This window comes from Fusobacterium sp. JB019, assembly GCA_030673965.1.
Lineage (GTDB): Bacteria > Fusobacteriota > Fusobacteriia > Fusobacteriales > Fusobacteriaceae > Fusobacterium_B.
In genome coordinates this window covers 57,672-115,342 of the sequence record JAUTCN010000002.1, presented here as the reverse complement: position 1 = coordinate 115,342, position 57,671 = coordinate 57,672, and the positions used below count along the sequence as shown (strand labels likewise).

The window sequence follows — 57,671 nt, the reverse complement described above, 5'->3', positions numbered from 1 at the left end:
AGGAGCTGATACTAAATATGTTGATTTTATAGGATCCTTACCAAATCTTAAGTTAGATCTTGTAATTCCTCCTGATTTTTTAGAATCATAAGCAAAATATGCTTGAGCATATAAATCTGTTTTATCTCCTATGATTTTTATTGAGTTTTTGTTAGCTCCAACAGTTCCGTCTGCTCCTAATCCATAGAATAAGCAAGCTTTTACGTCTTCTTTTGAAACTACTGTGTGATCTTCTAATGGTAATGAAGTAAATGTTACATCATCATTAATTCCTATTGTGAATCCATTTTTAGGCTCATCTTTTAATAATTCAGTATAAACTGCGAATATTTGAGCTGGATTAGTATCTTTTGAAGAAAGTCCATATCTTCCTCCAACTATTGTTGGCATATCTTCTTTACCATTGAATAGAGCTAACACATCAAGATATAATGGTTCTCCAACTGATCCTGATTCTTTTGTTCTATCTAAAACAGCCATTTTCTTAACTGTTTTTGGTAATGCTTGGAAGAAATATTTAGCTGAGAATGGTCTATATAAGTGAACTTTAATTAAACCAACTTTTTCTCCTCTAGCTAATAAATTATCTATAACTTCTTCTGCTGCTTCACAAACAGATCCCATAGCTACTATTACTCTGTCAGCTTCTGGATGTCCATAATAATTAAATGGTTTGTAGTCTCTTCCAGTTGCTTTAGAAATTTCTGATAAGTAGTGAGCTACTACATCAGGTACTGCATCATAGAATTTATTTTGAGCTTCTCTTCCTTGGAAGTAGATATCGTCGTTTTGAGCTGTTCCTTTAGTTACTGGGAACTCAGGATTTAATGCTCTTTTTCTAAATTCTTCAACTTTATCCATATTAATTAAGTTTTTGAATACATTGTAATCCATTAACTCAACTTTTTGAATTTCATGTGAAGTTCTGAATCCATCAAAGAAATGCATGAATGGTATACTAGATTCTATCGCTGATAAATGTGCTACTCCTGCTAAATCCATTACTTCTTGAACTGAGTTAGATGCTAACATAGCAAATCCAGTTTGTCTTGCTGCATATACGTCTTGGTGATCTCCAAAGATTGATAATGCATGAGTTGATAATGATCTTGCAGATACATGTATAACACCTGGTAATAATTCACCTGCTATTTTGTACATGTTAGGTATTTTTAATAATAACCCTTGAGAAGCTGTATAAGTAGTTGTTAATGCCCCTGCTAACAAAGACCCGTGAACAGTTCCCGCTGCTCCTGCCTCTGATTGCATTTCAACTAATTTTACTGGAACATCAAAGATATTTTTCATACCTTTTGCTGCCCATTCGTCAGTATACTCCGCCATTGGTGATGATGGAGTGATAGGATAAATTCCTGCTACTTCAGTAAACGCATATGATGCGTAAGCTGCCGCCTGGTTTCCATCCATAGATTGCATTTGTTTTGCCATTTTGTTTCCTCCCTTTTAAACCTTTGAGTTTTTATTAATCACATTGAATATTGGAAGGGACATTCCTATCCCCTCCTATTTTATCAATATTACTAGCTTAAGATTTGTCTAATATTCTGTTGAATAATGTCCTAATTTTCCCTATTTGTTATTTACTATTTTGAAAGTATCTCTAGCAATTTCTAATTCTTCATTTGTAGGTATTTTAAATATTTTTGCTTTAGAATCTGCTGCTGTTAAATCAACAATTCCTTTCTTTCTAACTGAATTTACTTCTTTATCTATCTTAATTCCCATAAATTCTAAACCTTCTAGTACTGCTTCTCTAACTCCTGCTGCGTTTTCTCCAATTCCTCCAGCGAAACAAACTGCGTCTACTCCACCAAGTTGTGCTGCATAGTTTCCTATGTAAGCTTTTATTTTATAGATAAACATTTCTTCAGCAAGTATTGCTCTTTCGTCTCCTTCTGCAACTCCATTTTCCATGTCTCTACAGTCAGAAGATTTTCCATATACTCCTAAAATTCCAGATTCTTTATTTAGTCTTGAATCCATTTCTTTATCAGAAAGGTTTCTTTTTCCTTTTATAAATAGAACTGCTGCAGGATCTATATCCCCACATCTAGTACCCATCATTACACCTTGTAATGGAGTAAGTCCCATTGAAGTATCAATACATTTTCCATCTTTAACAGCTGAAATTGATGCTCCGTTTCCTAAGTGACAAATTATAATATTTGAGTGCTCAGGATTACCCATAGCTTTTATACATTCTTCTGAAACAAATTTATGAGATGTTCCGTGGAATCCATATTTTCTAACTTTTAATTCAGTATAATCTTCGTATGGTAATGCATACATATAAGATTTAGCTGGCATTGTTTGATGGAATGCAGTGTCGAATACACCTACATTTGGTTTCCCTGGCATTAATTCTTTACAAGTATCTATTCCCATTAAGTTTGCTGGATTATGAAGAGGAGCTAACTCGTTATTTTTTTCGATAGCTTTTAAAACATCATCAGTTAATAATACTGATTTTGCAAATTCTTCTCCACCATGAACTACTCTATGACCGATAGCGTCAACTTCTTCTACAGAAGCTATAACTCCTATTTCTTTATCTGTTAATGTATTTATTACTAATGTTAAAGCCTCTTTATGTGTAGGCATTGCTTGTTTAAATTCTTTTTCTAAATCAGTTGCAGGAACTTCATATTCCATTCTTGATCCGTCTATCCCTATTCTTTCACAAAGTCCTTTTGCAAAAACTTCTCCTGATTGAGGATTTAATAATTGATATTTTAAAGATGAACTCCCACAATTTATTACCAATACTTTCATTAAATAAACTCCTTTTATTCTTATTTTTTTATTTTAATTTTATTTAATTTTTATTTTAATTACATTCCACATTCTGTACAAGCTTGAGCTGAAGTAATTGCAACTAAAACTACGATATCAGAAGCTGAACATCCTCTAGATAAATCATTAATAGGTGCATTTAACCCTTGAATTATTGGTCCATAAGCATTTGCTCCTGCAAGTCTTTGAACTAATTTATATCCTATATTACCTGCTGATAAAGTTGGGAAAATTAAAACGTTAGCATTTCCAGAAACATCTGATAATGGAGCTTTAACTTCTCCTACTGATTTAACTAAAGCTGCATCTGCTTGTAATTCATCATCAAATCTGAAAGCAACTTTTCTTTCTCTTAATATTTTTCCTGCATCTTTAACTAAATCTACACACTCATGGTTTGCAGAACCTTTAGTTGAGAATGTCATTAAAGCAACTCTCGGATTTATTCCTGCTATTGTTCTAGCTGTTTCAGAAGCTGAAGTAGCTATATCTGCTAATTGTTCTGAAGTTGGTTTTGGTATAACTGAACAATCTCCAAATAATAATACGCTTCCAAATAAATCTTTCTTTTGAGTTAATTCCATTACGAAAACAGAAGAAACTGTTTTCACTCCTGGTTTTGTTCCTATAACTTGGATTCCTGCTCTTAGTACGTTAGCTGTTGGTGCTGTTGCTCCTGATACCATTCCATCAGCATCTCCCATTCTAACTAACATAGCTCCTAAGAAATCTCTATCTGTCATTAGTTTTTGTTTTGCTTGTTCAAAAGTCATTCCTTTTTTAGCTCTAAGCTCTGCTAACTTAGTTGCATACTCATCCATTCTTGAGAATGTTGCAGGATCTACTATATGTGCTCCTTCAATTGAAACTTCATAAGCTTTTGCATCTAAAGCTATTTTTTCTGCATTTCCTATTAATACTGGACGTGCTAACTTTTCTTTTAATATTTCAGCTGTTGCTCTCAATACTCTTTCATCATGTGATTCTGGTAATACAATTCTACTGTTTGCTACTAAAGCTTTCTTTCTTACTTTCCCTAAAAAACTCACTTTAATCCTCCTTAAAGATTTCATAATAATTTATTTATAACATTTACTGTTTGTTAAACGTAATTTAACTATTTTTCTAAAACTTCAACTATATATTAACAAATTTTAGAAATATTTACAATTTTTTTTTTGCTTTTTTTTGCTTTTTTTTCTAGCATATTTTTTTTATTTTGCTCAATTTTTAATCGAATATAGCATTTATATATTCTTTAGCATTGAATTTTCTAAGATCTTCAATACTTTCTCCAACACCTATATATTTAATTGGTTTTTTTATTTTGTCTGAAATGCTAAAAATAACTCCTCCCTTAGCCGTTCCATCTAGCTTTGTTACAATAAATCCTGTTAACTTAGTTGACTCATTAAATATTTCAGCTTGAGCTAATCCATTTTGTCCTGTTGTTCCATCTAACACTAAAATAGATTCATATCTTTCATGACCTATTTTTTTTATTATAATGTTATTTATCTTTTCTAATTCTTTCATTAAGTTAGCTTTATTATGTAATCTTCCTGCAGTATCTATTATAACAACATCTGCTTTTTTTTCTTGAGCAACAGATATAGTTTCATAAACTACAGATCCAGGGTCACTTCCTTGTTCTTTTCTTACAATTTCAACCTCTGCTCTTTTGCCCCATTCCTCTAATTGCTCTATAGCTGCAGCTCTAAAAGTGTCTGCTGCTCCTATTATCACTTTTTTACCTTCTCTTTTTAATTGATGGGCTATTTTCCCAATAGTTGTTGTTTTTCCTACTCCATTGACTCCTACGACTAATATTACATTTAATTCTCCTTCTGTAATATCTAAATCATTATTTTCTTTAATTAAAAAATCTCCCATAACTTCTCTTAGAACTTCATATATCTCTTCTGGTTTTTTTAATCCTCTTTTTTTAACTTCTTTTTCTAGAGAAGATACTATCTTCATAGTCATATCCATTCCAATATCTGATTGTATTAACAATTCTTCTAATTCTTCATACATTTCCTGATCTATAACTTCTCTTCCTGAAAATATATTTTTTATTTTTCCAAAGAAACCTTCTCTTGTTCTAAAAAGTTTTTCCTTTAAAGATTTGAACAAATTTCTCTTCTCTTCTTTTTTTTCCTTCTTTTCTAAAATTTCAATATTTTCTTTTTCAAATATCTTTTCTTTAGTTTCTTCTTCTTTTATTTCTTCTTTTATTTCTTCTTTCATTTCTTCTTTTATTTTTTCTTTTTTTATTTCTTTACTAATTTCTTCATCTATTAATAAGCTATCATTATTATTATTTATATTTTCTTCTATTTTTTCTTCTTCTTTTTTATTTGTATCTTTCTTTCCAAACCATCTTTTAAAAATTCCCATACTAACCTCCATAAATTCTTACTTAATCTTCTCTTTATATTAGCATATATATTGGTTTTTTTCAATAAATTCCATTTTTTAAAAAAAATTGCAAAATTAAAAATATTGGTATAAAATATATAAATAGGGAATTTTACTTTAAGGAGGTATTTTAAAATGGATAAAGCATTAGAAATAGTTAGAAAGGCTAGAAGAAAAAATAAAATCGAAAGAGAAATTCAAGATCATGAAAAAAAGGTAAGAGATAATAGAAAAAGAGTTTTACTTCTTCGTAATTTAGAAGAATATATTAAACCTACTATGACTTATGATGATTTTGTTAATATTGTAGAAAATATGAAACTTGATTATGAAGAAAGAGTTAGTGATCATACTATAAATATTGCTGAACTTGAAAAAGAAAGAAAAGATATTATTAAAGATTTAAGAAAAGTAGGAATAAAAAATACACCGACTGAATAGGAGAATTATGTCATCAAAATATTTAGAAATTTTAATAGAAGAGTTCAATAAACTTCCTGGTATTGGAAAAAAATCTGCTACTAGATTAGCTTTCCATATCTTAGATTTAAATAAAGATGAGGTTAGTGACTTTTCAGAAGCACTTATGAATGTAAAACTTCATGTTAAAAAATGTAAAGTTTGTGGAAATTTCAGTGAAAATGAAATTTGTAGTATTTGTTCAGATGAAACAAGGAACAATTCTATTATTTGTGTAGTTGAAGATAGTAAAGATATTATTCCAATTGAAAAAACCGGAAAATATAATGGAAGTTATCATGTGTTAAATGGAAAAATAGCTCCCTTAAACGGTATCACTCCTGATAAACTTAATATTAAATCTCTTTTAAATAGAATTGCAACTGAATCTATTAAAGAAGTAATTTTTGCTTTAAGTTCTGATTTAGAAGGAGAAACAACTATTATGTACTTAACTAAATTAATAAAGCCCTTTGGTTTAACTGTCTCAAAGTTAGCTAGCGGAATTCCTATGGGTGGAAATTTAGAATTTACAGATAATGCTACAATTAGCAAGGCTATTGAAGGAAGACAAAAATTATAAAAAAGGTGCTATTATGCACCTTTTTTATTTATATAACATCTTTTTTAATATTTTATCCAATTGATTAATATCTATTGGTTTTCCTAAATGTTCATTCATTCCATATTTTAAAGATTTATTCCTATCATCATCAAAAGCATTAGCGCTAAGAGCTACTATGGGAACATTCTTTGCATCTTTCCTCGGCAAAGAACGAATAATTGAAGTTGCTTCATATCCATCCATAACAGGCATCCTAATATCCATTAAAATCAAATCAAAATAATCTATACTAGACTTTTTAAATATTTCAATAGCCTCTTTTCCGTTTTTGGAACTTTCAACTAAATATCCTTTCTTCTCCAATATCTTTCTTGCTACCATTTCGTTTATAGGATGATCCTCAACAATCAATACTCTTTTTTTTATATTTTCTTTAGAAAAAATATTCTTATTTTCTCTTTCTAATTTAATATATTCTTCTTCTAATATTTCAACTGTAGGTATCTTTAATATAAAATGCGTTCCTTTCCCTAATTTGCTTTTAACTTCTATTTTTCCTCCCATTAAATCAATAATATTTTTAGAGATAGATAAACCTAATCCTGTCCCTTCTGAATATTTAGATAGTTTATTTTTTTCTTGTTCAAAAGGTTTAAACATATGTTTTAAAAAATCTTCGCTCATTCCAACACCATTATCAATTATTTCATAACAACAAAATACTTTTCCTTTTTCTTCCATATACTTATTTTTAAAAATAACATCCCCATATTTAGGAGTATATTTTATAGCATTTCCTATTATATTAATTAGTACTTGTTGTAACCTCACTTTATCAAAATACTCATATTTATATTTATAATATAAATCTTTTGTTTTAAAATTAACTCCTTTTTCCACAGCTCTAACATTAAAAATATTTAATATATTTTTAATAAAGTCTTCCATAGGAACTATTTCTGGGTTTAATATAAGTTTATTATTTTCTATCTTTGAAATATCTAAAATATCATTTATTATTTTTAACAAATAAGTTCCTGATTCTTCTATATTTTTCAAATAATTTTTCACTTCATTTTTTATACTTTTTTCTTCCAATGCCAACTTTGTCATGCCTAGTATTCCATTTAAAGGAGTTCTTATTTCATGACTCATTTGAGATAAAAAATCAGATTTTGCTCTACTAGCTATTTTAGCTTTCGTTGTAGCTATCTTTAATTTGTTATTTGTTTCTAATAATTTTTTGTTATTTTCTAAAGTTTTTCTTAAATTTTCTTTATTAAGTTTTATTATTCTAAATAAAATAGTTATTATAAAGATAATCAACAAAGTGATTATAATAATAAAAATTTGATATTGATTTATAATATCAAAAATAGTTAATTTATATATGTTATTGGAAATTGAATGATTTACTATTTTTTCTATTTCATTTTTATTAACAAGAATGTCAATACTTTTATTAAGTATACTTAACAACATTTTATTCTTACTATTTGCTATAAAACTAGAATCTATATTATAAAAATCATAATTAGATATAACTAAAGATAAATATTTTGGCATCTGTAAATAATACTGAGCTTCATAATTTTGAATTATTGCAACATCTGCTTCATTTGCAAGTATTTTATCTAATAATTCCCCTTTAGAAGACTCTATAATTTTCACTCTTAAAAAATTTTCTCTTAAATATTCTTTTAAAATCAACAACTTTTTAGGCATAGCCACTCTGAAATTTTTTCTATTTTCCAATGAAAAATTTCTTTTTTTAACTATGGAAAATCCATAATTTATATAGGGAATACTAAACATTAAATTTTCATATAATTTTTCATCATTTTCTTTTTTTATTCCCATGGCTAAATCTAACTCATTTTCTTTTAAACTTTTCATTAAATCTTTTTTAGGAGAAACTGGTATCATTTTTAAATTTAGTCCTGAAATTTTATTTATTTCTTTAATTATTCCTGGTTCTATTCCAGTAAATACCTTTGTCTTTTCATTATATTTCGATAGAATATTTCTAATTTTTACTATTCCCACCAAAACTTCTGAATTAGATTTTATGTAATTATGTTCTTCTCTTGTTAAATTAAGAGTGTTTTCTCCTGATTGATTTCCATAATATTTCTTATATAAAGTTAAATCTAAGTTTTTATTAAGCCATATTACCTTACTTTGAGCCTTATTAAAAGTTTTCATAAAATCATTATCTTTAAAAGCTACAAAATAATACTTTTCTATAGGAAAACTATCTAATAATTTAAGATTATTATGTCTTGACATAGCTTCCGTAGCCATTACATCAATCTTTCCTAAAGTTAAAGCTTCCCTCATTTCCTTTTCAGTTTTATAATACTTTTTTCGAAACATTATCTTATTTTCTTTTTCATAATTTTCTACTGATTTTTTAAATAAAGAGCATTCCATCAACCCTATAGTTTTATTATTTAAATATTCTAAATCTTTATAAAATATCGGGCTATCTTTTTTAGTATAAAGTCTTCCTTCTGGTATTCCAAAACTATATCTTGAATATTCTAAATATTTTTCTCGATCTTCTGTATTAATTACTAGACATAACATATCAATTTCTCTATTTTTTATTTTTCCTATTAATTCTTTTAAGCTTCCCGGAACAAAATTAAATTCTAAATCAGAATAGGCTGAGATCTTTTTTAAATATTCTACTCCGTATCCTTGATAGATACCTCTTTCATTTTTTTCTATAAATCCATCAAAATCAAAATATCCAACACGAATCTCTTTTCCAAAAGATATTTGAGAAAATATTATCAATGTTATTATAATAATTATTTTTCTTAATTTTATTCTCACTATCTACCCCTAATAATAATTTATTTTTTATAATTCTATATTAACTATTATACTATAATTTCACCAAAAAAAAAATTCTAATTTTTTATTGATAATTCTAGACTTTCTCCCTAGAAAACACAATATATAGTTGTTTTTCTTGAAAAGGAACGCTATATATGGTATTATTATCCTAGATTTATTTTTATAATCTATTTTAAATGAAGGGGTGCATATTTTTATGAAAATAATAAAAAGAAGTGGAATGGAAGTAGATTTTGATATTAGTAAAATTGAAAACGCAATTAAAAAAGCAAACAAAGAGGTAACAGAAACTGAAAAAATTTCTGATGAAAACATCGCTAAAATATCAAATACTGTTGAAAGTATCTGTATAAATTCAGATCATTCATTAAATGTTGAAGATATTCAAGATCTTGTTGAATTAAATTTAATGGAAAACAAATCTTTTTCTGTTGCTAAAAAATATATTACATACAGATATAAAAGAGCTTTAGTTAGAAAATCTAATTCTACAGATGCTCAAATTTTAAGCTTACTTAACAGCTCTAATGAAGAAATAAAGCAAGAAAATTCTAATAAAAATTCAACTGTTGTAAGTGTTCAAAGAGATTATATGGCTGGAGAAGTTAGCAAGGATATTACAAAACGTTTCCTATTAGATCCAGATATTGTTGATGCTCACGATAAAGGAATTATTCATTTTCATGATGCTGATTATTTTGCTCAACATATGCACAACTGTGATTTAGTTAATTTAGAAGATATGTTACAAAATGGAACTGTAATCAGTGGAACTAGAATTGATAAACCTCATTCTTTTTCTACAGCTTGTAATATAGCTACTCAAATAATTGCTCAAGTTGCAAGTTCTCAATACGGAGGACAAAGTATTTCCCTTGCTCATTTAGCTCCTTTTGTTGAAGTAAGTAGAAATAAAATAAAAAAACAATTAAGAGATAGTTTTGAAGAAATAGGCCTTGAAATAACTGAAGAAAAATTTAATAAATTAGTTGAAAAAAGAGTTAGAGAAGAAGTTAATCGTGGAGTTCAAACTATTCAATATCAAGTAGTTACTCTTATGACAACAAATGGACAATCTCCTTTTGTTACAGTATTTATGTATTTAGGAGAAGCTAAGAACAAGCAAGAAGAAAAAGATCTAGCAATGATAATAGAAGAAGTTTTAGACCAACGTTATCAAGGAGTTAAAAACGAACAAGGAATTTGGGTTACACCTGCTTTCCCTAAATTGATTTATGTACTTCAAGAAAATAACATTCACAAAGATTCTCCTTATTATTACTTAACTGAAAAAGCAGGAAAATGTACTGCTAAGCGTATGGTACCTGACTATATTTCTGAAAAGAAAATGAAAGAATTAAAAGATGATAATTGTTATACTTGTATGGGATGTCGTTCTTTTTTAACTGTTTATCATGATAAAGAAAACAATCCTAAATTTTATGGAAGATTTAATCAAGGAGTTGTTACTATTAATTTAGTTGATATTGCTTGTTCTTCTGAAAAAAATATTGATAAATTTTGGGAAATTTTTAATGAACGTTTAGAAATTTGTTATAGAGCTTTAATGGCTAGACATAATCGTTTAAAGGGAACTATTTCAGATGTTGCTCCAATTTTATGGCAAAATGGTGCTTTAGCTAGATTAAAAAAAGGGGAAGTAATTGATGAATTATTATTTGATGGATATTCTACAATTTCTTTAGGTTATGCTGGGCTTTATGAGTGTACTAAATATATGACTGGAAAATCTCACACTGATCCTGATGCAACTCCTTTTGCTTTAGAAGTTATGAAACATTTAAATGAAGCTTGTGCTAATTGGAAGAAAGAACATAATATTGATTTCTCAGTTTATGGAACACCTTTAGAAAGTACAACTTATAAATTTTCTAAACTATTGAAGAAAAGATTTGGAATAATAGAGGGAGTTACTGATAAAAACTATATCACAAATAGCTATCATATCCATGTTTCTGAAAACATTGATGCTTTTTCTAAATTAAGTTTTGAATCAAAGTTCCAAGAACTATCTCCTGGAGGAGCTATTAGCTACATAGAAGTCCCTAATATGGAGAAAAACTTAGAAGCTGTTATGTCTGTTCTTGAACACATTTATGACAATATCATGTATGCTGAAATAAATACTAAAAGTGATTACTGTCAAAAGTGTGGTTATACAGGTGAAATAGAAATTAAAGAAGATGAAAATGGAAAATTAATTTGGGAATGCCCTAATTGTGGAAACACCGATCAAAACACAATGAACGTTGCTAGAAGAACTTGTGGGTATATTGGAACTCAATATTGGAATCAAGGAAGAACTCAAGAAATTAAAGAAAGAGTTTTACATTTATAAAAAAGGAAGTCTTTATGTACTATGGAAATATAAAAAAAATAGATATCGCTAATGGAGAAGGAGTTCGAGTTTCTCTCTTTGTTTCTGGATGTAGAAATTGCTGTAAAAACTGCTTTAACCCAGAAACTTGGAACTTTAAATATGGACAAGAATTTAATTTGGATACTGAAAATGAAATACTAAATCTACTAGAACAAAAACATATTAAGGGATTAACTGTTCTTGGAGGAGAACCTTTCGAGCCAGAAAATCAAAAAGATTTATTACCTTTCATCAAGAAGGTTAACCATAAATTTCCACATAAAGATTTATGGTTCTTTACAGGTTATATTTATGATCAAGATTTAGTTCCTAATGGAAAAAAATATTGTGAAGTAACTGACGAGCTATTAAGTTATATTGATGTTCTTGTTGATGGTCCTTTTATTGAAGAAGAAAAAGATATCTCTCTTAAGTTTAGAGGATCTAAAAATCAAAGAATTATCTATTTGAAAAACAAATAATATAAAAACATAAAAGTAATTATTTAAAAGATGACTACTTTTATGTTTTTTTTATTAATTGACTTTTTTATTTAAATTAGCTAAACTTAAAAAGAGATATTAAATTTAGGAGGCTTCATTTTGAATTCAGATAACAACAATATATTAGGTAAAAATAGAATATCTTTACTTCTATTAAAATTTTCCATTCCTGCTATAATTGCACTGGTCACCACTGCTGTTTACAATATAGTAGATCAAATTTTCATAGGGCACAGTGTTGGTTTTTTAGGAAACGCAGCTACTAACATCACTTTTCCAATCATTAGTATTTGTACATCCATAATATTATTAACTGGAATTGGTACTTCTGCTTGCTTTAGTATCGCTCTTGGTGAAAAAAATATTGAAAAAGCTAAACAAATTATAGAAAATGGCTTGATTTTAAATATTTTTCTTTCTCTAGCTTTTACTATTGTACTTTTGTTAAATGTAGAAAAAATACTATTAATTTTTGGAGCCACTAAAGAAATTATGCCCTATGCTTTAACTTATACTAAAATTACAGCTTTAGGAATCCCTTTTTTCATTCTATTTTCTGCTGCTACATTTTGGATTAGAGCAGATGGTAGTCCTAAATTTGCAATGATTATTACTTTAGTTGGAGGAATCACTAATATTATTTTAGATCCTCTATTTATTTTTAAATTTAATATGGGTATAGCTGGAGCAGCTTGGGCAACAATTATTGGACAATTCTTATCCTGCTTACTAGCTGTATTTTATTTAGTTAAAAAGTTTAAAAGTTTCAAATTAAATTTTTACCCATTTATTTTCCCAAGATTAAAAATATTTAAACATATCTGTTTATTAGGTATGTCGCAATCTATAAATCAATTAGGCCTTATGCTAGTTCAAATAAGTATGAATAATGTACTCACCTACTATGGAGCTAGATCAATTTATGGAGCTGAAATTCCCCTTGCTTGTGTTGGAATTATTTTAAAAATTAATATTTTATTTCTATATATTATTATTGGAATTTCCCAAGGAGCTCAACCTATTCTAGGATATAATATTGGCTCTAAGCAATACGACCGAGTTATTAAAACTATTAAATTAGCTTTAAAATATGATTCCTTTGTATCTATAACTGCTTTTATTTTATTTCAAACATTTCCAAAAGAGATTATTTCTATTTTCGGAAAAGGTAGTAGTGAATATTTTATGTTTGCTGAAAAGTTTTTTAGAATATTTATGTTCTTTACATTTGCTAATTTCATACAAATTTTCTCTGGAAACTTTTTTAGTGCAATTGGAAAAGGAAAAATTGGTTTATTTATAGCTATCACCAGACAATTCTTATTCTTATTGCCTCTAATTATATTATTACCTATGTTATTTGGAATAGAGGGAGTCTTCTTCTCTGCTCCTATATCTGATTTATTAGCTTTAACTGTTACAATATTTTTCTTAAGAAAAGAATATCGTATAATTAAAACTTTAGAAATAGAACAAAAAAAAGGACTTAATATTTAATTAAGTCCTTTTTATCTTTTTATTATTTTGTTATTTTGCTTGAGAACTTGCAACAACTGGAGCTGAATATTCTTTTTCTTTTTTCTTTGGCTCAAATTCTTTTGCATCTTTTAGCTTAGTTGTTTGTGGTTTATCATTAGGTAATACTATATTTAAAACAACTGCAACTGCTGCTGATACTGCTATTCCTGATCCGCCAAATAAAAGTTTAATTCCTTCTGGTAAAAATTGTATTGCCTCTGGTACAGCTCCCAATCCAAATCCTATTCCTAAAGATGCTGCTAATATAGTAGAATTTTTATTTCCTAAAGGTTCTTTTGTTATTAATTCTACTCCGCTTATAAATATCATAGCAAATATCATAACTAAACTTCCACCAATAACACTTTGAGGAATGGCTACTAAAACAACTCCTAATTTAGGAAAAAATGCTCCACACATTAATATTAAAGATCCTACAACTACTACAAATCTACTCATTATTTTAGTCATTGCGATAATTCCAACATTCTGACTAAAAGAAGTTGTTGGTAAAACTGAGAAACAAGAAGCTATTACACAACCTAGCCCATCTCCCATTATCCCTCCAGATAATTCTCTATCTGTTAATTCTCTATCTGCTCCACCCATAGTTATTCCTGACATATCTCCCATAGTTTCAACTGCAGAAACTATAAACATAACTATCATAGCAAGAATAGCATCTATATGAAAACTCATTCCATAAACAAATGGTTTTGGAATATTTACTAAACCTGCTTGAGCAACACCTGATAAATCAACTTTTCCAAAGAATAAAGCAACAACATATCCAATTACAGTAGCTATGAATATAGAAGCTGTTGACCACATTCCTTTTCCAAATTGCTTAAATACTATTACTAAAAATAAAACTAATCCACCTATAAATAAATTTGAATAAGATCCAAAATCACTAGCTCCAAATCCTCCTGCAAATGAATTGATTCCAACAGGAATTAATGAAAGTCCTATTGATAAAACAACTACTCCAGTAACTATTGGTGGAAAATATCTTCTTATTTTCTTAATAAACATTCCAACTAATATTTCAAAAAGTCCTCCAACAAGTACTGCTCCTAGTATTCCTTCCATTCCATACTTAGTTCCAACTGATATACAAACAGGAACAAAAGCAAAGTTAGATCCCATAACAACTGGCAATTTAGCACCAAATGGTCCTAAAGTATAATTTTGAATTAAAGTATTTATCCCTGCAACAAACATACAAGCTTGAATAAGAGATGTCTTCGTCTCTAATGGGATATTTAAAACTCCTAAAACAATAATAACAGGGGTTATGTTACTTACAAACATAGCAAGTACATGTTGCAACCCTAGTGGTACTGCATCTAATAATTTTGGTTTCCCATCCAGCTCATATGGTGAATAGTTTCTCATAAAAAAAGTCCTCCTAAAGATAATTAAAGTTTTATTGCTAACATAAAACCAATTACTCTAAGAGGATTATTATAATTTTAATAAAAACAGCTTCCATACAATAAAAAACGTACAGATAACTTTTTAAATAATAATAAAAACAAATCCACTTATAGTAACTAATTTACGGTTAGTCGTAGAAACGCTTGTCCAATTACAAGCATATATAAGTTGAAACAATTCTACTAAAATTTTCTTATTTTGTCAATTCTTTTTTTGTCCATCCTTTTTTTAACTCAATCCTTTTTCGTAATATTTAAATATTTCTAAAATTGATCTAGACGTTGTTTTGTAAGAAGTTCTTGCTTCGGTTAGCACTTTATTTAAATACTCATACTCTTGCTGAGTATATCTATATCCAAACATTTTTTTTACTTTCCCTTGACTTTTTCTTCCACTTTTCCCTTTAACTCCAGCCATATTTTTAACCTCCAAACATATTTAAATAAAACTTTAATTATTTTTCGTTAAAACTTTTAAAAGGCTTTTGAATTTAGTATAGCACATTTTTTAAATAAATCAACTTTCAAATATATAAAATATTATTTTATCACAAAAATCTCTTTTAACTTTTTCATATTTCCTCTACTAATAGGAATTTTATCTTTTAATTCTTCAAGTTTTATATAATAACTACCATTAAACCAAGCATCTATCTCTATTATTTTATTTAAATTAACGATATAAGACCTATGGCATCTATAAAATCTATCTTTTGGTAAAATATTTTCAAACTTAGCTAGTTTAAGTTTAGATTTATAACATTTTTCTTTAGTATGAATTATACATTCCTTATCTAAAACTTCAATAAAATAAATTTCATTTAAAAAGATTATTCTTAATCTATCCTCATCATGAACTGCTATTTTATTGACTAAAACGTTTTTATGCTCAAATTTTTCTTTCTTTTCATCTAATAAATCTAGTATTACTTTATCTATTCTTTCTTCAGAATAAGGTTTTAAAATATAATCAAAAGCTTTTATTTCAAATGCATCTAAAGCATGTTCTTTGTAAGCTGTTACAAATATAATCTTTATATCATTTTTTAGCTTCAGTAATAATTTTGCCAATGAAACTCCATCTATACTAGGCATGTTTATATCTAAAAAAACAACATCTATTTCATTTTTATTTTGAAAATATTTTAAAGTATCTAAAGGATTATCAAATTCTTCTACTAAATTTAATTCCTCCCATTTTTTTAAAAAATATTTCAATTCTTCTCTTGCAGGCATCTCATCCTCAACAATTATATAATTCAACATTCTTTTCTCCTTAATTATTCACACTTTATTTTAAAAGATATTTCAGTTCCTTCCTTTAATCTTTTTATTTCAAGACCTTTTCCATATATCAATTCTAATCTATTATGTACATTTTTAAGGCCAATACCTTTTTCTAATTTATTATTTTTTAATTTTTCTATAATTTCCTCTGAAATTCCAATTCCATCATCAATTATCTTTATATTTAATTTATTTTCATCATCACAATGTATTTCAATTAAAACATTTCCTCCTTCATTTTTCTTTAATATTCCATGCTTTATACTATTTTCTACTAAAGGTTGAATTATAAGGCTTGGAATATTTAAATTGCAAGAAGCATCATCTATATTATATTCAACATTTATTTTATCTCCAAATCTTGCTTTTTCAATATTAACGTAAGCTTTTACCTGTTCTAATTCTTTTTCTACAGTTACTTCTTTATTAAGTTCATCTAAATTAAATCTTAAAAAAGTAGATAAATCTAAAATTATCTGTCTTGCTTTTTCTGGATTCATCCTAATAAAAGAAGATATTGTATTTAAAGCATTAAATAAAAAATGTGGATTTATCTGTGTCTGAAGCATTTTTAAATTTGCATCCTTTGCCATTGTTTCTAGTTTTTCTATTTTGGATAATTCTAACTGTGTCGAAATAAGTTGTGATAATCCTAAAACTAATAATCTATTACTTTCTGTAATTCCCTCAAATCTATCAAAATATATTTTCAACGTCCCTGAAACCTTTGTTCCATTATGTAAGGGAGCTATTATACAAGATTTCACATCTCCATTAACACATAAAAATTCATTTTTATTAAACATTTTATTAGAAATATAAAGCTTATCTGTTTCAATTACTCTTTTTACTATTTCACTTTTTATTTGTGTATGTTCTATTTTATAAGAATCATTATAGCAGTAACTTGCAATTATATTTTTCCTGTTTGAAAGAACAACTGTTTTTGCTCCTAAACTTTCCATAATTATTTTACAAACTTCATTTAAATTTTCACCTTTCATAAAATAAGGTAAGGTTTTATTAGCTATTTCTAAAGAGAGCATAGCTTGTTTTCCAGCTAACATTTCTCTTTCATCTATAATATTTTTTATTATATATATTACAATGGGAATTCCTAAAGAATTTGATAATATCATAGGAAAATATATTTTACCAACTATTTGCTTTGCTATAATTTCATCTTTAGCTAAAACTAAAATAAGAAACATGCTCAAATTTTCAACTATAAAACCATTTAAAAATCCATAAAAATATATATTTTTTTCATTTTTATATTTATATATATATGCTGAGAGAAAACCTCCAAAAATAGTTGAAATAGTACAAGCTAAACTTGTCACTTCCCCTGCATTTAAAAAGTATCTATGAATCCCTGCAATTATTCCTGAGAAAATACCTACTTGTGGAGCTATTAAAATACCTCCAACTATAACTCCTATATTTCGAGTATTAGCTATTGCCCCCTTATAATCAACTCCTGAATAAGTCCCTAATATTGCCAAACATCCAAAAAATAACGATAAAAATAAAATTTCTTTTTTCGTATATTTTTCTTTTGAAAACAATGATCTAGATTTTGTAAACCTTGCAAAAAAAAATGAAATAACTATTATGTATCCCAAATTATTTACTAAAGTTCTGCCCAAATTAAACATTCTTTTCTCCTTTCTAATTTCATTTCCTTAAATTATTTTAACACATATCTGTATCTAGGTAAATTACATATCCAAAATTCTCTTGTTATTCACACTCTTTTTTTACAACTCAGAACTAATATTATACATTTCAGATTATTTTATAACATTTTTTTCTTAAAATACTCTATAATGTTATCATATTAATAAATTTTTTAATAAAAGTTAAGGGAGGTTTTATTATGGTTAGTTTTATATTATCTTTAATCGCTTTGATTGTAGGGTATATGACTTATGGTAAATTTGTAGAAAGAGTTTTTGGTATTGATGAAAATGAGAAAACTCCAGCAGTTAAACTTGCAGATGGAGTTGATTATATTGAAATGGATTGGAAAAAGGTATTTTTAATTCAATTCTTAAACATTGCAGGACTTGGGCCAATATTCGGAGCTATTCTTGGAGCACTTTGGGGACCAGTTGCTTTTTTATGGATTGTGTTTGGATGTATCTTTGCTGGTGCTGTTCACGATTATTTATCAGGTATGTTATCTGTTAAAAATGATGGTGCTACTATAGCTGAAATAGCAGGAAAATATTTAGGAGAGATTCCTAGAAATATTATGAGAGTTTTCTCAGTTGTTTTACTAGTATTAGTTGGAGTTGTTTTTATTAAAGGACCTGCTGGTATATTAGCAAATATGACTGGAATCAAATCTTTAGTTTGGATTGCAATAATCATAGTTTACTATATTCTTGCAACAGTTCTTCCTGTTGATAAATTAATTGGAAAAATTTATCCAGTATTTGGAGCTTGTCTTCTTATAATGGGTGTTGGAATTGGAGCTTCATTAATAATCAATGGTTATGATATTCCTGAAATTGCTTTTACTAATTTAAATCCTAAAGGAACTTCTGTTTTTCCTTTCTTATTTATAACAATTGCATGTGGTGCAATTTCTGGATTCCATGCTACTCAATCACCACTTATGGCAAGATGTTTAAAAAATCAAAGAGAAGGAAGAAAAGTATTTTATGGTTCTATGATTGCAGAAGGTGTCATCGCTCTTATTTGGGCTGCTGCTGCTATGACTTTCTTCGGTGGAACTAAAGGACTTGCAAATGCTGGTTCACCTGCTGTTGTTGTTAATGTTATTTCAAATTCTATGCTTGGTAAAGTTGGAGGAATCTTAGCTATATTAGGTGTTGTTGCTTGTCCTATAACTTCAGGAGATACTGCTTTTAGAAGTGCTAGACTTGCTATTGCTGATGCAATTAATTTCAAACAAGGTCCTATTAAAAACAGATTTTCTATTGCTCTTCCTTTATTTGCAATAGGTACTGCTCTTTGTTTCATGGATTTCACTATTATTTGGAGATATTTTGCATGGTCTAATCAAACTCTTGCAACTATAGCTCTTTGGGCTGGAGCAACTTATCTTGCTACTGAACATAAAAACTACTGGATTGCAGCTATTCCTGCTACATTCATGACAGTTGTTGTTACTTCTTATATTTTAATTGCTCCTGAAGGATTTAGATTACCTGAAGTTGTTGGTAACAGTGCTGGTTTAATTCTTGCATTCGTTTCTATATCTGTATTCCTTCAAAAAATTAAAAAATATAGTGTTATTGGAAATGTAAATTTAAATAAAAACTAAACAATAAACAAATGAATTTTATATACAAAAAGAACTCTGTATTTACAGAGTTCTTTTTATTTCTTTTATTAGTTTATCTAGTATTTCAGAAAAATTACCCTTTATTGATAATGTAGCCCTAGAATCATAACCTGTAGAATCTTCATTTATTATAATTAAATTTTTTCCTTTAAAATAAGTTATATAGTTAGCAGCTGGATAAACTGTCAAACTAGTCCCTGATATTATTAAAGTATCCGCTCTTTTTATTTCTTCAATAGCCTTATAAGTAACTTCTTCATCTAACATTTCCCCATAAAGAGTTACTTTAGGTCTTACAACTCCCCCACATTTACATTTAAATTCTTTATCGTCTCTAATCCCACAATTTAAACAATACCATTCTTTCAATGTTCCGTGTAATTCTAATACTTTTTTACTTCCTGCTTCTTGATGTAAATTATCAATATTTTGAGTGATTACAGCTTTTAATTTACCCATTTTTTCAAGTTCAACTAAAGCATAATGTCCTTTATTTGGTTTTATATTTTCTATAGACATTTTTTCTTTTACATACTCACTAAAAATTTGTCTTTTATCTATAAAAAAATCAATACTTAATATTTCTTCTGGTCTATATCCTTTATATAAAGTCTTATACAATCCATTTTTTCCTCTGAAATCTTTTATTCCAGAATCTGTAGAAGTTCCTGCTCCTCCAAAGAAAACAATATAATTACTTTTTTCAACTATTTCAGCTAGTTTTTTAACATTATCCATAATTTTAAACTCCTTTCTTTTCTTTTAAGTTTTGATTAAAAATGATATAATTTACATATAACTTTCATTTAGGTGGTAAAACTATGAAAATAACAAATAAATTAAAAAAATTTAATCCTAATTTAGAAGATTTTTTATCTCAAGATATTCTAAATACTTTAGACATATTATACAACATTTCTCTAAAAGAAAATGAAAATATTTTTTTAGTGGGCGGAATTGTAAGAGATATAATAATAAAAAGAAATACTAAAGATATTGATATTGTTTATACTGGAAATATTTTTGATCTTGGAACTAACATATGTAGTTTATTTGATGTTAAATATTCTAGATTCAATGAAAAATTTTTAACTTTCAATATTCTTTTAAAAAATAATATTAATATTGATATTGCTGCTCCAAGAACTGAAATTTATTCTTATTCTGGAGCCCTACCAATTATTCAAAAATCTACTTTAAAAGAAGATTATATTAGAAGAGATTTTACTATTAATTCTTTGTACATAAAACTAGATACAAAATTGTCTTTAATAGATTTTTCAACTGGTCAATCTGATATTTCAAAGAAAAAAATAAAAATTTTACATGATAACAGTTTTATAGATGATCCCACTCGTATCTTAAGAGCTCTTAAATTTCTAAGTAGATATAATTATTCTCTTGAAACTAATACTGAGACTCTTTTAAAAAAAGGTCTTTCAAATAATTTACTTTTAAATATTTCTTCAGATAGATTTAAAAACGAATTATTCCAACTCTTTAAAGAAAAAAATAGAAAAGAGATTATTTCCAATATAATTAAATATGACATTTTTTCGTGTTTTGATACAAAAAGTTTTAAAATAACCAGAGAAGAAAATATTTCTAAATATTTTGAAATAATATTCACTTCAAAAAATGAAATATTTTGTAAAAATACAAAACACATGAAAAAAGAAAATATATTATTATTTTTATTTTTTATTGAAAATAATTCTGAAAAAATAGAAGAAATTTTAAAATATTTTAATTTTTCTAAAAAAAGTATCAAATTTTTAATAACATTAAAAGAATTTTTTAACTCTACCTTTAACTAAGTAGCAAAAAATGATATAATATATTGTGAAATAAAATAATACAGAGGAGTTGAATAAAAAATGAAGGAATATCTAGTAAAACCAAATTGTAATTTTTTTGCTGAAGTTGATATACCAGGTTCTAAATCTATCACTAGTAGAGCTTTAATATTAGCCTCTCTTTCTGAAAATCCAGTAATCTTAAAAAATCCACTTTTCAGTGATGATACTTTACATATGATTGAGTGTCTGATGAAGCTAGGAAATAAAATTATGATTTCTGAAGATAAACGTTTCATAAAAATAATAGGTAATAAAAAAAGAGAGTTTGGTAAGAAAACTTTATATGTTGGAAATGCAGGAACTGTTATGAGATTTTTATTAGCCTACATTGCAACAGGTACAGGAGAAATAATTTTAGAAGGTTCTTCAAGAATGAATCTTAGACCTATTCAAGAGCTTGTAGATAGTTTAAGAGATCTTGGAATAAAAATAGAATATCTTAAAGAATCCGGATTTCCACCTTTAAGAATAACTTCTACCAAAACTAAAAAAAGTGTTGTAAAAGTTTCTGGAGCAAATAGTAGTCAGTATCTTTCGGCTATTTTACTTTCTGCAACCTGTTTTAACCACGATACTGAAATTATCACTACAAACAAAATAATTTCTAAATCTTATGTTGACACAACTATTAATATGATTGAAGATTTCGGAGCAGAAATTGAAAAAACTGACAATGGATTCCTTGTTAAAAAAGGAAAATATAATAATGTTAAAGGATATGTTATAGAAGGAGATATGTCTTCTGCATCTTATTTTTTAGCTGCTGCATTAATTACAAACAGTACAATAAAACTAAATAATTTCTTTGAAGATAGTATTCAAGGAGATTCTAAAATTTTAAATATTTTACAAGGTGTAGGTTTAGAGATAATTGATAGAGATGATAATTCTATTACTGTAAAAGGATGTGAGTCTTATCCTGGATTCTCTTTAGATTTAAATGCAACACCTGATTTAGTATCTACTCTTGCAACGGTAGCTCTTTTTGCAAACACACCTTCAGAATTATATAATGTGGCTAATCTTAGAATTAAAGAATCAGATAGATTATTTGCTATAAGAACTGAAATTAAAAATATAAATGGTAGTGCTACTGAATTTAAAGATGGTTTAAAAATAATTCCAAAAGAAACTAAACATTATACTGGTTGCTCTATAGAAACTTATAACGATCATAGAATAGCTATGAGTTTTGCTCTTGTTGGATTAAGAATACCTGATATAATTATTACAAATGCAACTTGTGTTAATAAAACATTCCCTGGATTCTTCAAAGAATTTGAAAATTTATATGCTGGAGGAATAAATGAATAAATTTTTTGTTTTTTGTCTTTGCATACTATCTTTTAATTTTTCTTTTGGAAATACAAATCTTTCTAAGGAAGATATAGAAATATTAAAATTAGAAAAACAAATAAAAATATTAAATAATAAAATTAACATTTTAAAAAAATCTAAAAAAAGCAAAAGCTTTAACAACAATACTAAGGTAGCCTTAGTATTAAGCGGAGGAGGAGCTAAAGGTTTTGCTCATATAGGAGCTTTAAAAGTTCTAGAAAAAAACAATATTAAAATCGATTATATTGTCGGGTCAAGCATTGGAGCCCTAGTTGGATCCATGTATTCAATAGGTTATACCCCTGAAGAAATAGAAGATTATTTATTAAATTTTGATTGGAATGATTCTTTTAACAAAGATAATCCCAACAGAACAGATATTCCTTTAGAAGAAAGACTAAGCAATAACAAATATGCTTTTTCTGTAAAATATGATTCTAACTTTAACTTTTATTTTCCTAAAAGCTTAAAAAATAGTCAAAAAAATTATTTACAATTAAAGGAAATCTTTAAAAGAGTAGATAATATCAAAAATTTTGATGATTTACCTATTCCAATTAGAATAGTTGCTACAAATTTAGATACAGGAGAAACAAAAGCATTTAAAGAAGGAGATTTAGCTAAAGCAGTACTTGCAAGTACTGCCATTCCATCAATTTTCCCTTCTGTTAAAATCGACGGATATCACTATGTTGATGCTCTTGTTACTCGAAATTTTCCTGTTGAAAATGCTATAAATATGGGAGCTACTAAAATAATTGGTGTTAATGTAGGTGCTTATATCAGTAAAAAAACTAAAGAAAAATATAATATTGTGACTACCGCTGAACAAATCTTATCTATACAAAGTGCTTCTAGTACTGAATTTCAAAAGAAATTAGCTACTATTTTAATAGAACCTAAGCTTTCTGAATATTCTAGTACTGATTACAAAGACGCTAAAAAAATTGTAAAACTTGGAATTGAAGCTACAGAAAATAAAATCAAAGCTTTAAATTCATTACCTAAAAACCATAATAAAATTATCAATAAATATAAAGTTAGTGATGAAAAAATATTAATACAAAAGGCTAATATATATGGATTAACTAATCCTTATAAAATAGCAATTGTTAAAAATATTTTAAACTCTTATAAGGATAGAGATTTAAAAACATCAGACTTAAATAGATTATCCATGAGACTTTATGGGCTTGATTTTGTAGATAAAGTTTTTTATTCTCAAAATAAAAATGTACTTAACTTATATATTGAAAAAAGTCCTAGTAATACTTTAGGTGTTACTTTCAATTACAGAAGCAACTACTATACTAAATTAAAAATTGCTACTGATTTAAAATCTTTTGGTAAATTTGGATCTAACTCAAATATTTATTTGAAAGCAGGAGACTATCTAGGGTTAGGTATCCAAAATTTATTTTATTATGGCCTTGATAATAAATTCGGATTAAGTGTAGGATTAAATTATGACGAGTCACCTTTATTTTTATATAATAAAGGTCATAGAGAAGCTACATTTAAAAATAAAACTATTAACTTTGATATGAATATAAACACGCATTTAAAAAATGAAATTCTTGTTTCTTACGGAATTGCTATAAAAACAAAAGACTTAAATAACTCCATTGGTAGTTCTAACTACGAAGATATACTTAATTCTAATGTGGATAATTATGGACAAGGATATCTTAAATTTTTATGGGATAAGGCTGATGCTATCTATTATCCTAAAAAAGGATTTATTGGTGAAGCTTCTTATTTCTGGGGAGGAGGATTTGAAAAAAATTCTTCAGATTTTTTTGGAAGTACATTAAATTTATCTAATTTTATTCCTTTAAATAAAAAGGCTTCTATTTTAGCTTCACTTTCTATGTCTAGTATTGAAGGAAATAATATTCCTATTGATGAATATCTAAAACTTGGCGGGAATTTTACTAACTTAAATAAAAAAGAATTTTCTTTTACAGGTTACAACCCTCAAGAAAAGTTTTTAGAAGATCTAGTCTTATTTAAAATAGGATTACAGTATGAATTTGTTCCTAATTTATTTTTAACTGGAGAATATAATATTGCAACCTTTAAAGAATATAACTATTTTAATAACACTTTAACTACAGAAAAAAAACAAGAACTTTGGGATGATTATCTTCAAGGTTTTGGTATCAGCTTAGGATATTTATCTCCTGTTGGACCTATTAGTCTTTCTGTTTCTCATAATGATAATAGAAAAGAATTTATTTATCAACTTAGTATTGGATATATAATAGACTAAAAAAAAAGAGGAATTTTCCTCTTTTTTTAGTCTATTATATAATCATTCAATTTATCAGTTCTTTCTAAACTTACTACTGGAGAATACATTTCATTTAAAAAATCTAATATCACAGGAGAAATATTTGTTGTTCTTCCTGTTAAAATTGTTTCAATAGGAAAAATAGTATCTTGTGGAAAATTAATAAAAATAGCAATCATTAAATCTTCATTAATCTCGTCTAAATATTCTCTTTGTTCTTTTTTTAATTCCATTACTTCTTTTTTAAGTTTAGGATCTTCTATATCTTTATAATCTAGATTAAATATATCTAAAATATATTTATCTGGTAAATTATCATACTTTTCTTTCAATCTTTCATTATAAATTTTAGCCTTATTATAATTTTCAAAAACATAATCTGTATCAATAACCTTAAATAATTCTTTAGAATAAGTTATAGTTGTAAGTAAAAGCATAGTTAAAACTGTCAATCTCTTCATAACCCCTCCTTCAATATAACCCATTATATAATATTTAAAATAATTATGCTAGTTTAGTTTTTAATAAATTTTTAAGAAAAAATGTATAAATATAGCTAGAATTTGATATAATATATATGAAAACTAAAAGGAGACTAATAAATTGATTGATAAAAAAACCTTAAAACTATTATTACTTATTATAAATGCAATTTGCATTATACTATTTTTCTATTCTAAGAATTTCTTTCTACTTACCTGTAGTATTTTCTTTTTAATCTACTTTCTATGGATATTTAGAAAATGGAAGAATGTTAAAACAACTAATAAATTTAGATTAAGAGCTCTTGCAAGCACAGATATCATTCTTTTTCTAATTTTAATTTTGACTCTTAGATTAGTAAAAGTTCAAATATTTGACATGAATAAATACCGAGAAGTTGTTGAAAATCAAATTGAAGGATTCTATAAATTAACAGGTAAAAGGGGTAAAATATTTGATAGAAATGGTAAAGAACTTGCCTATAACTTAAAAACTTATAACCTTTATGTTGATCCTTTAAGAGTTTTCAGAAATGAAGATTCTAAAAAAGCTATCAACGAAATTTTTAAAACTTTTAAAATAAATAAAAATTATAACTCTTATATTTCAAGAGTTATTAAAGAAGGAAAAAATGGCAGAAGATACAAACCTTTAACTAAAGGATTAAGTGAAAATGAGAAAATTAAATTAGATAAAATATTAAAAAAACATCATATTTTCAAAAAAGAAATTTTTACTAAAGAAAATAATTTAAGAAGATATTATAGTCTAGAAAACTATCAAACAACTATTGGTAGACTTGGTTATTCTAATCAACAAAAAAAATATATTGGAGTTTTTGGATTAGAAAGATATTATAATAGTTATTTAAAAGAGGAAAGTATCATTAAAAAAAGTATCTTTGCTAAAAATAGAAAATTGATTTTACCTATGGCAAAGGAAGAAATGAATGTTAATTTAGATGGTAAAAATCTTGTGTTAACTATAGACAACGACATTCAATATATCTTAAACGATGAAATGAAGAAAAAATTTGAAGAAACAAAGTCTGAAGAAGCTTATGGTATCATCATTAATCCTAATAATGGAGAAATTTTAGCTCTCTCTAGTTTGAGAAGATATAATAAAGCACTTAGAAATGGGGTTTTCCAAAATCAAATGGAACCTGGTTCAATCTTTAAACCTATCGTTATGTCTGCAGCTTTAAATGATGGATATATAAATAAAAAAAGTAAGTTTGATATTAAAAATGGTAAATTAACGAAATATAACCATACTATAAAAGAAGCTAGTAGAAGAACTAAGGGAATTTTAACGCTAAAAGAAATTTTAGCTAAATCTAGTAATGTTGCTATGGTAATGATTAGTGATTTATTTTCAAATGAAAAAATGGAAGAATATTTAAGAAGTTATGGCTTTTATGATAAGACAAATATTGATTTTCCTTTTGAAAAAAAACCATACACTACCCCTTCTTACAAATGGGATGGACTTAAGAAAAACACAATTGCTTTTGGACAGGGAGTTGCTGTAACCCCTATACAAATGGTAACTGCTTTTTCAGCCATAGTTAATGGAGGAACTTTATATCAGCCTTTTCTTGTTAAAAAAATAACTGATAAAAATGGAATTGTTATTAGAAGAAATCTTCCTAAAATTAAAGGACATCCTATAGATAAAGATACTTCAGCTTATATGAGAGAACTTTTAGAAAATGTTGTTAATAATGGAGGAGGTAAACACGCTAAACTTAATGGATATAGAATCGGGGGTAAAACAGGTACTGCTCAAATAAGTGGAGGTAAAACTGGTTACCTTAAAGAAGATTTCTTAACTTCCTTTGTAGGATTTTTCCCTGCCAATAAACCTGAGTATGTTGGTTTTATTACTTTTTATAAACCTGAAGTTAAAAGAAAATATGGTGGAATTGTAGCTGCTCCAGTATTTAAGGAAGTAATCAAAAGAATTACAATGAACAAAGAAATTTTATCAAGTGAAATTGAAAAAATAGATATTGCAAATGAAGATTTTCATAATTTAGAGTTATCTGTAAAGGATACTCTTCAATTTATGCCTGATTTAAATGGATTAACCCCAAGAGAAGCTATTAGCATGTTTAAAAATACTAATATTAATTTTAATATTAAAGGAACTGGATTAATACAAAAATATTCACCTGAAAAAGGTACTGATTTAAAAAATATAAAAACTGTTAATTTAATACTGGGAGGTAAAAGATGAAGTATTTTAAATTATATGTAGATAATACTAATGATTTTTTTACCTACGCTGATGAACAAGATCAATTTAAAATAGGAGATAGAGTTGCTGTAAATTTTAGAAATAGAGAAAGAGGAGCTATTATTATTAAAGAAGAAAGTGAAACCAATTTTTCTTTTAAAATTCTCCCAATCAAAAGAAAATTAGAAAACGAAATTTCTTTTGATAAAAAATATATTGAATTACTTTTATGGATTAAAGACTATTATATGTGTTCTTTTCAACAAGTTTTTCTAGCTGCTTTACCTGGAAATATTAAAATCCAATATCATGAATTTTATAAACTTTTAGATAATAACACTTCTAATATGAAATTAGAAAATAATATTACTAACTATTTCCATACTAAAGAAAAAGTTACAAAAGCAACTTTAAGAAAATATTTTAGTAACCAGGAAATTAATTCCTTTTTAGAAAAAAATCTCTTAATAAAAACTAATAAAAATACTTTATCTTTTAATTTTAAAAAAGATATTATTCCTTTAAATTTAAATTCTGATGAAATTATAATTTTTAATAAAATGAAATCTTATTTTTCGGAAAAATTAAAAATTTCTAAAAAACATTTAGAAGATAAATTTACAAAAAAAGAAATTGATAAAGCTATTAAAGAAAAAAATATTGAACTTTTAAAAATTATAAAATCAAGATCTTTAACAGAACATGAAACTGAAAAGCAAGAAATTGTTGAGAACATAACTTTAAATGAAGAACAAGAAAAAGCTTATAATGAAATTGCTAGTTCAAAGGATTTATATTATCTAATAAAAGGAATTACTGGAAGTGGGAAAACAGAAATATATATTAAACTAATTAGAGAAGCCTTAAAAAAAGGCTATGGTAGTATATTTTTAGTTCCTGAAATATCTCTTACTCCTCAAATGGTAAGCAGATTTAAAAAAGAATTTAAAGAGGGAATTGCTATTTTACATAGTAAAATGACTAATAAAGAAAGAGAAGAAGAATGGCTTTCTATAAATAGTGGAGATAAAAAAATCGTTTTAGGTGTTCGTTCTGCTATCTTTGCTCCAGTTAAAAATCTAAAATATATAATAATCGATGAAGAACATGAAGCTAGCTATAAGCAAGATACTAATCCTAGATATAATGCTAAATTAGTTGCTCTAAGAAGAGGATTTATAGAAAAATGTAAAGTTGTTTTAGGATCTGCAACTCCTTCAATTGAAAATTATTTTTATTCCCAAATAAAAAATTTCAAACTTATCTCTTTAGAAAAAAGATTTAATAATGCCTTTCTTCCTGAAATTGAAATAGTAGATATGAAGGAAGAAACTGATAATTTTTTCAGTAAAGCATTATTAAAAAATATAAGAGAAACTATATTAAGAGGAGAACAAGTTATCTTGCTTCTAAATAGAAAAGGTTATTCTACTATGATACAATGCAAAGAGTGTGGTCATATTGAAGAATGTGAACATTGTTCTATAAAATTAAGTTACTACAGCACTACTAAAAAATTAAAATGTAATTACTGTGGTAGAGAAAAAACATTTAATGGAATTTGTAGTAATTGCGGCAGTAAAAACTTGACTTTAGGAGGAAAAGGAACTGAACAAGTTGAAGAAAAATTAAAAGAATATTTTTCTGTTCCCATGATAAGAGTTGATTCTGAAAGCGCTAAAGAAAAAAATTTCTATAAAAAAACTTATTTTGATTTTTTAGACAAAAAATATGATATAATGATAGGTACGCAGATGATTGCTAAGGGGCTACATTTTCCTAATGTAACTTTAGTAGGAGTAATAAATTCTGATGTAATCTTAAGCTTTCCTGATTTTAGAGCTACTGAAAAAACTTATCAACTTATAACTCAGGTAGCTGGAAGAGCTGGAAGAGGAAATAAAAAAGGTAAAGTTATTATTCAAACTTATCAACCAGAAAATTATGTTATGGAAAAAATAAAAAATAATGACTATGAAGGATTTTATAAAGAAGAAATTGAAAGTAGAGAACTACTTGAATATCCTCCTTTCTCTAAAATTTTGAATATTGGAATATCCTCTAAAGATGAAAATATTTTAAATGAAGTTTCTAAAAATTTGTGTAACAAAATCTTTAGAAACTATGTGGAAGTTTTTGGTCCAAACAAAAGCTTAGTTTATAAAGTCAAAGATAGGTACAGACAAAATATTTTTATAAAGGGTAGTAAACCAAATATTACTCGTTTTAAAAATGAACTTAAAATTATTCTTAATGATTTTGATTCTAAAAATTGCAGAATAATTATCGATGTTGACCCTATCAATCTTATATAATAAAAGGAGTGTTAAAAAGTGATATATGAAATTAGAACTTATGGCGATCCATGCCTAAGTGATGTAAACCAATTAATCGTGGATATTGATGACAATATAAAACAATTATTAGATGACATGCTTGAAACTATGTATAAAACTAATGGTGTTGGTCTTGCTGCACCTCAAATTGGAATCAACAAACAATTATTTGTAATTGATATTGGAGATGGTCCTAGAAAAATTATTAATCCTGAAATTCTTGAAATGTCAGAAGAATGTAATGATTCTGATGAAGGATGTTTAAGTGTTCCTGGTATTTATAAAAAAGTTAAAAGAGCTGACAAAATTAAAGTTAAGTATTTAAATGAAAATGGAGATACTATAGAAGAAGAAATGGAAGGTTTCTTAGCTAAAGCTTTCCAACATGAAAATGACCATTTAAATGGTGTTTTATTTGTTGATAGAATTTCTCCTCTAAGCAGAAGAATGATATCAAAAAAATTACAACTTCTAAAAAAAGCTAGATTAAAAAATAAAAAATAATTATTTAAAGGATGTTAATTTATGAAAAATGGTTATGGTAAAGTTTTAATTATATTGATGGTACTAACAATAAATTCAAGTTTTTTCCCAAAAATACATAGAAGCTTTATAAAAACAAGTAAATTAAGCGTTAATTTATCTAATTTAAAAAAACAAAAAAAAGATATTTTAGAATCTATCAACACATATAAAGAGAAAACAAAAAATTTAAAAAAAGAATATTATAAAGAAGAAATAGCTAGAAATTATCTTAAAATGGTTAAACCAGGAGAAAAAATTTATAAAGTTATTAAATAATTCAAGGAGGATATAAATTAATGAAGAGAGATTTAGCACTAGATTTTGCTAGAGTAACAGAGGCAGCAGCTTTAGCCGCTCAAAAATGGGTAGGAAGAGGAGATAAAAACTTAGCTGATGATGCAGCTGTTCAAGCTATGAGAAATGTTTTAAACAGAGTTAAAATCGATGGTGAAATAGTTATAGGAGAAGGAGAAATTGATGAAGCTCCTATGTTATACATTGGTGAAAAAGTAGGTTTAAAATATAATTCTAAAAAAATTGAAGATTTTAGAGAGGAAGATTTAGAGCCAGTTGATATTGCTGTTGATCCAATCGAAGGAACTAGAATGACAGCTCAAGGTCAACCTAATGCAATAGTTGTACTTGCAGCTGCTAAAAAAGGACATTTCTTAAAAGCTCCTGATATGTATATGGAAAAAATTGTTGTTGGTCCTGAAGCAAAGGGATGTATTGATATCGACGATTCTTTAGAAAATAATATTAGAAACGTAGCAAAAGCTCTTGGAAAAAATGTAGAAGATTTAATGGTTGCCGTTTTAGAAAAACCTAGACATAAAAAAGTTATAGAAAGAATTAGAGACTTAGGTGCAAAAATGTATGTTTTCCCTGATGGAGATGTTGCAACTTCTATTTTAACTTGTATGGTTGACTCTGATGTTGACATGATGTACGGTATTGGAGGAGCTCCTGAAGGTGTAGTTTCTGCTGGAGTTATAAGAGCTTTAGGTGGAGATATGCAAGCTAAGCTTGTTCTTAGAAGTGATGTTAAAGGTTCTGATGACAAGAATGATAAAATATCTGAAGATGAAAATAGAAGATGTATTGAAGCTGGAGTTGAAGTTAACAAAAAATTAACTTTAGAAGAACTTGTAAGTACAGATGAAATCGTTTTCTCAGGAACTGGAATTACTGATGGAGATTTAATAACTGGAGTAAAAAGAAAAGGAAACATAGCTAGAACTCAAACTTTATTAGTTAGAGGAAGTAGTAAAACTATAAGATATATTAACTCTATTCATAACCTTGATTTTAAAGATTCACATTTAGATGAAATTATAAAATAAATTTTTAGGAGGAAGTTATATGCTATTCTATGAAGAACTAATAAAAAAAGTAGATGGTAATATTGAGGCTGTGGGAAAAGAAAAATTTTCCTTAGAACTTAATAAAAGCTTAATCTGGTTAGGAACTGGAATTCCTTTCTTTGTTATAGGAATCATGCAAATATATATATCTACTTTAGGCAAGGAGTCCTTAACAAAGGATTTAGTTTTAGGGATTGTTTTACTATTTATAGGATTTAGACATATTAGAATGTACCTTAGCTATAAAATAACTTTAGACTTTGATAAAAATTTATTAATTAGCAAAGGTATTAACCTTTCTTTTTCAAATGTTAAAACTTGTACTTTAAAAGAACAAGCTTTAGGAAAAAAAAGAAAATTACAAACAACTTTAGATGTTATTACAAAGGATAAAAAACAAATTATCATTCCACTAATGATGAATAAAAAAGTTAAATTTTTAAATCTTTTAAAATCAAAATTAGGCAATAGATTTTTAATTGAAAACAAATAAAGAGGTGACTATGAGCATAGCAATAACTACAATGATAGAAAATGATAAAATGATAAATTCTGATCTTGAAAATGAATTTGGATTATCTTTATACATTGAAGATGAAGAAATTAAGTTACTTTTAGATACAGGAAAGACTGGATTATTTTTAAAAAATGCTAAAAATTTAAATATTGATTTAAAAAATCTTAAACATTTAGTTTTAAGTCATAGCCATTTTGACCATACTGGTGGAGTTAAATCATTAATTGAAAAAGTTAATCCAGATTTTAACCTTTATATTAATCCTAACTTTTTTAATAAAAAATATAAAACTGTTGATAATGTTGAAACTTTTATAGGAAATGATTTTGATGAAAAATATCTACTAAATAAAAATGTAAATATTATCAAATTATCAAAAGATACTCTTAAACTTTCTAAAAGAATAACATTATTTACAAATTTTAAAAACGTTACATCATTTGAACCTGATAATAGTAGATATATTTTAAAGGATAACGGTATTAATAGAGTAGATCCTATGGAAGATGAAGTTGTTATAGGTATAGATACTCCTAAAGGATATCTAATAGTTTGTGGTTGCTCTCATATTGGTATTGCTAATATTGTTGAGAAAATAAAAAAAGAAACTCATAAAAAAATCTATGGAATTGTTGGAGGTCTTCATTTATCTAGGGCAAATCAAGAAAGAATAGATAAAACCATTGAATATATTAAAGAAAATAATATCCAATTTTTAGGAACTTCCCACTGCACTGGAAATGATTTTATAAATGAGTTAAAAAAACAAAATTTAAATTATATTTCTAATAACACAGGAAATAAACTTATTTTTGATTAAAGGAAAGAATATGAAAAATGCATTTGAAAAATATAATATTTTCATTCCTAAAATCGATATAACTGAATTTGATACAGAAGATATTTCTAAGGTTTTAACTTATAAAATTGGGAAAATTATTCCTATAGTTTTAAAAGATTTAGATGATAATATCAATGCTAATAATCAATTTAATGTTCAAAGAATATCTTTAATTTTTAAGGGAAAAAAAGATAAAAGAGAAACCCATAAAATGAAAAATTATATTAAAGAACATATGGATAAATATGATGAGAATAATTTTGATTTATTAAGAATATTAAAAGATATTTTAGAAAATATAGTTCATGATATGCTTTATTATAATAAAGATACTTTACGTAAAAATGAATTTTTTAATACTCTAAACAATTTAAATGGGGCTAAATATATTTTTGTTGTGGGAGTTATTTGTATTGAAGAATATTTTCTAGAAAAATATGGTTATATTAAGAATGGAAAATATCTAGAACTAGTTCTTAAAATAAAAAAAGAACTAAGAAAAGAAATTAGAGGAATTTACAAGGGGTTAAAAGAAGGTATTTATAATGAAACTGAAATAAACTCAATGTTTAGAGCTCTAATAAAAACAAGAATTAAAGGTTATATAGAAGATAACGAGTCTCTTGAAAAAGAACTAGAATTTGAAAAAGATTTATATAAAATATGCAATGAAGAAAGTTTAGAAAAATATATTTATAATCTTATTGATTTTTCCAGAACAAAAGCTACAAGTCAACCTCGTTTATTTTCTTTATCTTAAAAAGAATTTAGGTTCTTTTAACTTAAATAGTTGAAAGAACCTTATTTTTTATTAAAAAACAAATAATTATTATTTTAATATGCTATAATATTTAGTATAGATAATTTAAATTTAGGAGTGATGTATGAAATTTGAAAAAATAAAATACAAAAACAGAATAACTGATGAGATATTAACTGAAGAAGTTCCTGGGGAACACTTTCTTAAGTTTTTATACTACAATCCATTTGGAAAGTTAGCTTTAAACTTAGTTGTTAAAAGAAAGTTTTTGTCTAGTTTATATGGTAAAAAAATGGACTCAAAGAAATCAGTTAATTTAATAAAAGAGTTTGTAGAAAATTATAATATAAACATGAATGAATCTATTAAACAAGTTGATGAATTTAATTCCTTTAATGATTTTTTTATTAGAAAATTAAAACCAGAAGCTAGAAAAATTGATTTTTCTAAAAATACTTTAGTTAGTCCTTCTGATGGTAAAATTTTTGCCTTAGAACGTATAAATGATAGTTCTAAATTTTTCCTAAAGGGAGATGAATTTAGTTTAGGTGAATTTTTTAAAGATGACAAACTTGCTAAAAAATATTTCAGCGGAACTATGCTTATAATTAGACTAGCTCCTGTTGATTATCATAGATATCATTTCCCATGTGATGGTAAAATTTTACCTAGCAAATTAATCAAAGGAAACTATTTTTCTGTTTCTCCCCATGCAATAAGACAAAATTTTAGAATATTTTGTGAAAATAAAAGAGAATTTTCTATCTTAAAATCTAAAAATTTCGGAGATATTTGCATAGCTGAAATTGGAGCTACTATGGTTGGAGGAATAGTTCAATCTTATAAATCTAATTCTCTAGTTAAAAAAGGAGATGAAAAAGGTTATTTCTATTTTGGAGGTTCTACAGTTATTCTTTTAATTGAAAAAAATAAAGTTATTATTGATGAAGATATCCTAGAAAATAGTAAAAAAGGACTTGAAACTCAAATTAAAATGGGTGAAAAAATAGGAATTAATATTTAGGAGAATCTCATGAGAAGAAAACCTTGCTATTTTAAAAAATTTGATTTAATTATATATTTATTGATTATTTCTATTTTTTCTTTTGGAATTAATTATGCTCTTTCTTTAGAAGTTAAAAAAGGAAATAAAGTAGAAATATATGTAAATAATGATCTTAAATATGTTTATCCTTTACAAAAAAATAAAAAGACTTATTTTATCAACACAGATTTAGGAGGAGTTGATGTGGAATTTATAGATATGAAGGTTAGAGTAACCTCTTCTAATTCCCCTTTGAAAATATGTGTTAAACAAGGCTTTATTTCTAAATCAGGACAAACTATAATTGGTATTCCTGACAAACTTCTCCTTAAAATAACAGGAGAATCTGAAGAAGAATTAGACGGAATTGCTAGATAAAATTTTATTTTAAAGGAGATGAAACATCACATGAAAATAAAAAAATTAATGCCTATTTTTTTACTTGGAGTTTTTATTGTAATCGTTCAAACATTATTTCAAAATACTTCATCTTTAACTAATATTTTTGGAATTACAATAAATTACATAAGACCTTTTATTTACGCAATTTTTATTGCAATAATTATAGATCCTATGGTAGAATTTATAGAGAAAAAATTGAAACTTTCAAAAACTATTTCTCTTTTTATTTCTGTACTTATTATTGTAATCTTATTCATAGGAGTAATATTTTTAATAGTACCTAGTATCATTGATAGTTTTAAAGAAATTTCTAATCAAATGCCTATGTTCCAAAGAAAATTTATAGATTATCTTGAAAGACTTTTGGCATTTTTAAAAGAAAAAAATCTTTTAATTATGAATATTAATGAAGTAGAAAATACTATTGAAGATTTTTTCATTAAAAATATATCTAACATTAAAGATTTTTTATTATCCTTTGGTTTAAATATAATTGATTTAATTATGGAAACTTTTATATTTTTACTTGGAGGATTTATTGCTATGTACTTTATTCTTGAAAAATTTTATTTTATAGACTTTATTAAAAAAATTCTTTTCTTAATATTTGATAAAGAAAAATCTGAAAAGGGTTTTATTTTCTTAATACAGTGTAAAAATATATTTTTAAAGTATTTACAAGGTCGTACTATTGTTTCAGTTGCTGTAGGAGTTATTGCCTATATTGTTATGGTTATTTTTGATGTTCCTTATGCTTCGATCAATGCTGTTATGCTAGGAGTAGGAAATATGATTCCTTATTTTGGATCTTTAGTAGCTGGAACTATTGCTTTTATTTTAGTAGTCTTAATTGATCCAATCAAAGTTTTTTATGTCTTTTTAGCTATCTTTATAGCTCAAATGGCAGATGGTTATGTTATTGGCCCTAAAATATTAGGAGAAAGTGTTGGACTTAGTTCATTTTGGATTATAGCTTCTATTATTGTTATGGGAAATGTTATGGGAACTTTAGGAATGTTCTTAGGGGTTCCTTTATTTGCGATTTTAAAATTAATTTATACAAATTTAATGAAGAAAAAAGAAAAACAAGTTAATTTATATACCGAGGAGGATTAATGAAAGAATATACAATAATTGCATCATCTACAATGGGACTTGAAAGCATTGTAAGAGATGAATGTAAGGAGTTAGGTTTCAAAGAAATTCAAACTTTTAATGGAAAAGTTGAATTCAAAGGAACTTTAAAAGACGTTGTAAAAGCTAATCTTTATTTAAGATGTGCTGATAGAGTATTTATAAAAATGGGTGAGTTTAAAGCCTTTACTTTTGAAGAATTATTTCAACATGTAAAAAAAATAAACTGGAGTGAGTTCATTGAAAAAGACGGAGAATTTCCTATTAGTTGGGTAAGCTCTGTTAAATGTACATTATTTTCTAAATCAGATATTCAAAGAATATGTAAAAAAGCTATGGTTGAAAACTTAAAAGATGTCTATCATATTGACTACTTTCCTGAAACTGGAGCTAAATTTAGAATAAAAATTCAAGGAAACAAAGATATTTTTAATATTATGATTGATACATCAGGAGAAGGACTTCATAGAAGAGGTTATAGAAATTTAATAAATGAAGCTCCTTTAAAAGAAACTATGGCTGCTGCTCTTGTTAGATTAACAAGATGGAAGGGTGGAGAAAGAGCATTTATAGATCCAATGTGTGGTACAGGAACTATTGCCATTGAAGCTGCTATGATTGCTAGAAATATTGCTCCTGGAGCAAATAGAAATTTTGCTGGAGAAGAATGGAAAATTATCCCAAGAGATTTATGGATTAATGCTAGAGATGAAGCTTTTTCAAATGAAGATTTAGATAAAGAAGTTCGAATCTATGCTTCTGATATAGATCCAGAAACTATCAAAATTGCTATCGAAAATGCTGAAAAAGCTGGAGTTGAAGATGATATTCTTTTTGAAACTAAAAACTTCCTAGAACTAGAAGCTCCTACTGAAAAAGGTTGTATTGTTTCTAATCCTCCTTATGGAGAAAGACTTCTAAACGATGAAAAAGTAGAAAGATTATACGGACTTCTTGGAGATGTTTGTCTTAGAAGATTCCCTAAATGGTCTTATTATATAATTACATCTTATAAAAATTTCCAAGAATCTTTTGGGAAAAAAGCTACTAAAAATAGAAAACTTTATAATGGTGGAATCGAATGCCATTATTATCAATATTATGGAGTGAAATAATTATGAATAGAAAATATTTTGTTAAATTTTCTTTAGAAGCTATTTTACAAGTTTTAAAAAAATATGATTTAGAACTAAAACTTGCTGAAAAAGAAAATAATGAGGAAAAAATTAAATTATTAAAAGAAGAAATTATCCCTAAATATGATAGACTTTATTTTGGATTAAAAAATACTAATTTCGATGAAAAAGATGACAAAGAAATTAATGGAATTGAAAAAACTATTAATGATATTTTAGAAAAAAATGAAATTTCAAGAGAGTATGTTGAACAATGTGAAGAAAAAAGAGAAGATTTAGAAGGAAATTCTGGAGCTGAAGTTACTAAAAATTTATTTCTTTATACAATTAGAAATCTAGAAAAGAAAAAAGGAAACATCTATGATAAATTAAACCCTATAATAGAAAGAGAAAAGCAATTGGAAGCTGAATGGAAAGAATGTATTCAATATGAAGATGAAATGAAAGTTGCTGCTGATATTGTAGAAGTAAGAGAAGAAAAAAGAAACTTACAAGAACAGTTAGATCATGTAGATTTTTTAATTAACCAAATTAGATATGATTTAGATTGTGGTTGGAAATATGAAATCTTTGGAACTATTTCTAAGGAAGAACTTAAAAAAAATATTTAATGGAGGGGAATTAAATGAGTAATATTATAAAATACATGTCCACTTTTTTAGGTATACTTGTGGTATTTTTACTTGCTAAAACATTTTACATCAAACTAAAAGGTGGAAGTAATAAAATAAATATTAATACGGAGGTTAAATTAATGAAAAATGTTCATTTAAGCGCAAAAATTATAACTGATAAAGGGGAAATAAATATTAACTTATTCCCTGAAGCTGCTCCTTTTACTGTTTTAAACTTTGTACATTTATCAAAAATTGGGTACTATGATAATTTAAAGTTTCATAGAGTTATTCCTGATTTCATGATTCAAGGAGGAGACCCTGAAGGAACTGGTGCTGGAGGACCTGGTTACCAATTTGGTGATGAATTTAAAGAAGGAATTGTTTTTGATAAACCTGGACTTTTAGCTATGGCTAATGCTGGAAAAAATACTAACGGTTCTCAATTCTTCATAACTCACGTGGAAACTCCATGGCTTAACTATAAGCATACTATCTTTGGAGAAGTTGTTAGTGAAGAAGATCAAAAAATTGTAAACTTAGTTAAACAAGGAGACGTTATTAAAACAATAGAAATAATCGGAAATACTGATTCTCTTTATACAGATGATGTAAAAGAAACTGTTGAACAAATTAACTCTGCTTTAAAAGGAAGATTTCCTAACTTAAAATATTAATAATTAATAGAATACAATATTAAGCTTTTAAAAGAGTAGAAATTAAAATTTCTGCTCTTTTTTTATTACTTTATTTAATTTTGTTGCCTAAGCAACAGAAATCTTATTATAATTACACTATAATTAAAACATAATTAAGGAGGTATCTATGAATGGACTTAAAAATTTACCAATAAAAAATCCTAAAAAATTAAAAGAATTAATTCATTATGAAAAAAAACAAGTTATTAGTATGTCTCTTTCTGATAGTGATCATTCCAACATTATGCTTTTTAGTTTTGCAGATGGGGAAATTCTAGAAGAAGAAAAATATTCTTCTAACACCTTATATCTATCAGTTGAAGGTGAAGTAATTATAAAGCAAAAAGATAAAACACAAATCTTAAAAGAAGGAGAACTTTTAATGATTCTTGCAAACAATTTTCATGAAATTAGTGGAAAAGGATCTTTTAAACTTTTACAAATAAATATTTAATTATGGAGGTATATAATGGGATTAGTAAAGAATTTAGAAAAAGGAAAAGCTTTTGAAATAAATAATTTAATAAAATATAGTGAGGGTAAAGTAGCAAGTTTAAACTTAGTACAAAAATCAGGATTAAACTTAACTGTTATTTCCTTTGATAAAGGAGAAGGACTTAGTGCTCATACTGCTTCTGGAGATGCAATAGCTTTAATCTTAGAAGGAGAAGCTAAGATAACAATAGATGGAGTGGTTAACATAGTAAGAGAAGGAGAAGGAATTCTTATGCCTGCTGGATTGCCACATTCATTAAAAGCTTTAACAAAATTTAAAATGTGGTTAACTGTTGTTAAAGAATAATTTTAAATTAATTTTATAATATAACAGCACGACTAACATCGTGCTGTTTTTTATTGATTTATTAAAACTTCTAACATTTCATCACTTGGATTTATAATTGGTATTGATAAATTTTTCTTAACGGATTCTATTATATAAGGAAAATGAGTACACCCTAGTACTAGAGCCTCTGCTCCCATAGATGAAAAACTATCTAACAATTTTTTTATTTTAAAATCATTATATATTTTTTCTTGCTTTTCTCCTGTTTCTATTGCCACAACTAATGGAAGAATACCTGCCCCTATAATCATACACTCTGGATTATTTTTAAGAATTATTCCTTCAATTGAAGCTAAACTTTTACATCCTGAAGCTATTACACTTAAACATTTATAATCATTTAAACTCTTCTCATATATATCTAAAGGAGTAATAATTTTAGTTAATATTTTTTTTCTTGCATACTCAAGATTTATTGCTCCACTTAAAGAATTACAATTTACAAATATCCCTTCTGCTCCCTTGTCAACCATTTCATTACATATTTCTATGAAATTTTCAGTTAAACCTTCAGGATCAAATATTTGCATATGAGCCTGCTTTTCAGCACTATCACTGCAGAATCTTCCAATTGTTTTATGACCCTTTTCTTTAATATAATCCACTCCCATTTTTGTATCTATTGGAGTTCCTGCTATTACCCCTATTACCATAATAATCCCCCCTTTTTATTTATATTAAACTATCTAATTTTTCTCTTATTTTTTTTAAATCTTCCCATGAATCTCTTTTTTTACTAGGATCATATAAAAGAGCTGCTGGATGATAAGTTCCTATTATCCAAAAATCTCCTCTTTTAATCCATTGACCATGTTCTCTTGTTATTCTAAAGTTTGGATTGATTATTCTTGTAGCTGCAACTCTTCCTAAACAAACTAAAATTTTAGGTTTAATAATTCTAACCTGATTACGAAGGTATTCAATACAAGCTTCTTTTTCTTCAGGAAATGGATCTCTATTTTTAGGAGGATGACATTTTACTATATTTGCTATATAAATATCCTCTCTTTTTAAATCAATTGCTTTTAACATTTTATCTAAAAGATGACCTGCCTCCCCAACAAAAACTCTTCCTGATAAATCCTCTTGTTTTCCAGGACCTTCTCCTATAAACATAATTTTAGCATTAGGGTTACCGTTTCCAAAAACCATTTTATTTCTAGTTTTAGATAAATTACACTTATGGCATTTCATACATTGTTCTTTTAAGTTTTGTAAGTTCATTTTTCCTCCCTAAGCTTTAAAATATTATTTATTCTAGAAATATATAAATCCATATTAAACTTTCTATTTAAACCATTTGAATTCATATATCTAATTTTTCCAAATATACTTCTTTCCTTCCAGGCCCTATCATGCTTTCCAAAACACCAAGCTACTCCTGTATAAGAATTAGGATCCCTTCCATCATAAAAGTATTTATTATTTAAGTATAGCATATTTTCATAAGCTTCTCTAGGAGATTTGCTCCATTCTATTATTTTTTTTCCCCAATACATTCTCATATAATTATTCATAAAGCCAGTATAAACCATCTCTTTTTGAGCTGCATTCCAATATATATCATGAGTTTTAAAATTTTCAAGCTCATCTAAAGAATATAAGAACTCTCTTTCATCATTTAAATGTTTTTCTAAAGTATCATAGGCCCAATTATAAGTTATTCCTAACCAATTGTCATAATTATCATTATAATATACAAAATTAAAAGCTAATTCTCTTCTTATTAATAGCTCTTCTAAGAAAATATTTTTTTGTTCCTCATAATTTTTAATTTTTTTTATTTTATTATATATATTTCTTGGAGAAATTTGACCAAAATGTAAATACGGTGATAACTTTGAAGAATATTCATTTTCTGGGGAAGATTTATCATAATTTTTTAAATTCTCTTTTATAAAATAATCTAATCTTTTTATAGCTTCCTCTTCTCCTCCAATAAAATTACCATCTAATAATATTTTTTTCTTTGGTAATATTTCATCAGCTTTATTTTTTATTCCTTTTAAAGCCTGAAATTCATGATTATATTTTTTATAAAAAAATTCACTATTTATTTCATTTAATAATTTACTATATTTTAATCTTAGAGTCCTTGCACTATACTCTTCTTTTTTAGATACTTCTTCTATTGGAATTAAAAGATTATCTTCAATTTCTACAATATTGCAATCTATAATTTTACTTAAGTTTTCCCTTTGAGATTTTTGAAGTTTTAAATAACCCTTATCCCAAACTAGATATCTTGCACCTTTACATACCTTTTTTATATTTTTTTCTAAATTTCCATCTAATATAATTAATTCTATTCCTCTTTTTAATAAATTTTTTTTTACATCTAATAAGCCTTGAAGCATAAAATCAAAATGTCTTTTTTGAGCTTGTGGATAATTTTTAATATAATTAAAAAAAACATAGATAGGTACCTTATATTCATTTGCTAATCCTATAGAATATTCTAGAGCATAATTATCATTAGCTCTCTGAGATTCTTGCATCCAATAAACAATATAACCTTTATCCATGTCTTTATTTTCTTTTATTATTTTTATCATAAACTCACCCCTATTTTAAAATATATAAAATTGACTCCCTTAAAATTAAGAGAGTCAAGTAAGTAATATTTGTTTTTATTCAACTGTAACTGATTTAGCTAAGTTTCTAGGTTTATCTACATCTAATCCTTTTCCTACTGCTGTATAATAAGCTAATAATTGCATTGGAATTGCTGCTAATTCTGGAGTTAATAATTCTCCGTTATCATCTATTGTAATCACATCGTCTGCAACATCAATAACCTCTTTATGATCTTTTTTTGTTATAGCAATTACATATGCTCCTCTAGCTCTTACTTCTTTTATATTTGAAGCTACTTTTTCAACCATTTTATCTTGAGTAGATACAACTACAACCATAGTTCCATCTTCTATTAGAGCAATCGGTCCATGTTTTAGTTCCCCTGCAGGGAAAGATTCTGTATGAACATAACTAACTTCTTTCATTTTTAAAGATCCTTCTTTAGCTATTTTATCATCAATTCCTCTTCCTAAATAGAATCCATTTTTTCTATCTTTTATTTTTTCAGCTATAGCTTTTATTTTTTCCTTTGTTTCTAATACTCTTCCTATATTTTCTGATAATTTATATGCATCATCTAAATATTTTTGACATTCCTCATTATTAATTTTTCCTGAATTCATGGCAAAATATAAAGACATTAAGTACATTGTTACTGCTTGAGTAGTATAAGCCTTAGTTGATGCAACTGCAATTTCTGCTCCTGCTAATGTATATATAACCTCATCAGCTTCTCTTGAAATTGTAGATCCTAAAACATTTGTAACTGCTAGAGTTGTTGCTCCTTTTTCTTTAGCTAGCTTCATCGCCATAAGGGTATCTAAAGTTTCTCCTGATTGACTTAAGAATATTGCTAGTGTATTTTCATCTACAAATGGATCGTTATATCTATATTCAGAAGCTATATCTATATATGTTTTAAGTCCATTTATCTTTTTAAAGAAATATGATCCTTGAAGTCCTGCATAATAAGCAGTTCCACAAGCAACTATATGTATTTCTTTTATTTTATCAAAATCTATATTTTCAAAAGATTTTCCAAAATTAATCTTTCCTTCAATGTCAATATATGAAGATAAAGTTTTTTCAACTGCAGCTGGCTGCTCTTCTATTTCCTTTATCATAAAATGTGGATATCCATTTTTAGTTGCTTGTTCCATATCCCATTCAATTTTTGTTATTTCTTTATCTATAACTTCTTTTTTATCATTATAAACTGTTACTTTTCCTTCTTCTAATAAAGCTGCTTCACCATTATCTAAAAACATAACATCTCTAGTATATTTTAATATTGCTGGAACATCTGAAGCAATAAAATTCTTTTCCTTTGATAATCCTATTATTAAAGGACTTTCTTTTCTTGCACATATTATTTTTCCAGGGTGATCCTTATGAATTATTCCAAATGCATAAGATCCTCTTATTCTTTCCTTTAATTTATAAAAAGTCTCAACTAAATCTCCAGTATAAAGTTCTGAAAATAATTGTGCTACAACTTCTGTATCTGTATCTGAATGGAAAATATACCCTTTTTCTATTAATTCTTCTTTTAATGAAGCAAAATTTTCTATAATTCCATTATGAACAACTGCAACTTTTCCATCATTACTTAAATGAGGATGAGCATTGTTATCAGTTGGTACTCCGTGAGTAGCCCATCTTGTATGACCTATTCCAACTTTTGAATGATGATGATCATTTTCTAAAGCATCTGCTAAATTTGATAATTTTCCACTTTTCTTTTCTATAAATATTTGTCCGTCTTCAACTACAGCTAATCCTGCAGAATCATAACCTCTATATTCTAATTTACTAAGTCCTTCTAAAATTACCTCTACTGCTTTTTCATCATTTCCTACATATCCTACTATACCACACATAATATTCCTCCTATATTTTTTTAAATTTACATTATTTTTCCGTAACAAAAAAATAGTATTGCTACTTTAATAATGTGTTATTTAGGAGAATGTTACGATTATTTCCTTTGTCCTATAAATCACTTCATAGTTTTAAAAAATAATGGTTGTAACCACCTCTAGAGCATCCGCCGAATACTTTCGATAACCCTAGTCCTCGTCAACTTACTTTCATGTAAGTTCTGGCGCTATTTAATATTTTCTCCGTTTCAATAAATTATACCATAATTATTAAACTTTTCAAAACATTTTTTCTTGAAACAAAAGGAAATAAAAAAAGATAGAAATCATTAAATTTCTATCTTTTTTATTTCAAATTGAAATATTATTTTTTAAAATAATCCTGTAATCTTTCCATCATCATCAATATCAATTAATTCTGCAGCTGGTTTTTTAGGTAATCCTGGCATATCGATTATGTTTCCTGCCATTGCAATTATAAATCCTGCTCCTGCAGCTATTTTAACTTCATTAATAGTTACTGTAAAATCTTTAGGTCTTCCTAATAATTTAGCATTATCTGATATAGATTTTTGAGTCTTAGACACACAAATTGGAAGATTATTATATCCATTTTCCTCTATTAATTTAAGTGTCTTTTTAGCTTTTAATGAAAATTCAACTCCATCTCCACCATAAATTTCTTTAACTATAGTTTCTATTTTTTCTGCTGGAGTTTTTTCTAAATCATATATAGGAGAATATTCTTCTTTATTATTTTCTATTTCAGAAACAACTAATTTAGCTAAAGCTTCTCCTCCTTGTCCACCTTTTTCCCATACGTCGCATAAAGCAACCTTAACATTATGTTTTTCACATCTTTCTATTATTAATTTAAACTCTTCTTCTGTATCACTTAAAAATCTATTCATTGCAACAACAACTGGTAGATTATATTTTTTCATATTTTCTATATGTTTGTCTAAATTTTCTAATCCCTTTGATAAAGCTTCTAAATCCTCAACTCCTAAGTCTTTAGCTCCACCGTGATGTTTTAATGCTCTTACTGTTGCAACTAAAACTACACATTTAGGTGATAAGTTTGCTTGTCTACATTTTATATCTAAGAATTTTTCAGCACCTAAATCTGCTGCAAAACCTGCTTCTGTTATAGCATAATCACTTAATTTTAATGCCATTTTAGTAGCTAAAACTGAATTACATCCATGAGCAATATTAGCAAATGGTCCTCCATGAATTAAAACAGGAGTATTTTCTAAAGTTTGAACTAAATTTGGTTTTATAGCTTCTTTTAAAAGTGCAGCTACTGCTCCAGTTATTTTTAATTGAGAAATAGTTAAAGGTTTTCCATTTACATCATAGGCAAATATTATTCTTCCTATTCTTTCTTTTAAGTCTTTTAACGAATTAGCTAAACAAAGAGAAGCCATAATTTCTGATGCAACAGTTATTTGATATGAATTTTCTCTAGGAATTCCTGAAGCTTTTCCTCCAAGACCTATTACAGTATTTCTAAGAGCTCTATCATTCATATCCACTACTCTTTTCCAAGTTATCTTAGTTATATCTATATTTAATTCATTTCCAAATTTTAAATGATTATCTATTATTGCTGATACTAAGTTATGAGCAACTCCAATAGCATGAAGATCCCCTGTAAAATGTAAGTTTATATCTTCCATTGGAATAACTTGAGAATAACCTCCACCAGTTGCTCCTCCTTTTATTCCAAAAACAGGTCCTAAAGAAGGTTCTCTTAAAGCTGCCATTGAACTATATCCTAGTTTATTCAAAGCTTGAGTAAGACCAACACTTACTGTTGATTTCCCTTCTCCAGCTGGTGTTGGAGTTATCGCAGTAACTAAAACTAAGTTACCATCCTTTTTACTTTCTAAATCTTTCAATAAACTTAAATCTATCTTAGCCTTATATTTCCCATATTGATCGTACTTTTCTTCTGGTATACCTGCCTTTTTCGCAATTTCATTAATATTTAAAATATTTGCTTCTTGAGCTATTTGTATATCTGTCTTCACAAAAACCTCCTCATAATGTCATTATTTATTGTACAAAAAAAACCAACTCTAACTAGGCTTTCTTTGTGCCCAGACGGTCGGCTGTAAAACATTATACTCCCTGTGGTCAATTCCACTTCCGTCAGTCGTATAATTAAAATAAATACTATCATAATTATTTTTGGTTGTCAATATTTCACACAATTTATTTTCTAAAAAAACACCTTTTATTCATCATGTAAATTTATCCTTGACAAAAACATAATTTTAATTTATTATGTACCTATCATGAATTAATGATATTAAATTAATATTTAACAACCGTATAAGCCCTTAATATGGTAGGGCGTTTCTACATGCTACCTTAAATAGTATACTATGGCCTGTTTTTTTAGTTTTATAGGCCTGTAATTTTTACAGGTTTTTTATATTTCTAAAAATAGATTTTAAAAATAAGATTCAAAGTTTCAATTTTATTTTTAAGTTGTGTTAACACAAAGGCCTGTTTTTACAGGCCTTTTATTTTTTAATAAATTTAAATCGGAGGATATCATGGAAAAATTTTTTAGACTGTCTGAGAACAAGACAACAGTAAGACAAGAGGTTATCGCAGGAGCTACTACATTCTTAACTATGGCTTACATCGTTTTCGTTAACCCTGCTATTTTATCAGCTACTAGTATGGATCAAGGAGCTCTTATCACTGCTACTTGTTTATCTGCAATTGTAGGTACTGGACTTTGTGGACTTTGGGTTAATGCACCATTTGCAATGGCACCTGGAATGGGACTTAATGCCTTCTTCGCTTTCACTTTAGTATTAGGACAAGGAGCTACTTGGCAAGAGGCTTTAGGAGTTGTATTCCTTTCTGGTATTATATTTGTAATCTTAACTATAACAGGAGTAAGAAAATCTCTTATTAAATCAATTCCTTTAGAATTAAGACTTGCTGTTGGAGCTGGAATAGGTTTATTCATTGCCTTTCTTGGAATGCAAACAATGGGACTTATTGTTGACAATCCTGCTACATTAGTTGGACTTGGACATTTTGATACTAAACTTGCTTTATCAGTAATTGGTCTTATTATTATGATATTATTAGAAGTTAGAAATATCAAAGGTGGAATTTTACTTGGAATTTTAATAACTACTGCTCTTGGAATTTTCGCTGGAGAAATATCTTTACCTGAAACTTTAGTTTCAATGCCTCCAAGCATTGCACCAATTGCATTTAAATTAGATATTTTAGGAGCTTTAAAACCTTCTTTAATTGCTTCTATATTCTCTTTCTTATTCGTTGACTTATTCGATTCCCTTGGAACTATATTAGCTTGTGCTAATGAAGCTGGTCTTATAGATGAAGATGGAAATGTTGATAAAATCGATAAAGTTTTAGAAGCTGACGCTGCTGCTACAATAGTTGGTTCTTTAATTGGTACTTCTACTGTAACTACTTTCGTTGAATCTGCTTCAGGAATTGCTGCAGGTGGAAGAACAGGATTAACTTCTGTTGTTACTGCAATTTTATTCTTTATAACTTTATTCTTCTCTCCAGTTATAGGAGCTGTTCCTGGATATGCAACTGCACCAGCCCTTGTAATTGTTGGAGTATTCATGTTTAAAAATCTTTTAGACATTGATTTAAAAAATTTACAAACTGCAATTCCTTGTTTCTTAACAATTATAATGATGCCTTTAACTTATAGTATCTCTTTAGGATTAGCATTTGGATTTGTATCTTATGTTTTAATCAAAATCTTTGTAGGAAAAGCTAAAGAAGTTCCATTCATACTTTGGATTGTTGCTTTCTTCTCTTTCTTAGAAGTTACTGGTCTTACTCAAAAATTAATGTCAGTATTTATGAAATAAGCATAGCAATATTTATTTAAATAAGTTATAATATGGATGATACGGTATATTTATTATACCGTATCTTTTTATACTATAATTTTAAAAAAAAGGATGTATTATTACTTATGATTACAAATTTACTGCTGTCGTTGAATGTTGTTTTTCCTATTTTCTTTATGATGAGTGTGGGGTATTTAATTAGGAAATTAAATATGGTTGATGAACACTCTTTAACAATCATGAATAAACTAGTATTTAGAGTTTTTATGTCAATTCTTCTGTTTGTAAATGTTTCTAAAATGGATGTGGAAGCTTTAATTGATATTAAAAATTTAACTCTTATACTTCTTGTATGGGGAGTTATCATCTCAACCACTATATTTTATTTCTTATTATATAGAAAAACAGTTTCTGATATTAGCAAAGTCCCTGTAATGATACAAGGATCTTATAGAGCTAACTTAATTCTATTTGGAATACCTATGGCTACTTCCCTTTATGGAGTAAATGGAGCTGGAATTATATCCATTGCAATAACTGGTATTATTCCTTTATTTAATATCTTAGCTATATTAATCCTAGAAGGATATGCTAATAAAAATGCTAGTAAAAAGAAATTATTTATCGCTATATTAAAAAATCCATTGATTATAGCTTGCTTTTTAGGAATAATTTTCGTTGTTTTAGGAATAAAAATTCCTAATTTAATATTAAGTCCTCTTGTTAGTATGGGTAAAGTTGCTACACCTCTTGCTTTTATTATTCTAGGAGCTACTTTAAGATTTTCAAGTCTTATTAAAAATTTAAAGTTTATTTTCGTAACAACTTTTATGAAATTAATATTTTTACCTTTTATAGCAATTGTAATAGGTATAAAAATGGGGTTTGTAAATGAACATTTACTTGCTATATTAGGAGCCACTGGAGCCCCAATATCTATTTCTTCATTTATTATGGTTAAAGAAATAGGAGGAGATGAAAACTTAGCAGCTGAATTAATTGTTTCTTCTTCAGTTATTGCTATATTAACATTGTTTATTTGGATTTTCTCATTAAAAACTCTTGGATTTTTATAAAAAAAAGATTATAATTAAAGTATTAAAGAATTAAAAAATTAGGATGTGAATTATGACAGATTTAGAAATAGAAAAACAAATGGAAAAAGCATTGAAAAAAGTTCCATTTGAAGTTAAAAAAATTAAATTTATTTTGTTCCTTGTAAAAAAATGGAAAAATTTAATAAGATTATTTAAAATAAAATAATATGGAGGATGTATGGAAGAAAAATTAATGAAATTAATGAACAGAATAAATGAAGAGTTTCAAAAAAGAGGTTATGAAATTGAAGAAGATTTAAAAGAGCTTATTGAAACTAACGAGACTGTAGCTAGTGAACTAGCTAATACTAAGTTTAAAAAAATTGAATTCTTTGATATTAAGGATGAAAACTCAGTAGGATTTACTTTAGAAGATTTACAAGTTAGTTTTTATCTTGAATATGGAGAAGATGAAGAAGGACCTTGGTATGAGGCTACTGCTGAAATTGTTAATTTTTAAAAAACTCTAATATAGATTATAATATTATTATTATTAAATAATATATTAATATATAAAAGGAGGATTTAATATGAAAAAATGGGAATGTGAACCATGTGGTTATATTTACGATCCAGCAATTGGGGATGAAGATGCAGGAATTGCTCCAGGAACACCTTTTGAAAAATTACCTGATGATTGGGTTTGTCCAATTTGTGGAGTAGGTAAAGAAGATTTTAAAGAATTAGATTAATTAAAAAATAGCGAGAATAATCTCGCTATTTTTATTTTTTGATTTTATATTCTTAATTTTTCTTAGCATATTTCATTGCATCAAATGCTACTGCTGCTATAATAATTGCACCTTTAATAATATATTGCCAGTAAGGACTTACTCCAACATAAGTTAGACCATAGTTTAAAACTGTTAATATTATAACTCCTACCATTACTCCTGAAATTCTACCAACACCACCATAGAAAGATACTCCTCCTATAACACAGGCAGCGATTGCATCCATTTCATACATAAATCCTAAGTTATTAGTTGCAGAACCAATACGTCCAGCTTCTAAGAAACCACCAAAAGCATAGTACATTCCTGATAATGCATAAATTAATATCATTGTAAGTACAACGTTAACTCCTGAAACTCTCGCTGCTTCTGGATTTCCACCTGCTGCAAATACATTTTTACCAAATTTTGTTTTATTCCATAATACCCACATAATTACCATTGCTATAGTAGCATAAATTATTAAGAAAGGTAATTTAAATCCAAATAAATTAAATGACCCTTGAGCAAAATAAGAATAGTTTTCACTAAATCCTGAAATTGGAGAAGCTCCTGCAAAATCATAATAAAGAGAATTTATTCCATAAACAATTGTCATAGATCCCATTGTAACTATAAATGGATGTATGTTCAAACAAACTGTAATAGCTCCATTAAAAGCTCCTATAACTGCTCCAATAGCCATAACTATAAGAACTACTAAAAATAAAGGTATCTGACCCATATCTGGATAAACCTTATTTATATTATCTGCTGCCTGTAAAAGAGAAGCTGAAATAACTGCAGCTAATCCAACTTGTCTTCCTGCTGAAAGGTCTGTTCCTTGAGTAACTATAATTCCACCAACTCCAAGAGCTATAATAGCTCTTACTGAAGACTGTGTTAATATATTTTTAAAGTTTCTAACACTTAAAAATGTTGGTTCTTTAACTACTATCATAACTAACATTATAAATAAAACTAAATATAATCCACTTCTTATAAATAGATTCTTTATATCTATTTTCCCGTCTTTTTTCTTCTGCAATCTTAAATCCATAATTTATCTCCTTAAGTTTTTATATATTAATTATAAATATTTCGCTGAAAGGCTTAACAATTCCTCTTGAGTAGTTTCTTTTGCATTAACAATTCCTGCAACTTTTCCATTACTCATTACAAGTATTCTGTCACTAACTCCTAAAAGTTCTGACATCTCTGATGAAACCATTATAATTCCTTTACCTTTTTTGGCAAGTTCTATCATAAGCTGATAAATTTCATATTTAGCTCCTACATCAATTCCTCTAGTAGGCTCATCTAACATAAGAACATCAGGTTCTGTTAAAAGCCATCTTGAAAGTATTACTTTTTGTTGATTTCCTCCTGAAAGACTTCCAATACGAGTACGCTGAGTTGGAGTCTTAGTTCTCATACTATCAATTCCCCACTGAGTATCATCTCTCATTTTTTCATTATCTAATAATTGATCTTTTTTTACATAACTATCAATATTTGCTAAAACTGTATTTTCTTTAATGTCTAGCATTGAAAATATCCCTGTTGCTCTACGTTCCTCTGTAACTAAAGCAAAACCATTTTTTACAGCTTTTTTAGGAGATTTATTATTTATTTCTTTTCCAAATAATTTTATTTTCCCCTTCTCTTTTTCTCTAATCCCAAATATTGTCTCAACTATATCTGTTCTTTTAGCTCCAACTAGTCCTGCAACACCTAAAATTTCTCCTTTATGTAATTGAAAACTAATTTCTTTTATTGAAGGTTGATACTTTGCTGTTAAATCTTCTACTTCTAATATCACTTCTCCTGGTTTATTGTCCTTTGGAGGGAAACGATCTGTTAAGTCTCTTCCAACCATAAGATTTATTATTTCATCTGTAGTTAAATCATCTACTTTTTCTGTTGCTATCCATTTTCCATCTCTCATTATTGTAATGTCATCAGATATAGCTTTTATTTCTTCCATTTTATGAGAAATATAAATTATTCCACAACCATTTTCTCTAAGTCTTCTTATAATTTTAAATAAATGTTCTACTTCATTTTCTGTTAAAGAAGAAGTAGGCTCATCCATAACTATTATTTTAGAATCATATGAAACTGCCTTTGCTATCTCTATCATTTGTCTTTGAGATACTGATAAATCTTTAACTTTCATTCTTGGATTTAAATTTATTTCTAAATTTTTAAAAATTTCAATAGTCTTATCATACATTGCTTTTTCATCAACAAATAATCCTTTAGTTGGAAATCTTCCTAACCAAATATTATCTAATACATTTGTTTGAATAACTTGATTTAATTCTTGATGAACCATTGAAACTCCATTATCCAATGCTTCCCTAGTTGATGTAAAATTAATTTCTTTTCCATCAAACTGAATAGTTCCTCCATCTTTCCTATAAATCCCAAATAAACATTTCATAAGTGTAGATTTTCCAGCTCCATTTTCTCCCATAAGAGCATGAACACTGTGTGGTCTAACTTTCAATGAAACTTCATCTAAGGCCTTTACTCCTGGAAATGATTTAGAAATTTTATTCATTTCTAATAAATATTCTTTATTTTCCATAGTTTTCTCCATTTCTCTAATAATTTAAGCATCTAGTTTCATTAAAAGAGAGAGTGAAAATCACTCCCTCTAAAAATTAATTTAATTTTTATAATTTAATCTTGACTAAAATTAATATTGATCTACATTATCTGCGTCAATTCCGATACTTGGAACTAATAATACTCTATTTTCTAATACTAAATCTGTTCCTTCAGTTGCTTCTTTTCCTGCTGCTAAGTTAACAGCTATATCAAATGTTCCTTTACCTTGACCATCAGCATCATTAAGAACTGTTCCAGCCATTTCACCTTTTTTGATTTTTACAAGAGCTTCAGGAAGAGCATCTACACCAAATACTGGTAATGTTTTTCCGAATGCTTTTTGTGATTCAATAGCACCTAATGCCATTCCATCATTGTTACAAATAATAACTTCTATATTATCTCCATTTGGTCCTGATAACCATGCATCCATTTTATCTTTTGCCATTGCTGTATCCCACATAGCTGTATCTAAATGTAACTGCTCAGTTTCAATTCCCATATCATGTAATGCAATTATTGAATATTTTGTTCTTGCTTCTGCATCTGGATGTCCTGGTTCTCCTTTTAACATTACATATTGGATAACTCCATCATTATTTAAATCTAATTCAGGATGAGCTTTCCAATATTTCCCAACTAATTCACCTTGAGCAATTCCTTGTGCATTAGGATCTATTCCAACATAATAAGCTTTGTCATAAGATTGAATAACTGAATCTTTTGGTCTTTTATTATAAAATACTACTGGTATTCCAGCTTCTTTTATTTTGTTTGCTACTGTTTGTCCTGCTGCTGGGTCAACTAAGTTTATAGCTAAAGAATCTACTCCCTTAGATAACATAACATCTATTTGATCATTTTGTGTAGTTTGACTATTTTGAGAATCATTCATTTGTAATTCAACTTTATCTGCAACTTTAGATGCTTCACTTTCAACTACTTTTCTAAATAATGCTATAAAGTTATCGTCATATTTATATGCTGTAAAACCTACTCTTAGTTTTTGTGGCTCATCTGCTTTTTTATCTCCTCCACATCCTACTAAACCTGCTGCTAATATTACTGATCCTAATAATAATCCCGCCTTTTTCATAATATAACTACCTCCTAATTTTTTTTCAATTTTATAACTCTGCTATATTTTTATGTTCATCTTACTATCTATAGTTATACTTCAATTAATATTTTTTGTCAATAAATTAAACTTTTTTTGTTCAAAGTTTTGTCAAAAACTATAAAAAGTATATTCACTTTTATTGTAATATTTGTTTTTTTCAGAATATAATTTTGCATTTCCACTTAAAAATTGCAATACATCTGGATAATCTTGCATTTCCAAACAAACTCCCAAATGATTTTTCTCAAATATTTCATCTAGATAATTTCCAGTATAAACAACCACAACAGGTTGATTTGTTTTAACCTCCATAGTTCTTCCACTTTTCTCATGTAAAATCTTCCCATCTATTTTCATTTTTTTAGAAAAAATAAAGGGATGATCTAGTCCGTTATTAACTATTTTTATTTGTTCATTATCTGATTTTAATATTTCATTTAACACCGTTTCTTTTCTTAAATCAAATACGCTCAAATCTACATTTGAAATATTTTTTGGTAAAGTTGATTCGTCAACTTGTATATATTTATCACAAAATAGTTGTATTTTTTGATTTCCAATGTCCTCCTTAACATCTCCACTTAAATTAAAATAAGTGTGATTTGTTAAGTTCATATAGGTTTCTCTATCTGGAATACCTATATATTCTATTATTAGCTTATTTTCTTTCAAAGTATAAATAACTCTCAAATCTATATTTCCTGGAAAATTAGATTCCATATGAGGAGATTTTCTACTAAGAATCAATTTCAGTTGATCCTCTTGTATAATTCTTGACTCTTTCCATAATTTAGTTACAAAATAATCTGGATAACCATGTAAATTATTCCCCTCATTATTTAATTGAAGCTGGTATATTTCATTTTTAATTTTGAGCTTTCCATCTTTTATTCTTCCTGCATTTCTTCCAACTATTCCACCTAAATGATAATCTGGATTATTTTCATATTCTTCTAAAGTTTTAAAATTTAAGACTATATTTTCAGCTTTCCCTTCTCTATCCTTTGTTAAAATCCGCCGAATAATCCCTCCATAATCCAAAACTTCTACTTCTAATTCTTTATTTTTAAGAATATAAGAATATACTTCTTCCCCTGTTTTTAATTTTCCAAAATACTTTTTTTCTATACCTCCCATGAATTTTCACCTAACTTTTATATGTATTTTTCTGTAAATTTTAAATTCTCAAACAAATTTTCTCTAACTACAGATATAGCTGAGTAATACATTAGATCTTCTCCTAATTTAGTGCTTTCTATTTCACATTTTTGAATATCTAAAGATATTTTATTTAAATAAAACCTTATATTCTCCATTACAAATTCACTTTTAAAAAGCTCTCCTGCCAAAACTATCTTTTCAGGATCCACTATTGAAATAATAATATTTAATCCTTGAGCAATATATTCAACAGCCTCTGTAATAGCTTTTATAACTAGAAAATCTCTCTTCTTGATTCCATATAAAACATCTTTTATCTCTAACTTTCCTTTTTTTTGCAATATCTCTTTTAAAATACTATATTTCCCAACTTTTATTTCAGACTCTAATCTTTTTAATATAGCCTTATCTGAAGCTTCTGCCTCTAAACATCCTCTTTTTCCACAAGAACATTTTCTAATACTATTTGTATTAATTACTATGTGTCCTATTTCTCCTGCCATAGAATGAAAACCTCTATACATTTTATTATCTATAAAAGATGAAGTCCCTATCCCTTGACATAAATTTAACATTACAAAATTTTCAACTTCCTTGCAAGAACCTATTTGTTTTTCTGTATAAGCCATTGCTCTTACATCATTTTCTAAAATGATGGGTAAATCATATTTTCTTTCTAGATACCTTACAATATTATTAGTTTCCCACTCATAGTGAGGAGACATTAGAATTTTAGAAAATTCTTCATCTACTGGACCTGTTACAACAAGAACAATGACTCCGATATTTTCATTTTTTTCTAAATTTTTTCTAATTAACTTATCTAAAAAATTCAACATATCTTTTTTGTTTTTCTCTAAAAGATCTATTTTAATTTTTTTAATAAAGTCCCCATTTATCTTACTTATGGATAAAAATATTCTGTCATTAGCTGTGATATTTATTCCTAAAATATTTTTAAATTTATCTTCATTTATAGATAAAAGCATTGGGCGTCTTCCACCTGTGGATCTTCCCTCTTCCTTTTCTACAACTATCTCTTCTTCCAATAAATTATTGATTAATTTAGAAATTCTTGCTGGAGTAAGATTAAATAGCTTCGCTAATTCCATTCTAGAAATACTCATTCTCTCTTTTATTACTTTTAATATTTCGTACTCTCTTACGCTCTCTTTCATCTCTCTCTCCTAAATATCTTATATCTATTTTTAATATATTTTATAATATTTGTCAAAAGAAAAATAGGGTATTCCTAAAACTTTTTTAACTTTTTTAATTAAGTGTGGTATCTTTTTAGTAAAAGAAGTTGTTTTTTTTTCAACACAAAGTATAATTAAAGCACATAATATATAATTTAGGAGGGTGAAAATGGATATTAAAAATCTAATGCTTGTTAAATTCCAAGAATTATTTGGAAATTTAGAAAATAAAGAGTTTTATTTTACTCCTGGAAGAGTTAATTTAATTGGAGAACATATTGATTATAACGGGGGATTTGTTTTTCCTTGTGCTTTAAGTTTTGGTACTTATGCTATTTGTAGAAAAAGAGAAGACCAAAACTTTAATTTATTTTCTATTAACTTTCCTGAGGATAACATAATTAATTTTAATATTAATGAATTAATAAAGACTGATGTGTGGGGTGATTATTGTAAAGGAGTAATCAAAGTAATAAAAGACAATAATTTTAATATCCCTTTTGGTTTAGATATCGTCTTTTATGGAAATATTCCAAATGGTGCTGGTTTATCTTCTTCAGCTTCCTTAGAAGTTTTAATGGGAACTATTTTAAATACAACTTTTAATTTAAATATTCCTATGGTTGATATTGTTAAATATTCTCAAAAAGCTGAAAATGAATTTATAGGAGTTAGTTGTGGAATTATGGATCAATTTGCTGTGGGAATGGGAAAAAAAGATCATGCTATTTTACTTAATTGTGATACTTTAGACTATGAATATGCTCCTATTTCTCTTGAAAATGCTTCAATTGTCATTATGAATACTAATAAAAGAAGAGGTCTTGCAGATTCTAAATACAATGAAAGAAGAAATTCATGTGAAGAAGCTTTAAAAGATTTACAAAATTCTAATGTTAATATTAATAATTTATGTGATCTTTCATTAAAAGAATTTGAAGAAGTTAAGCATTTTATAAAATCTGAAGAAGCATTACTTAGAGCTACCCACGCTGTTAGTGAAAATGAAAGAGTTTTAAATAGTATTAAAGCACTTAAAAAAAATGATATTGAAACTTTTGGAAAATTGATGAATGAATCTCATATTTCCCTTAGAGATAATTATGAAGTTACTGGATTTGAACTTGATTCTATTGTAAAATTTGCTTGGAAAGAACCTGGAACAATTGGTGCTAGAATGACTGGAGCTGGATTTGGTGGATGTGCTGTAAGTATAGTTAAAAATGATTCTATAGATGAATTTATTAAAAATGTTGGAAAAAAATATAAAGAAGAAACAGGACTTGCTGCTGATTTTTATATTGCAAATATTGGGGATGGCTCTAAAAAGCTAGGTGATTTATAGTGAATAATAAAAATATTTATTTAGAAATTGAAAACTTACTAGACTACGCCCTACATGTTAATTTTATTGAAAAAGAAGATTTCTCTTATTTTAGAAATAA

At 26.9% G+C, this 57,671-nt stretch carries 53 protein-coding genes and 3 riboswitches (2 of these 56 cut by a window edge); of the genes, 32 read left to right on the top strand and 21 right to left on the bottom strand.

The window, feature by feature from the left end; translation table 11 throughout:
* From nifJ to ftsY, 4 genes are all read right to left on the bottom strand, one after another.
* Nucleotides 1-1,449 carry the 5' end (the start) of a pyruvate:ferredoxin (flavodoxin) oxidoreductase gene (nifJ, locus tag Q7K47_00765; GenBank protein MDP0505734.1) on the bottom strand. 2,133 nt of this gene lie to the left of the window's left edge, so only the first 1,449 of its 3,582 coding nucleotides appear in the window; the start codon lies at nucleotides 1,447-1,449; its stop codon lies beyond the left edge, outside the window.
* Between the two features lie 141 nt (nucleotides 1,450-1,590).
* Nucleotides 1,591-2,793 carry an acetate kinase gene (locus tag Q7K47_00760; GenBank protein MDP0505733.1) on the bottom strand — a complete coding sequence of 401 codons (1,203 nt, stop codon included), beginning with the start codon at nucleotides 2,791-2,793 and terminating at the stop codon, nucleotides 1,591-1,593.
* Nucleotides 2,794-2,852: 59 nt separating this feature from the next.
* Nucleotides 2,853-3,863: a phosphate acetyltransferase gene (gene pta, locus Q7K47_00755; GenBank protein MDP0505732.1), complete on the bottom strand. Its 1,011-nt coding sequence runs from the start codon at nucleotides 3,861-3,863 to the stop codon at nucleotides 2,853-2,855.
* A gap of 181 nt (nucleotides 3,864-4,044) precedes the next feature.
* The gene (gene ftsY, locus Q7K47_00750) at nucleotides 4,045-5,214 is read right to left on the bottom strand and encodes a signal recognition particle-docking protein FtsY (GenBank protein MDP0505731.1); all 1,170 of its coding nucleotides are present in this window, start codon (nucleotides 5,212-5,214) and stop codon (nucleotides 4,045-4,047) included.
* 156 nt (nucleotides 5,215-5,370) lie between these two features.
* Between ftsY and Q7K47_00745 the strand changes: the two genes are divergently transcribed.
* Together Q7K47_00745 and recR are read left to right on the top strand one after the other, a co-directional pair.
* A complete protein-coding gene (locus tag Q7K47_00745; protein ID MDP0505730.1) occupies nucleotides 5,371-5,676 on the top strand; it encodes a DUF496 family protein in 306 nt (101 codons plus the stop codon).
* A 7-nt stretch (nucleotides 5,677-5,683) separates the two neighbouring features.
* Nucleotides 5,684-6,277: a recombination mediator RecR gene (recR, locus tag Q7K47_00740; protein MDP0505729.1), complete on the top strand. Its 594-nt coding sequence runs from the start codon at nucleotides 5,684-5,686 to the stop codon at nucleotides 6,275-6,277.
* Nucleotides 6,278-6,301: 24 nt separating this feature from the next.
* Here recR and Q7K47_00735 read toward each other — a convergent pair whose 3' ends face one another.
* The gene (locus Q7K47_00735) at nucleotides 6,302-9,100 is read right to left on the bottom strand and encodes a transporter substrate-binding domain-containing protein (GenBank protein MDP0505728.1); all 2,799 of its coding nucleotides are present in this window, start codon (nucleotides 9,098-9,100) and stop codon (nucleotides 6,302-6,304) included.
* Between the two features lie 220 nt (nucleotides 9,101-9,320).
* On the opposite strand from Q7K47_00735, the gene nrdD reads away from it, so the two are divergent.
* The 3 genes from nrdD (at nucleotide 9,321) to Q7K47_00720 (ending at nucleotide 13,504) form a co-directional block, all read left to right on the top strand.
* The gene (nrdD, locus tag Q7K47_00730; GenBank protein ID MDP0505727.1) at nucleotides 9,321-11,483 is read left to right on the top strand and encodes an anaerobic ribonucleoside-triphosphate reductase; all 2,163 of its coding nucleotides are present in this window, start codon (nucleotides 9,321-9,323) and stop codon (nucleotides 11,481-11,483) included.
* A 14-nt stretch (nucleotides 11,484-11,497) separates the two neighbouring features.
* Nucleotides 11,498-11,986 carry an anaerobic ribonucleoside-triphosphate reductase activating protein gene (nrdG, locus tag Q7K47_00725; GenBank protein ID MDP0505726.1) on the top strand — a complete coding sequence of 163 codons (489 nt, stop codon included), beginning with the start codon at nucleotides 11,498-11,500 and terminating at the stop codon, nucleotides 11,984-11,986.
* Nucleotides 11,987-12,106: 120 nt separating this feature from the next.
* A complete protein-coding gene (locus Q7K47_00720; protein MDP0505725.1) occupies nucleotides 12,107-13,504 on the top strand; it encodes an MATE family efflux transporter in 1,398 nt (465 codons plus the stop codon).
* A gap of 30 nt (nucleotides 13,505-13,534) precedes the next feature.
* On the opposite strand, the gene Q7K47_00715 is transcribed toward Q7K47_00720, so the two are convergent.
* From Q7K47_00715 to Q7K47_00700, 4 genes are all read right to left on the bottom strand, one after another.
* Complete coding sequence (locus Q7K47_00715; protein MDP0505724.1) at nucleotides 13,535-14,923, bottom strand: nucleobase:cation symporter-2 family protein; 1,389 nt, start codon at nucleotides 14,921-14,923, stop codon at nucleotides 13,535-13,537.
* A gap of 132 nt (nucleotides 14,924-15,055) precedes the next feature.
* Nucleotides 15,056-15,152: riboswitch (purine riboswitch) on the bottom strand.
* Between the two features lie 41 nt (nucleotides 15,153-15,193).
* Complete coding sequence (locus Q7K47_00710; protein MDP0505723.1) at nucleotides 15,194-15,382, bottom strand: hypothetical protein; 189 nt, start codon at nucleotides 15,380-15,382, stop codon at nucleotides 15,194-15,196.
* Nucleotides 15,383-15,504: 122 nt separating this feature from the next.
* The gene (locus tag Q7K47_00705) at nucleotides 15,505-16,230 is read right to left on the bottom strand and encodes a LytTR family DNA-binding domain-containing protein (protein ID MDP0505722.1); all 726 of its coding nucleotides are present in this window, start codon (nucleotides 16,228-16,230) and stop codon (nucleotides 15,505-15,507) included.
* Between the two features lie 14 nt (nucleotides 16,231-16,244).
* A complete protein-coding gene (locus Q7K47_00700; protein MDP0505721.1) occupies nucleotides 16,245-17,909 on the bottom strand; it encodes a LytS/YhcK type 5TM receptor domain-containing protein in 1,665 nt (554 codons plus the stop codon).
* 221 nt (nucleotides 17,910-18,130) lie between these two features.
* Here Q7K47_00700 and Q7K47_00695 point away from each other — a divergent pair, with 221 nt between their 5' ends.
* Complete coding sequence (locus tag Q7K47_00695; protein MDP0505720.1) at nucleotides 18,131-19,546, top strand: carbon starvation protein A; 1,416 nt, start codon at nucleotides 18,131-18,133, stop codon at nucleotides 19,544-19,546.
* A gap of 42 nt (nucleotides 19,547-19,588) precedes the next feature.
* Here Q7K47_00695 and Q7K47_00690 read toward each other — a convergent pair whose 3' ends face one another.
* Nucleotides 19,589-20,305: an NAD-dependent protein deacylase gene (locus Q7K47_00690; GenBank protein MDP0505719.1), complete on the bottom strand. Its 717-nt coding sequence runs from the start codon at nucleotides 20,303-20,305 to the stop codon at nucleotides 19,589-19,591.
* Nucleotides 20,306-20,388: 83 nt separating this feature from the next.
* Between Q7K47_00690 and Q7K47_00685 the strand changes: the two genes are divergently transcribed.
* From Q7K47_00685 to Q7K47_00675, 3 genes are read left to right on the top strand one after another with little or no spacing between them, the layout of a single operon-like run.
* Nucleotides 20,389-21,384: a hypothetical protein gene (locus Q7K47_00685; GenBank protein MDP0505718.1), complete on the top strand. Its 996-nt coding sequence runs from the start codon at nucleotides 20,389-20,391 to the stop codon at nucleotides 21,382-21,384.
* 60 nt (nucleotides 21,385-21,444) lie between these two features.
* Nucleotides 21,445-22,740, top strand: a complete 1,296-nt coding sequence (gene aroA, locus Q7K47_00680) for a 3-phosphoshikimate 1-carboxyvinyltransferase (GenBank protein ID MDP0505717.1) — start codon at nucleotides 21,445-21,447, stop codon at nucleotides 22,738-22,740.
* Complete coding sequence (locus Q7K47_00675) at nucleotides 22,733-25,036, top strand: patatin-like phospholipase family protein (protein ID MDP0505716.1); 2,304 nt, start codon at nucleotides 22,733-22,735, stop codon at nucleotides 25,034-25,036. Before aroA ends, Q7K47_00675 begins: the two co-directional genes overlap by 8 nt.
* 26 nt (nucleotides 25,037-25,062) lie before the next feature.
* Here Q7K47_00675 and Q7K47_00670 read toward each other — a convergent pair whose 3' ends face one another.
* Nucleotides 25,063-25,518: a hypothetical protein gene (locus Q7K47_00670; protein ID MDP0505715.1), complete on the bottom strand. Its 456-nt coding sequence runs from the start codon at nucleotides 25,516-25,518 to the stop codon at nucleotides 25,063-25,065.
* Between the two features lie 142 nt (nucleotides 25,519-25,660).
* On the opposite strand from Q7K47_00670, the gene Q7K47_00665 reads away from it, so the two are divergent.
* The 16 genes from Q7K47_00665 (at nucleotide 25,661) to Q7K47_00590 (ending at nucleotide 39,955) form a co-directional block, all read left to right on the top strand.
* Nucleotides 25,661-27,781, top strand: a complete 2,121-nt coding sequence (locus Q7K47_00665) for a penicillin-binding protein (protein ID MDP0505714.1) — start codon at nucleotides 25,661-25,663, stop codon at nucleotides 27,779-27,781.
* On the top strand, nucleotides 27,778-30,096 hold the full coding sequence (gene priA / locus Q7K47_00660; GenBank protein MDP0505713.1) for a primosomal protein N': 2,319 nt from the start codon (nucleotides 27,778-27,780) through the stop codon (nucleotides 30,094-30,096). The genes Q7K47_00665 and priA overlap by 4 nt, the downstream gene beginning before the upstream one ends.
* 18 nt (nucleotides 30,097-30,114) lie before the next feature.
* Nucleotides 30,115-30,621, top strand: coding sequence for a peptide deformylase (def, locus tag Q7K47_00655; GenBank protein MDP0505712.1), 507 nt, complete (start codon nucleotides 30,115-30,117; stop codon nucleotides 30,619-30,621).
* A 21-nt stretch (nucleotides 30,622-30,642) separates the two neighbouring features.
* Nucleotides 30,643-30,918, top strand: coding sequence for a septum formation initiator family protein (locus Q7K47_00650; GenBank protein ID MDP0505711.1), 276 nt, complete (start codon nucleotides 30,643-30,645; stop codon nucleotides 30,916-30,918).
* Nucleotides 30,919-30,938: 20 nt separating this feature from the next.
* A complete protein-coding gene (gene glpX / locus Q7K47_00645; GenBank protein MDP0505710.1) occupies nucleotides 30,939-31,985 on the top strand; it encodes a class II fructose-bisphosphatase in 1,047 nt (348 codons plus the stop codon).
* A 19-nt stretch (nucleotides 31,986-32,004) separates the two neighbouring features.
* Nucleotides 32,005-32,499, top strand: a complete 495-nt coding sequence (locus Q7K47_00640) for a hypothetical protein (protein MDP0505709.1) — start codon at nucleotides 32,005-32,007, stop codon at nucleotides 32,497-32,499.
* 10 nt (nucleotides 32,500-32,509) lie between these two features.
* On the top strand, nucleotides 32,510-33,343 hold the full coding sequence (locus tag Q7K47_00635) for an MBL fold metallo-hydrolase (GenBank protein ID MDP0505708.1): 834 nt from the start codon (nucleotides 32,510-32,512) through the stop codon (nucleotides 33,341-33,343).
* A 10-nt stretch (nucleotides 33,344-33,353) separates the two neighbouring features.
* Nucleotides 33,354-34,124 (top strand): hypothetical protein, encoded by a 771-nt coding sequence (locus Q7K47_00630; GenBank protein ID MDP0505707.1) that lies wholly within the window; start codon nucleotides 33,354-33,356, stop codon nucleotides 34,122-34,124.
* Nucleotides 34,125-34,248: 124 nt separating this feature from the next.
* Nucleotides 34,249-35,148, top strand: coding sequence for a phosphatidylserine decarboxylase (locus tag Q7K47_00625; GenBank protein MDP0505706.1), 900 nt, complete (start codon nucleotides 34,249-34,251; stop codon nucleotides 35,146-35,148).
* A 9-nt stretch (nucleotides 35,149-35,157) separates the two neighbouring features.
* Complete coding sequence (locus tag Q7K47_00620) at nucleotides 35,158-35,547, top strand: NusG domain II-containing protein (protein MDP0505705.1); 390 nt, start codon at nucleotides 35,158-35,160, stop codon at nucleotides 35,545-35,547.
* Nucleotides 35,548-35,577: 30 nt separating this feature from the next.
* Complete coding sequence (locus Q7K47_00615; protein MDP0505704.1) at nucleotides 35,578-36,687, top strand: AI-2E family transporter; 1,110 nt, start codon at nucleotides 35,578-35,580, stop codon at nucleotides 36,685-36,687.
* Nucleotides 36,687-37,820 (top strand): class I SAM-dependent RNA methyltransferase, encoded by a 1,134-nt coding sequence (locus Q7K47_00610; GenBank protein ID MDP0505703.1) that lies wholly within the window; start codon nucleotides 36,687-36,689, stop codon nucleotides 37,818-37,820. Before Q7K47_00615 ends, Q7K47_00610 begins: the two co-directional genes overlap by 1 nt.
* A 2-nt stretch (nucleotides 37,821-37,822) precedes the next feature.
* Complete coding sequence (locus Q7K47_00605; protein ID MDP0505702.1) at nucleotides 37,823-38,452, top strand: hypothetical protein; 630 nt, start codon at nucleotides 37,823-37,825, stop codon at nucleotides 38,450-38,452.
* Nucleotides 38,453-38,466: 14 nt separating this feature from the next.
* Entirely contained in the window at nucleotides 38,467-39,132 is a 666-nt protein-coding gene (locus tag Q7K47_00600; GenBank protein ID MDP0505701.1) for a peptidylprolyl isomerase, read from the top strand.
* Between the two features lie 148 nt (nucleotides 39,133-39,280).
* Nucleotides 39,281-39,607: a cupin domain-containing protein gene (locus tag Q7K47_00595; protein ID MDP0505700.1), complete on the top strand. Its 327-nt coding sequence runs from the start codon at nucleotides 39,281-39,283 to the stop codon at nucleotides 39,605-39,607.
* Between the two features lie 15 nt (nucleotides 39,608-39,622).
* A complete protein-coding gene (locus tag Q7K47_00590; protein MDP0505699.1) occupies nucleotides 39,623-39,955 on the top strand; it encodes a cupin domain-containing protein in 333 nt (110 codons plus the stop codon).
* 50 nt (nucleotides 39,956-40,005) lie between these two features.
* Here Q7K47_00590 and Q7K47_00585 read toward each other — a convergent pair whose 3' ends face one another.
* The 5 genes from Q7K47_00585 to Q7K47_00565 all read right to left on the bottom strand — a co-directional run bounded on the left by Q7K47_00585 (nucleotide 40,006) and on the right by Q7K47_00565 (nucleotide 46,490).
* Nucleotides 40,006-40,650 (bottom strand): hypothetical protein, encoded by a 645-nt coding sequence (locus Q7K47_00585; GenBank protein MDP0505698.1) that lies wholly within the window; start codon nucleotides 40,648-40,650, stop codon nucleotides 40,006-40,008.
* Between the two features lie 19 nt (nucleotides 40,651-40,669).
* Entirely contained in the window at nucleotides 40,670-41,221 is a 552-nt protein-coding gene (locus Q7K47_00580; GenBank protein ID MDP0505697.1) for a uracil-DNA glycosylase, read from the bottom strand.
* Nucleotides 41,218-42,552 carry a deoxyribodipyrimidine photo-lyase gene (locus Q7K47_00575; protein MDP0505696.1) on the bottom strand — a complete coding sequence of 445 codons (1,335 nt, stop codon included), beginning with the start codon at nucleotides 42,550-42,552 and terminating at the stop codon, nucleotides 41,218-41,220. The genes Q7K47_00580 and Q7K47_00575 overlap by 4 nt, the downstream gene beginning before the upstream one ends.
* 75 nt (nucleotides 42,553-42,627) lie before the next feature.
* Nucleotides 42,628-44,454 (bottom strand): glutamine--fructose-6-phosphate transaminase (isomerizing), encoded by a 1,827-nt coding sequence (gene glmS, locus Q7K47_00570; protein MDP0505695.1) that lies wholly within the window; start codon nucleotides 44,452-44,454, stop codon nucleotides 42,628-42,630.
* A 371-nt stretch (nucleotides 44,455-44,825) separates the two neighbouring features.
* Entirely contained in the window at nucleotides 44,826-46,490 is a 1,665-nt protein-coding gene (locus Q7K47_00565) for a formate--tetrahydrofolate ligase (protein MDP0505694.1), read from the bottom strand.
* A 60-nt stretch (nucleotides 46,491-46,550) separates the two neighbouring features.
* A riboswitch (ZMP/ZTP riboswitch) is annotated at nucleotides 46,551-46,629 on the bottom strand.
* Nucleotides 46,630-46,770: 141 nt separating this feature from the next.
* Nucleotides 46,771-46,868, top strand: a riboswitch (purine riboswitch).
* Nucleotides 46,869-47,021: 153 nt separating this feature from the next.
* Here Q7K47_00565 and Q7K47_00560 point away from each other — a divergent pair.
* From Q7K47_00560 to Q7K47_00540, 5 genes are all read left to right on the top strand, one after another.
* Nucleotides 47,022-48,338, top strand: coding sequence for an NCS2 family permease (locus Q7K47_00560; GenBank protein MDP0505693.1), 1,317 nt, complete (start codon nucleotides 47,022-47,024; stop codon nucleotides 48,336-48,338).
* A 107-nt stretch (nucleotides 48,339-48,445) separates the two neighbouring features.
* The gene (locus Q7K47_00555; protein ID MDP0505692.1) at nucleotides 48,446-49,396 is read left to right on the top strand and encodes an AEC family transporter; all 951 of its coding nucleotides are present in this window, start codon (nucleotides 48,446-48,448) and stop codon (nucleotides 49,394-49,396) included.
* A 52-nt stretch (nucleotides 49,397-49,448) separates the two neighbouring features.
* The gene (locus Q7K47_00550) at nucleotides 49,449-49,583 is read left to right on the top strand and encodes a hypothetical protein (GenBank protein ID MDP0505691.1); all 135 of its coding nucleotides are present in this window, start codon (nucleotides 49,449-49,451) and stop codon (nucleotides 49,581-49,583) included.
* 12 nt (nucleotides 49,584-49,595) lie between these two features.
* On the top strand, nucleotides 49,596-49,877 hold the full coding sequence (locus Q7K47_00545; GenBank protein MDP0505690.1) for a hypothetical protein: 282 nt from the start codon (nucleotides 49,596-49,598) through the stop codon (nucleotides 49,875-49,877).
* A gap of 70 nt (nucleotides 49,878-49,947) precedes the next feature.
* A complete protein-coding gene (locus Q7K47_00540) occupies nucleotides 49,948-50,109 on the top strand; it encodes a rubredoxin (protein MDP0505689.1) in 162 nt (53 codons plus the stop codon).
* 52 nt (nucleotides 50,110-50,161) lie between these two features.
* Here Q7K47_00540 and mglC read toward each other — a convergent pair whose 3' ends face one another.
* From mglC to Q7K47_00515, 5 genes are all read right to left on the bottom strand, one after another.
* Nucleotides 50,162-51,190, bottom strand: coding sequence for a galactose/methyl galactoside ABC transporter permease MglC (gene mglC, locus Q7K47_00535; GenBank protein MDP0505688.1), 1,029 nt, complete (start codon nucleotides 51,188-51,190; stop codon nucleotides 50,162-50,164).
* 30 nt (nucleotides 51,191-51,220) lie between these two features.
* Nucleotides 51,221-52,723: a galactose/methyl galactoside ABC transporter ATP-binding protein MglA gene (gene mglA / locus Q7K47_00530; protein ID MDP0505687.1), complete on the bottom strand. Its 1,503-nt coding sequence runs from the start codon at nucleotides 52,721-52,723 to the stop codon at nucleotides 51,221-51,223.
* Between the two features lie 111 nt (nucleotides 52,724-52,834).
* On the bottom strand, nucleotides 52,835-53,842 hold the full coding sequence (mglB, locus tag Q7K47_00525; protein ID MDP0505686.1) for a galactose/glucose ABC transporter substrate-binding protein MglB: 1,008 nt from the start codon (nucleotides 53,840-53,842) through the stop codon (nucleotides 52,835-52,837).
* A gap of 132 nt (nucleotides 53,843-53,974) precedes the next feature.
* On the bottom strand, nucleotides 53,975-55,003 hold the full coding sequence (locus tag Q7K47_00520) for an aldose epimerase family protein (GenBank protein ID MDP0505685.1): 1,029 nt from the start codon (nucleotides 55,001-55,003) through the stop codon (nucleotides 53,975-53,977).
* Between the two features lie 17 nt (nucleotides 55,004-55,020).
* Nucleotides 55,021-56,205 carry an ROK family protein gene (locus tag Q7K47_00515; GenBank protein MDP0505684.1) on the bottom strand — a complete coding sequence of 395 codons (1,185 nt, stop codon included), beginning with the start codon at nucleotides 56,203-56,205 and terminating at the stop codon, nucleotides 55,021-55,023.
* A gap of 190 nt (nucleotides 56,206-56,395) precedes the next feature.
* Between Q7K47_00515 and Q7K47_00510 the strand changes: the two genes are divergently transcribed.
* Entirely contained in the window at nucleotides 56,396-57,571 is a 1,176-nt protein-coding gene (locus tag Q7K47_00510) for a galactokinase (protein MDP0505683.1), read from the top strand.
* A protein-coding gene (gene galT / locus Q7K47_00505) for a UDP-glucose--hexose-1-phosphate uridylyltransferase (GenBank protein ID MDP0505682.1) crosses the window boundary here: on the top strand, nucleotides 57,571-57,671 show its beginning. It continues 1,426 nt past the right edge of the window; the window shows 101 of its 1,527 coding nt (coding positions 1-101); the start codon lies at nucleotides 57,571-57,573; its stop codon lies beyond the right edge, outside the window. The genes Q7K47_00510 and galT overlap by 1 nt, the downstream gene beginning before the upstream one ends.

Excerpts from the sequence above, each read along its gene's own strand:
- aroA (MDP0505717.1), top strand. The coding sequence starts at position 21,445 with ATGAAGGAATATCTAGTAAAACCAAATTGTAATTTTTTTGCTGAAGTT.
- Q7K47_00550 (MDP0505691.1), top strand. The coding sequence starts at position 49,449 with ATGACAGATTTAGAAATAGAAAAACAAATGGAAAAAGCATTGAAAAAA.
- Q7K47_00650 (MDP0505711.1), top strand. The coding sequence starts at position 30,643 with ATGAAAAATGGTTATGGTAAAGTTTTAATTATATTGATGGTACTAACA.
- mglB (MDP0505686.1), bottom strand. The coding sequence starts at position 53,842 with ATGAAAAAGGCGGGATTATTATTAGGATCAGTAATATTAGCAGCAGGT.
- Q7K47_00710 (MDP0505723.1), bottom strand. The coding sequence starts at position 15,382 with ATGGCTGGAGTTAAAGGGAAAAGTGGAAGAAAAAGTCAAGGGAAAGTA.
- Q7K47_00745 (MDP0505730.1), top strand. The coding sequence starts at position 5,371 with ATGGATAAAGCATTAGAAATAGTTAGAAAGGCTAGAAGAAAAAATAAA.
- Q7K47_00510 (MDP0505683.1), top strand. The coding sequence starts at position 56,396 with ATGGATATTAAAAATCTAATGCTTGTTAAATTCCAAGAATTATTTGGA.
- Q7K47_00520 (MDP0505685.1), bottom strand. The coding sequence starts at position 55,003 with ATGGGAGGTATAGAAAAAAAGTATTTTGGAAAATTAAAAACAGGGGAA.
- Q7K47_00540 (MDP0505689.1), top strand. The coding sequence starts at position 49,948 with ATGAAAAAATGGGAATGTGAACCATGTGGTTATATTTACGATCCAGCA.
- Q7K47_00595 (MDP0505700.1), top strand. The coding sequence starts at position 39,281 with ATGAATGGACTTAAAAATTTACCAATAAAAAATCCTAAAAAATTAAAA.
- Q7K47_00675 (MDP0505716.1), top strand. The coding sequence starts at position 22,733 with ATGAATAAATTTTTTGTTTTTTGTCTTTGCATACTATCTTTTAATTTT.
- Q7K47_00700 (MDP0505721.1), bottom strand. The coding sequence starts at position 17,909 with ATGTTTAATTTGGGCAGAACTTTAGTAAATAATTTGGGATACATAATA.
- Q7K47_00560 (MDP0505693.1), top strand. The coding sequence starts at position 47,022 with ATGGAAAAATTTTTTAGACTGTCTGAGAACAAGACAACAGTAAGACAA.
- ftsY (MDP0505731.1), bottom strand. The coding sequence starts at position 5,214 with ATGGGAATTTTTAAAAGATGGTTTGGAAAGAAAGATACAAATAAAAAA.
- Q7K47_00515 (MDP0505684.1), bottom strand. The coding sequence starts at position 56,205 with ATGAAAGAGAGCGTAAGAGAGTACGAAATATTAAAAGTAATAAAAGAG.
- glpX (MDP0505710.1), top strand. The coding sequence starts at position 30,939 with ATGAAGAGAGATTTAGCACTAGATTTTGCTAGAGTAACAGAGGCAGCA.
- Q7K47_00610 (MDP0505703.1), top strand. The coding sequence starts at position 36,687 with ATGAAAGAATATACAATAATTGCATCATCTACAATGGGACTTGAAAGC.
- nrdG (MDP0505726.1), top strand. The coding sequence starts at position 11,498 with ATGTACTATGGAAATATAAAAAAAATAGATATCGCTAATGGAGAAGGA.
- Q7K47_00585 (MDP0505698.1), bottom strand. The coding sequence starts at position 40,650 with ATGGTAATAGGGGTAATAGCAGGAACTCCAATAGATACAAAAATGGGA.
- Q7K47_00630 (MDP0505707.1), top strand. The coding sequence starts at position 33,354 with ATGAAAAATGCATTTGAAAAATATAATATTTTCATTCCTAAAATCGAT.
- mglC (MDP0505688.1), bottom strand. The coding sequence starts at position 51,190 with ATGGATTTAAGATTGCAGAAGAAAAAAGACGGGAAAATAGATATAAAG.
- Q7K47_00615 (MDP0505704.1), top strand. The coding sequence starts at position 35,578 with ATGAAAATAAAAAAATTAATGCCTATTTTTTTACTTGGAGTTTTTATT.
- Q7K47_00555 (MDP0505692.1), top strand. The coding sequence starts at position 48,446 with ATGATTACAAATTTACTGCTGTCGTTGAATGTTGTTTTTCCTATTTTC.
- nrdD (MDP0505727.1), top strand. The coding sequence starts at position 9,321 with ATGAAAATAATAAAAAGAAGTGGAATGGAAGTAGATTTTGATATTAGT.
- Q7K47_00575 (MDP0505696.1), bottom strand. The coding sequence starts at position 42,552 with ATGATAAAAATAATAAAAGAAAATAAAGACATGGATAAAGGTTATATT.
- Q7K47_00690 (MDP0505719.1), bottom strand. The coding sequence starts at position 20,305 with ATGGATAATGTTAAAAAACTAGCTGAAATAGTTGAAAAAAGTAATTAT.
- Q7K47_00705 (MDP0505722.1), bottom strand. The coding sequence starts at position 16,230 with ATGTTGAATTATATAATTGTTGAGGATGAGATGCCTGCAAGAGAAGAA.
- Q7K47_00695 (MDP0505720.1), top strand. The coding sequence starts at position 18,131 with ATGGTTAGTTTTATATTATCTTTAATCGCTTTGATTGTAGGGTATATG.
- Q7K47_00625 (MDP0505706.1), top strand. The coding sequence starts at position 34,249 with ATGAAATTTGAAAAAATAAAATACAAAAACAGAATAACTGATGAGATA.
- Q7K47_00580 (MDP0505697.1), bottom strand. The coding sequence starts at position 41,221 with ATGAACTTACAAAACTTAAAAGAACAATGTATGAAATGCCATAAGTGT.
- Q7K47_00605 (MDP0505702.1), top strand. The coding sequence starts at position 37,823 with ATGAATAGAAAATATTTTGTTAAATTTTCTTTAGAAGCTATTTTACAA.
- Q7K47_00635 (MDP0505708.1), top strand. The coding sequence starts at position 32,510 with ATGAGCATAGCAATAACTACAATGATAGAAAATGATAAAATGATAAAT.
- Q7K47_00640 (MDP0505709.1), top strand. The coding sequence starts at position 32,005 with ATGCTATTCTATGAAGAACTAATAAAAAAAGTAGATGGTAATATTGAG.
- priA (MDP0505713.1), top strand. The coding sequence starts at position 27,778 with ATGAAGTATTTTAAATTATATGTAGATAATACTAATGATTTTTTTACC.
- Q7K47_00620 (MDP0505705.1), top strand. The coding sequence starts at position 35,158 with ATGAGAAGAAAACCTTGCTATTTTAAAAAATTTGATTTAATTATATAT.
- glmS (MDP0505695.1), bottom strand. The coding sequence starts at position 44,454 with ATGTGTGGTATAGTAGGATATGTAGGAAATGATGAAAAAGCAGTAGAG.
- mglA (MDP0505687.1), bottom strand. The coding sequence starts at position 52,723 with ATGGAAAATAAAGAATATTTATTAGAAATGAATAAAATTTCTAAATCA.
- Q7K47_00685 (MDP0505718.1), top strand. The coding sequence starts at position 20,389 with ATGAAAATAACAAATAAATTAAAAAAATTTAATCCTAATTTAGAAGAT.
- Q7K47_00545 (MDP0505690.1), top strand. The coding sequence starts at position 49,596 with ATGGAAGAAAAATTAATGAAATTAATGAACAGAATAAATGAAGAGTTT.
- Q7K47_00670 (MDP0505715.1), bottom strand. The coding sequence starts at position 25,518 with ATGAAGAGATTGACAGTTTTAACTATGCTTTTACTTACAACTATAACT.
- Q7K47_00590 (MDP0505699.1), top strand. The coding sequence starts at position 39,623 with ATGGGATTAGTAAAGAATTTAGAAAAAGGAAAAGCTTTTGAAATAAAT.
- Q7K47_00715 (MDP0505724.1), bottom strand. The coding sequence starts at position 14,923 with ATGAGAAACTATTCACCATATGAGCTGGATGGGAAACCAAAATTATTA.
- recR (MDP0505729.1), top strand. The coding sequence starts at position 5,684 with ATGTCATCAAAATATTTAGAAATTTTAATAGAAGAGTTCAATAAACTT.
- Q7K47_00600 (MDP0505701.1), top strand. The coding sequence starts at position 38,467 with ATGAGTAATATTATAAAATACATGTCCACTTTTTTAGGTATACTTGTG.
- Q7K47_00760 (MDP0505733.1), bottom strand. The coding sequence starts at position 2,793 with ATGAAAGTATTGGTAATAAATTGTGGGAGTTCATCTTTAAAATATCAA.